Genomic DNA, 45,684 nt, shown 5'->3' on the forward strand with positions numbered 1-45,684 from the left:
ACTTTACATAGATTTTAAATTTTCTTTATTAATTTCTCCGTTATTTAAAGTTTCAATTGCAGGATGATGAGATACAGGATGCTGCGCAATCTTCGCTCTTAATTGAGTTAAAAAGTTAAGATTTTTATCCCAAAGTTCAGCTGAAATGCTTTGTTTCATCCCTGCGAGTGCCTTTTTCCTAGGATTATTAAAGTTCTCAAATTTTTTAGGCATAATACACTCTCGTTAAACTTATTAAAGTTTTTTGGTTTTCCATATTTTATTTTAAAAACAAAGAGTTATACCAAAAATAAAACTCCTTTTATCAAAAATCCATATTAGAATTAAAATCATACGAAATCAAATAGAATATTTAAAAAAAGTTAAAAATAATGCCTATTATTTTTATAATATTAACTTGAATCAAATTATGTTTTTGATTATGATCAAATTGATTAAAAATTTAAAATCTATGTAAAGTAATAATTAGTTTTAACTAAATGGAATAGTAATGTCAAAAAAAGAAGATATTATAAATACTGCTTTGGATCTTTTTAACCAAATTGGTTATAACGCTACAGGCGTAGATAAAATTATTGCTGAATCGAATGTAGCCAAGATGACTTTCTATAAATACTTTCCCTCTAAAGAAAGTTTAATTATGGAGTGTCTGCATCATCGAAATATTAATATACAAAATTCAATTTATGAAAAATTAAATTTACATCCAGATGCTGAGCCGCTTGAAAGAATACATCTTATTTTTAACTGGTATATTGACTGGATTAATAGCGAAAACTTTAACGGTTGCTTGTTTAAGAAGGCATTTATTGAAGTATCTAAACAATACACTTCAATTCGTGAACCATTTCAAGAATATACAAATTGGCTTATCAATTTACTCAATAGTTTATTAGTAGAGTTAGATATTAAAGACCCTACTCCACTTACTCATATCATCATCTCGATTATTGATGGGATTATTATTGATGGAACCATTGATAAAGAATTGATTGATCCTGTAAAAAAATGGAGATATATCGAGTATTTAATTAAAACCGAGAATTCATAGTATTTTTAATATATAAAAAATTACTTTAAATTGATTTATTATATATTTTCCTATTACGGATTTAAAATATAATATTAATAAATATAAATTTTATTAAATATTTCAATTTAAAAATTAAAATAAATAAAGTTTAACATGTTGATAATTTTCTACCCTTTTAGGCCAACTCATATTAGAATTCCGCAACCTTATTGTCTCCCACGTCTCTATGAAAAAGTTTTTAGGCAATTCTATCTTCAAAGCAGTTGGTTGGACCTATGATGTAGATCCTACAATTCTTGAAAAAAAACAAGTAATTATTGGGTTCGAGCACACTTCTAACCTTGATGCGATCTTATCAATCGCTCTGTTTCAAATCTTAGATTTAAAAATTCATACGCTAATTAAAAAAGAGCTTTTTAAAGGCCCAATGAAGCCCATACTTGAAAATCTAGGCGGCATTCCTGTAGACCGTAAAGCAAGTAAAGATATTGTTTCTCAAATGGTCGAAAAATTTCAAAGTAATGATACCTTCAATCTAGTCATTGCCCCTGAAGCAACTCGTGCAAAAGATGGATCTGAGCGCAAACCTATTCGTACAGGTTTCTGGCATATTGCAAAAGCTGCGAATGTTCCAATTGTACTGATGTATGCAAATGCAAGAACAAAGAAAGGTGGCATTTTAGGTAAAATTTACCCTTCAGATTTGCAAAAAGATCTTGAAACAATTAAAGAACTTTATGCGCAATATGATATTGATGTGAAGATTAACTAATTTGTTCTGTAAGCGCTTTTAAGACTAATTTTTTACTTAAATTTAGGCCTTCTAAGCGTTGCTAATTGGTTAACAAAACATAGGACAACAGTTTTCAAGAAAACCATGCCTATGATAATATTCTGTCACTTTTGCATTTTTTAATTTTTGGAGTTCACTTCCATGGCGGGTCATTCTAAATGGGCCAATATTAAGCATCGTAAAGCTAAACAAGATGCAAGTCGCGGTAAAGTTTTTACTAAATATATTCGTGAAATTGTGACTGCTGCCAGACTTGGTGGTGGAGATGCTGCTAGCAACCCTCGCCTTCGTGCTGTTGTCGAAAAAGCACTTTCAGTCAACATGACACGTGACACCATTAACCGTGCAATCCAACGCGGTGTGGGTGGTGAAGACAATGACGATTTAAAAGAAGTAACTTACGAAGGTTATGGCGTTGGTGGAGTTGCTGTCCTTATTGAAACAATGACAGATAACCTCAACCGTACAGTTCCAGATGTACGTCACTGTTTCAGTAAAACAAATGGTAACTTAGGAACTGCGGGTTCTGTATCTTATCTATTTACTAAACGTGGTGAAATTACTTTTGAAGATGTTTCTTTAGAAGACAAAATCATGGAAGTAGCTTTAGAAGCAGGTGCAGAAGATATTGAAGTTTCAGAAGATGAAATTTTAGTAATTACTTCACCAGAGACTTTTGGTGAAGTTCAAGATGCTCTTGCTGCCGCAGGTTTAAAATCTGATAATGCAGAAGTTGTGATGAGTCCATCAACAAAAGCTGAAATTACAGATATTGACCAAGCAAAACAAATTCTTAAAATGATTGATATGTTTGAAGATCTTGATGATGTACAAAACGTTTATACAAACGTTGAATTCTCGGAAGAAGTTTTAGCTCAATTAGATGCTTAAACCAAACATTGAAATTAAAAACGCACCAATTGGTGCGTTTTTTTATAATTTATTTAATAAGTTATAACAGTTAAATACATTGTACTCTTTGATGACAAAGCTCGAATGTAGAGCGACTACATTGTCAATTTTACCAATACGTCTTAATAAAATTTCGCTATAGTCATCCATATTGCGCGCCACTAATTCAAGAATGAAGTCAGCACTTTGACCCGTAACTAAAAATGCATTTGTAACTTCAGGAATGGCTTCAATTTCAGAAAGAAATTTATCGAAGGTTTCACTATCATGTTTACTCAAAGAGACTTGTAGCAAAATATGCAAAGTAAACCCTAGTTTGCTAAAGTTAATTTCTCTTTTAAGCTGCCCCATGATATTAGCTTCAATCAAATGCTTAATACGGCGATGGACAGAGCTAACTGAAAGATTAATCCGTTCTGAGAGCTCATTCAAATTCAGGTCTTCATGAGACAAAATTTCCAGAATTTGTTTATCAAAACGGTCAAGCTCCATCCTTTTCTCCAAATAGCATTTTATATAACTTAACAGTATATCCTAAAGCCAAGCTCACTTTAAAAATCAAACCCGATTAAAAATAGGAATAAGCTTTACTTTAATATCTTGAATCAAGTCTGTGCCTGTTAACTGTGCAGTAGCATGGCATTTATAGCGCATTTGAAATCGCTATAGCGTTATATTTTTTCAATGTTTCACTTAGCACATCAGCAAAAGTATATCTTATTTCAAAAATCTCAAGCTTTATTTAATAAAATCAATAGTTTTAAAATTTTTTAAAAAGTTGGCACTGTTTTTGTTATGCACATACGGGAAAACTTTATCCGATGTGGGGAATGCTTGTGAAAAATATCAAAACTTTAGTTCTAGCAATGACTACTATTAGCCTAACAGGTGTAGTTATGCCAGCCCATGCAGCTACTGACGCAGAAGTAGATGCTTTACGCAAAGAGGTTGGTGAGTTAAAACAACTTGTGCAGCAATTATCAAATCAGCAAAAAACAGCACCAGCAGTAAATACTCCAACAGTTTCACAAACGACAACCGTAGCTAGCTCACCAGCTCCTCAGAGCAAACCAGGTTGGATGCAAATGCCTGATGGACAAACTCAAGTTAAGCTTTATGGAAATGTACGAGTAGATGCCACTTATGACTTTAAAGGTTCAAATGGAAGTATTTCAAATGCAGCCAACTATCCTTTAAACAAAGATGATCCAAGACAGGACTCGCTAAATGTATCTGCAGCCACCACACGTATTGGTTTAGATATCACCCGACCTACGCAATATGGCGATTTAACCGGAAAAATTGAAGCCGACTTTATGGGCGGTAATGGTGACAATGGTAGTGGAACTTTCCGTGTACGCCATGCCTATATGTCTTTAGGTAAATGGTTAGCAGGTCAAACCACTTCACCCTTTGTAAATACGGACACATCCCCAGAAACATTAGACTTTACTGGTGCAGTTGGTACAGGAACAACGCGTACAGTACAAGTTCGTTATACACAGCCTATTGATGCACAACAAAAAATATTATTTGCTTTAGAAGGTGGTGATGTTGAAAAAGTAGGAAATGTGGCGGGGGGAAGCCGCTTCCCTGCTCTAACCACTCGATATGATTTTAAAACTGCTGATAATAAAGGCTTATTACAACTTCATGGACTTGCTCATGAAAACCGAGTAGCACCTAAGGATAGTTCATCTGAAGAAAAATTTGGTTGGGGTGTCGGCATAGGTGGAAAATATGATATTACCCCTCAAGATAGTGTAGTTGCCAACTATTATCATGTTAAAGGTGATGGACGATATTTGTCTTATAGCAACTCTGCCTATGCATATGACACGGCGGCTCAAGATATCCAATTAGGTGAATTTGATAGCGCAGTGATCGGCTATCAACGTAAATGGAATCCAATATTACGCTCTACTTTCGCAATTGGCGGAGTTCAATATAAAGATGACAACACATACGCAAATAGTAATTTGACTAATACCAGTTATAACAAGGAAATTTATAATGCACTGGTAAACCTAATCTGGAACCCTGTCAAGAATATTGACTTAGGTGCAGAATATACCTATGGCCAGCGCAAAACATTTGCAGATGATAAAGGCGATTACTCACGCATAAATTTATTAGCAAAATATAATTTCTAAAAACTTAGAAATAAAAAAGAGCCTTTATAGGCTCTTTTTTATTATTGTATTTAATGCATTGCCTGAATTTTCTGCAAGAAAAGTTTAGCGCGCTCATGACGAGCTTCTAAATTATCAAAAAATTCATTGGTTGGACAATCTTCAAGAATTTTACCTTCATCCATGAAAATTAAACGGTTAGATACGCGTTTAGCAAAGCCCATTTCATGGGTAACACACATCATGGTCATACCTTCATGAGCAAGTTGCACCATAACTTCAAGCACTTCACCTACCATTTCAGGGTCGAGTGCGGAAGTAGGTTCATCAAACAACATACAGACTGGGTCCATCGATAATCCGCGAGCAATTGCAACACGTTGCTGCTGGCCACCAGAGAGTTGTCCTGGAAATTTATCTTTATGAGCAAGTAACCCAACTCGTTCTAAATACTTAAGCCCCTTTTCACGCGCTTCGGCAACTGAACGTTTTAACACCTTCACTTGAGCAATGGTTAAATTTTCCAAAACAGTCATGTGCGGAAAAAGCTCAAAGTGCTGGAACACCATTCCTACACGAGAACGGAACTTTGCAAGATCAGTTTTCGGATCTTTTAAGGAAACCCCATCAACAATAATGTCACCTTGCTGAAATGGTTCTAAAGCATTTACAGTTTTAATGAGCGTTGATTTTCCTGAACCAGATGGCCCACAAACAACAACGACATCACCTTTTTCAATACTCGTCGTGCAATCTGTTAAAACCTGAAAATCACCATACCATTTAGAGATATGTTGGATGTCTATCATTGGCATTTAAAATCTCCAATTAGCGAATGATGGCAATTTTTTTCTGTAAACGTTTGACTAATTGCGATAGCACAAACGAGCTACAGAAATACACCACAGCGACGATTAAGTAGAATGTTGCTTTCGTTTCAGGGCCATATGTATTAGCCAATGTATCTGCACGACCCAAGAAGTCCGGAGCACTAATAACATAAACTAATGACACGTCCTGAAACAGAATAATAGTTTGAGTGAGTAATACTGGGAGCATATTACGGAAGGCCTGCGGTAACACTACATAACGCATAGATTGCCCATAGGTAAACCCTAAAGCGTAGCCTGCATTGACCTGACCTTTTGAAATAGACTGAATACCGGAACGTACAATTTCCGAGAAAAATGCAGCTTCAAAAATAGCAAAGGTTACAACACTCGAAAATAACGGCCCCCAATAAGTATCTGATTGAAACTCAAATATTTTTGGTAACAAAAAATAGAAAATAAAGATGACCTGAATTAATGGAATACCACGAAATAGATCTACATAGAACTTGGCAAAGTTACTTGCAATAGTGCTGTTAGATAAACGCATCATTGCTAATGGAGTTCCAATCAAAATCCCACCCATCATCGCAAGTACCGTTACCGTAAGCGTGAAGATAAAACCTTCTTTTAATGCAGCAATAACATCAGGATTATGTAATAGAGAAAAATCCATAATTATTTTCCTCCCGAACCTAAACCTGGTACAGCCATACGTTTTTCAATCCATGCCATCACAAATTTAATTGTGTAGGTAATGATTAAATAAACCGGCGTAGACAGAATAAGAATGATAATGTCCTGAGAAGTTTCTTCTCGCATGGTTTTGGTATAAGCGAAGAAGTTCAAAACACTTAATGCATATAGAACTGCCGAGTTCTTGAAGACGTTCATTGCTTCTGAAGTAATGGTTGGCCATACCGTACGGTATGCAACTGGTAAAATCACATAACGATAACTTTGCGCTGTTGTAAAACCCATTGCCGAAGCTGCAAATTTTTGTCCACGAGAAACCGTGTTAATTCCCGCTCTTACATGCTCAGAAACACGTGCTGCGGTATATAGACCCAAAGCAAAAACACCAATAACAGCAGGATGATGATTTAAAATATTTTTCCACCAGCCACCTGCTACGACGTCCCCACTTCCGGCACTTAAACTATCTGGTAAGAATTCTGGGAACACAAAAGCCCAGAAGAATAACTGTACAATTAAAGGAATATTACGGAATATTTCGACATAACAGTTGCCGATAAAAGCAAGCGGTTTATTGGGTAAAGTACGAATTACCCCGAGGAGAGAACCTAATAAAAATGCGATAAGAAAGGCTACAACGGCAGTCCATACCATAGTAAAGACACCAGAACCTAACATTTGTAACCATGTGGGCGCCTCAGAATAAGCATTGTAGCTAGAGCTACCAATGACTTTACAAACTGATTCTGCCCATGCGGCTTTATCGACACCATATTCATTAGACTCCGCACAGAATATAGTCCAGTTTAGCGAGCCGACTGACATGTTTGCCCCTTAAATGAATATCTTAGAAAATAGACCACTTGTGCAAATGAAGTTTTACACTTGCACAAGTAAATTTAGGACAAAAGGATCTGGTTAGATTCCTGCATCTGTTGGGTGAGCTTTAAGTTTTTTGTAAGATGAACTTGGTTGCATGTTCAAATTAGTATTTTTTGGTGGGATTGGCGATAAGAACCATTTCTTATATAAAGCGTCCATTTGACCAGTTTTCCATAAATTATTTACGGTACGGTCGGCAATTGCTTTAAATTTTGGATCATCTTTTGCAATCATGATGCCATAAGGTTCTGATGAAAGTACTGGCCCTACAATTGCGAACGCTTTTGGTGTAGATGACTTAGCAATTAGTCCAGCTAAGATATTGTCATCCATAACAAATGCCGCGGCACGACCAGATGCCATCATGGCAAACGAGTCAGAATGGTCTTTACCATAAATGTTTTGTACATTAAGTGACTGACCTTTTTCATTCATTTTAATGTACTTGTCTGATGTTGTACCTTGAGTCGTAACGACCGCTTTACCATTTAAATCAGCTAGACTCTTAATACCAGAGTTGGCTTTAACAGCCATACGAACTTCTGTTGCATAGTAGTTTGTTGAAAAACCAACTTGCTGCTGACGTTGTTTAGAGTTTGTGGTGGTACCACATTCCATATCAATATTGCCGGCTAAAAGCTCAGGAATACGTGTTGATGAAGTTACAGCCTTGTATTCAACTTTTAAACCAGGCATTTTCAATTCTTTTTTAATATCATTTGCGAACTGGTTACAAATGTCGACTGCATAACCTACCGGTTTACCTCCAACAACGTATGAAATCGGGTCGGATGATTCTCGGTGACCAATAACGATTTTTCCAGTACTTTTAATTTTAGCTAATGTATCTGCTGCCTGAATTTGAGAAGTAGCACCAACCGTACAAAGCATAATTGTTGAAACAATGAGAGAGGTTGCAGAACGTTTCATAAGAACTCCTTGATGATCATTCTCTCTATTTGTCTAAAGAATCATTCTTATAGAGAAATAGAGCGATTTATTATTAAATTGCAATTATCGAGCCAACTTTTCCAAGCAGGACTCCATCCATTTGCTTCACTTATTATTCATCTGTTTCGCAGAATTAATACCTTTAAAACTGCTCACATGTTTCTACTTTAATCTATGTTTTAATCTTCTGTCTATTATTAAGCTCATCTATTTACACTTAAATGTGGCAAATATTGATTACAATGTAAACATATGCACAATAAAGTCGCTTAAATTTTTCTAAAAACTGTTTTTAGAAAAAGATTAATTTTTAATAAAAAGAAAAAGCAAACTTATTAAATAGTTAGAACAACGTGGATTAATTTTCTCAAAAAGAAGATAAATCATCAAAATAATATTTATAAATGTTTTAATAAAATCCATTTATAAAATTGATAGTAATATTTTTTACAATTAAAATGCTTTTAGAAATATGAAAAAAAGCCCGATTTATTTCGAGCCTTTTTATAAAACCTATAAATTAAATGCCTCTCCAATCAACGCGGGCATTTCTTTCAGTTTGATAGATTCTTAAAACATATTGTCCAAGTGGCAAATCAAGTAAACTTTTTTGATAATTGCTCCACTCTGGAGACACCTCTTCATCCTCTTCGGGTTCCCATGGCGTACCTTTTATTTCTAATAAAGGTGCAAGCATAGAACATACTGAAATATCAGCGAGGCTTAATCGGTCTCCCACCATATAACGTCCTTGATTTTCAATAAGATACTGATTCAATTCATTGATGAGTTCATCCATACGCTCTTTTGACTGGCTCACCACTTCCCCTTCAAGCTTATAGTTCTTTTTTACTAAAGTTTTGAGGAAAGGTTTTGATATTTTTTCAAACTGACGCAAGTAACCTTGTTCGCCCATCATAATCTCTAGAGCATGGTCGCCATGGGCTAAAGTATGCGCTAGTGCCCAACGACGTACATGCACACCCAGTTCATCTGCCAAACTATCAATCTTAAGTGTTTGCTGCCTAAGTTGCTCATCACGGCGTAAAAGCGCATGTTCTGGATAAGTATCATCCAGATAAAGCGCAATTTTAGTTGATTCAGCAATCCAGCGATGGTCATCTTTCAAAATTGGCAATAAGTTTTGCCCTGTTTTGAGTTGTGCAAAAGCACGATGAAAGCCAGGAATCAAATTATGTGCAACGTAATCAAGTTCTTTATGGTCTAACAACCAGCGAGCTTTTTCACAATAATGAGATAAAGGAAACTGATACAAAACCCGCATAAAATCTCCACGTTTATTTTTATTTGACTATTCGTACAAAAATCGTCTTCGGTAAGTAGATACTTTAGAAGCTATTTTTAATGAAAACAATGGATATTGTGCTCATTTTTCACTGACAGTTAGGTCTATATTTTTTATATCTTTTTTTACCGTACTTATAGGTCTTTTTCATATTAAAAAGGCTTTAGTAATTCATTTTGCAAATAAAAATCATAATTCTTTGATTTTTAATATGTTTCTATATCTCTATTTATCTATTAAAAATCAAAAAAAGTGCTTTGCATTTTTATTCATAAGCTGAGCATAAGTCCTCGTTTAGTGGAAAAATATTTCTTTTGTAAGGTAATGACAGCAATACAAGGTGTCATTATGTCTAATTCTCTATCTAAAACGACGGCATACGTCCAAGTCATTCAAAATGATCAACAAGCGATTAATGCTGCTTATCAAGTGGCTGATTTTGCTTTAGAGGGTCGTAATACACGTGATCAACAACGCCAACTTCCTTATGAGCAAATTGAAAGTTTTAGCCAAAAAGGTTTAGGTGGAATTCGCATTGCAAAAAAATATGGCGGTGCATTTGTTTCCAATAAAACACTGGCACAAGTTTTCCGTATTTTAAGTAAAGGCGATGCCAATGTTGGTCAAATTCCACAAAATCAGATTAGCCTGTTGAACCTGATTGAAATCATGGGTACAGAACAACAAAAACAATTTATCTTTTCAGAAATATTAGCTGGCAAACGTCTTGCCAACGGTGGTCCAGAGCGTAATACACATGACTCAAAAACACTAAAAACTACCCTTACCATTGAAAATGGAAAATATATTTTAAACGGTGAAAAGTTTTATTCGACAGGAACAAGCTTTGCGCATTGGCTCGCAATTAAAGCGGTTCATCCTGAAGGTCATGTTGTTTTAGTGATTGTTAACCGAGATGCTCAAGGCATTGAAGTCATTAATGACTGGAATGGGTTTGGTCAGCGTACTACAGCGAGTGGTACGGTTAAATTAAATCAAGTTGAAGTTAATCCTGATCTTATTTTTGATGAGCGATTATTAACACAAGTTCCTACCTATCGCGGTGCGTATTCGCAGTTATTACAAGTGGCAATTGATGTCGGTATTGCAGAAGCCGCGTTTGAAGATACTTTATCGACCATACACAAAGCGCGCCCAATTATTGATGCAAATGTTGAAAAAGCCAGCTTTGAACATTACACACTGCAAGAAGTGGGTAAGTTAAATATTTTACTCGATGCTGCAATTTTACTGCTTGATGAAGCTGCTGAATATTTAGATGAACTTGACCAACTTGAAAATGTGACTGATGAACAAGTAGCTAAAGCTTCAATTTTGGTTGCTGAAGCAAAAGTCTACGCCAATGATGCGGCTCTACAAATCTCTGAAAAACTACTAGAGCTAGGTGGTAGCCGTTCAAGCTTAAGCCAACACAATTTAGATCAACATTGGCGAAATGCCCGTGTACATACCTTACACGACCCTGTTCGCTGGAAATTACATGCCATTGGCAATTATTACCTTAATGGTCATTTCCCTGCCCGCCATGCCTGGATTTAAGGAGCAATTGTCATGACTTCATATCAATCAGTTCAAACCAAACAAACATCGGCATCTGGTCAAGCACATATTATTCAAAATGATGCTGAAGCTTTAGAAGTCGCCAAACAATTTGCCGAACAATTTAAAAAAACCGCAGTTGAGCGAGACGCTAAACGAATTTTACCGTATACCGAAATTGATGCATTGAGCCAGTCTGGACTTTGGGCAATTACAGTACCCAAGCAATATGGAGGTGCGGAAGTTTCAAGCCATACCGTTGCCAAAGTAATTGCGCTTTTAAGTGGTGCCGATGGTTCAATCGGGCAAATTCCACAAAACCACTTCTATGCATTAGAGGTATTACGTAATACGGGCACAGAAGCTCAGAAACAACGTTTATATGGCGAAGTGCTAAATGGCACTCGCTTTGGTAATGCACTTGCTGAGTTTAAAACCAAAACTTCAACCCATAAACAAACCAATATTCGTCCCCATGAAAATGGCTACCTGATTCAAGGAGAAAAGTTTTACTGCACAGGAAGTTTATTTGCTCACCGTATTCCAACCTTAGTTTTAGATGATGCAGGCCGAGAATATCTAGCGTTTGTAAAAAGTGGTTCACAAGGATTAAAACTTGTAGATGACTGGTCTGGCTTTGGACAGAAAACCACAGGCAGCGGAACGGTTAAATTTGATCAGGTTTTTGTCGATGCAGATGATGTCATTCCTTTTGATACTGCATTTTTACAACCAACCTTAGTGGGCCCTTTTGCTCAAATTATGCATGCATCAATTGAGGTAGGCATTGCACGTGGAGCCTTTGAAGAAAGCTTGCAAAGAGTGCATCAAGCCCGCCCATGGATTGATTCAAATGTAGAAACTGCAAACCAAGATCCTTTAACAATTTATGAATTAGGACGCATTGCGGTAGATGTACGAGCTAGTGAAGTGTTATTAAAACAAGCAGCTCAATCAATTGATGCCGCAAAAATTGAAACCACACCTGAAAGCATTGCTAAAGCATCCATCGATGTTGCCAAAGTACGTGCTCATAGTACCGATATCGCACTCAAAGCATCGTCTAAGCTGATTGAACTTGCAGGAAGCCGTGGTAGTCAGTCGCAAGATGGTCTAGATCGCTTTTGGCGAAATGCACGCGTACATACCTTACATGATGCTGCACGATGGAAATATTACTTTATTGGGAACTATGTTCTTAACGGTGTTCTACCACCTCGTCGGGGGACATTGTAATGGCAGACTTTAAAGCAAAAGAAATTCTACTAAATGCCTTTGACATGAACTGTGTGGGTCATATCAATCATGGCTTATGGACACATCCACGTGATGAATCATATCGTTTTAACGAATTGAGCTACTGGACAGAACAAGCCAAAACCTTAGAAAGTGGTTTATTTGACGGTTTGTTTATTGCGGACATTACAGGTGTGTATGACGTCTATCAAAATGGTATAGATCTGACTTTAAAAGAGTCCATTCAACTTCCGAGCCATGACCCGTCTACACTTATTTCAGCTATGGCAGCAGTTACACAAAACTTAAGTTTTGGTGTCACTGTGAACTTAAGCTATGAGCATCCTTATCAATTTGCCCGCCGCTTTGCGAGTCTCGACCATTTAACTCAAGGTCGTATTGGCTGGAATATCGTGACAGGTTATTTAGATAGTGCCGAACGGTTAATTGGTCAAAAAGGTTTAAAAGACCACGATGCTCGCTATGAACAAGCCGAAGAATTTTTAGAGCTTTGCTATAAATATTGGGAAGGTTCATGGGAAAACGACGCAGTTAAAAAAGATAAAGTACAGCGTGTTTTTACAGATCCATCTAAAGTTCACACCATTCACCACCACGGAAAATATTACCAGAGTGAAGGTGTGTTTCAGGTGTCTCCTTCTGTGCAACGCACCCCAACACTGTTTCAAGCAGGTGCTTCACCTAAAGGTATGCAGTTTGCGACTCGTCATGCTGAGTGTGTATTTATTGGCGGCGACAAACCCGAAAAAATACGTGAACAAGTGAAAAAGATTCGTGCTCTTGCAGAACAGCAAGGACGCTCAGCGAATGATATTAAAGTGTTTGTCGGTATAACGGTTGTTGTGGCCGAAACACATGATCTGGCCGTACAAAAACTTAATGAATATCGTCAGTATGCGAGCCCTGAAGCAGGCTTAGCGCATTATGCGAGTTCAACAGGCATTGACTTAAGTAAGTTTGCTGACGATGAAGCGATCCCTTACCAAAAAAGTAACAGCATTGTTTCGATTACCGAAAAGTTTAAAGAACAGCAAATCACAAAAAATGACTTAAAAGCTCAACATGTTTTAGGCGGCCGTTATCCCCTCATCGTGGGTAGTGGTGAAGAAGTTGCTGAATACTTAATTCATCTTTTAGATGAGACCGATATTGATGGCTTTAATTTGACACGTACAGTTGCGCCTGAGTCTCACCACGACTTTATTCGCTTGGTCATTCCTGAGCTACAACAGCTTGGTCGCTATAAAACTGCATATAAAACGGGTTCATTACGGAACAAAATTTTTAATCGGGGTGATCAATTACCAGAACACCACCCTGTTCAAGCGTTCCGATGTAGTCCCTATAACAACAGCAAAAACTTAACAACAATTGAAGAAATAACTGCTTAAATTTGGAGATAGACATGGCTCAAACAGCCTCTAAAAAATGGCTAGGCGTAGGCCTAGTCGTTGTAGTCCTTTTTGTTGCTTTATTCTTATGGAATAAACATCGTCAAAGTGGCTCAAATGAACTTGTGATTGGCATTAGTCCACCATTTGCAAAACCTTTACAAGCTGCTGCCGATGAAGCAAAAAAACAAGGTTTAAATGTAAAACTGGTCGAATTTTCTGACTGGAATACCCCAAACATTACCTTAAATCATGGGGATATTGATGCGAACTTTTTCCAGCATCAACCTTTCTTAGACAATGCAATTAAAGAAACTGGCTTTAAATTAAAGGCATTTGCAGTGGGTGCAGCGTCACATGTGGGACTGTATTCAAAGAAGTATAAAAGCTTAGAGGAATTGCCACAAAACGCACGTGTAGTCATTCCAAATGATCCAGTGAATCAAGGTCGTGCGCTACTACTTTTACAGCAAGCTAAATTAATTACGCTTAAAGATTCAAACAATCATTTATCTGCACTCAAAGATGTTGTTTCAAACCCTAAAAACTTGCAATTCATTGAGGTTGAAGGGCCACAGACTGCCCGTGCGATTGATGATGTTGACTTGGCTTTTGGCTATCCACATTACTTACGCTTAGCAAAAACAGCTGATCCTAATAGTGCACTTTTACTTGATGACAATACCAATAAGCGTTATGCCATTTTGTTTGTAGTGCGTGATGACTATCAAGATAAGGGAGACAAATTAAAGAAATTTGTTGAGATCTATCAAAACTCGCCAAAAGTTAAAGCTGTGTTAGACGCTGAAATTGGGCCAAAACTTTGGTTCCCTGGCTGGAAGTAATAACGGAAAGATTATGGCGATTCAGTTCAAACAGCATAAGCCTTGGTTACTCGGAATTACGATTTTAATCGTAGTTCTGGGCCTCGTCGGTTACCGTTATATTAAAAATAAACAAGTCGACGATGTTTTAACGATTGGCATTAGCCCGCCTTATGCTGAGCTATTACAAAGCGTTGCCAATGAAGTAGAAAAGCAAGGCGTTCATGTCAAACTTGTTGAATTTTCTGATTGGCGGGCACCAAACGTTGCCGTACAAAACGGTGATATTGATGCAAACTTTTTCCAGCAAAGCGTATTTCTACGTAATGCTGTTAAAGAAACGGGCTATGACTTACATGCATTTGATGTGGGTTCAGGAAGTCATGTGGGTTTATATTCAAAAAAATATAAATCACTTGAAGAGTTACCTCCAAAAGCACGTGTAGCTATTCCAAATGATCCGGTCAATTTAGCCCGCGCTTTAATTTTATTGCACCGTGCAGGTTTAATTCAGCTTAAAGACATTAATAATGAACTTTCAACAACCCAAGACATTATAGCTAATCCTAAACAGCTAAGCTTTGTTGAAGTTGAAGGCCCTCAAACCGCACATGCATATAATGATGTCGATTTAATTTTCGGCTTCCCCCCCTACTTAAAAATGGCAAAGGTAACCGACCCACATAGCGCATTATTTTTAGATCCAATCGATAAAAAATATGCAATTTTGTTTGTGACCCGTCGCGATTACCAAGACAAAAACCAAAAACTTGCAACCTTTATTAAAGCATTCCAGAGCTCAAAACAAGCACAAGACATTCTGGATAAAGACTTTGGTAAAGGTATGTGGTTTCAAGGCTGGAAATAAGGAGAATGACGATGGTGAGTTTTGGATCACAAGTTGATTTTTCTCTACCCCATATCAAAATTCGTGGTTTAAATAAGTTTTACCAATCTCAAGGTCAAAAACTGCATGCGTTAAAAGAGATTAACCTTGATATCCCCCAAGGTAAGATTTTAGGCATTATTGGTAAAAGTGGTGCGGGAAAATCTTCCCTACTCCGCACTTTAAATGGCTTAGAACAAGTAAATACAGGTAGTATTCATATTCATCAACAAAACATTGCTGAATTGAGTCATGCCGAGCTCATCCAAACCCGCCAGCGTATTGGAATGATTTTTCAACATTTCAATTTGATGTCTGCAAAAACAGTTTGGGAAAATGTGGCATTGCCCTTGAAAGTTTCCAATTATAACAAAGCAGATATTGATGAGCGTGTAAATGAAGTTCTGGCTTTAGTGGGACTATCAGATAAGTCTGGCTACTACCCATCACAACTTTCGGGCGGACAAAAGCAGCGTGTCGGTATTGCACGTGCACTTGTTCACCACCCTGAAATTTTACTATGTGACGAGGCGACCTCAGCACTCGACCCTGAAAGTACTGCCACTATTTTGGCTTTACTTAAAAAGATTAATCAGGAACTAGGCCTCACCATTGTATTAATTACTCACGAAATGCAAGTGATTCGAGAAATTTGTGATCAAGTCGTTGTGATTGATCAAGGTGAGATTGTAGAGGCTGGACAAGTTTGGTCTGTATTTTCACGACCACAGCAGCAAATTACTCAAGAACTGTTAAACCTTGAACAGATTACTCTGCCTTTTAAAATCAGTCCTCTACCGGATGAAAATTCGACTCATATAATCCTAAAACTGAAATATGAGGCGGAAGCACATCAGGTTCCGGATATTCAAGAACTCCTTGCTAGATTTAAAGCACCAGTCAATTTATATCAAAGTCAGGTGGATACCATTCAAGGACATATTATTGGCTCGCTTTTAGTGGGTATTCCCAACGTAGAAATTGATCTTTCATCTATACAACAAGATGCATTAACAGCAAATGCACAATTTGAGGTACTTGGCTATGCAAGACCAGCTCATTGATTTATTAATTACTGGAACTGTAGATACCTTGCTTATGGTAGGCGCATCTGCATTCATTGCTTTTTTAATTGGCTTACCTATCGCTGTTATTTTAGTCAGCACTTCTGAACATGGCATTCACCCGTCGCAAAAGATTAATCAGTCTTTGGGTTGGGTCATCAATATTACTCGCTCAGTACCTTTTCTTATTTTAATGGTTGCACTTATTCCTCTTACTCGCTGGATTGTCGGCACAAGTTATGGCGTATGGGCAGCGGTGGTTCCACTAACTATTGCCGCCATTCCATTTTTTGCGCGTATTGCAGAAGTCAGCTTACGTGAAGTCGATCAAGGCTTAATTGAAGCAGCACAAGCCATGGGTTGTAACCGTAAACAAATTATTTGGCATGTACTTTTACCAGAGGCTTTGCCGGGTATTGTGGCAGGCTTTACAGTGACTATTGTGACCATGATTAACTCATCTGCGATTGCTGGTGCTATTGGTGCGGGTGGCTTAGGAGACATTGCTTATCGATACGGTTATCAACGTTTTGATATGCAAATTATGTTGGCTGTAATTTTAGTGCTCATTGTTTTAGTCATGTTAGTACAAGCGACTGGTGATGCATTAGCCCAGCAACTTGATAAACGTAAAGTTTAAAAGCAATACACCCCTGCTCTAGCCATGACTTTGTCATGGCTTTCATGTAAAATCAGCGACAATTTTTAATTTACACATTTGTGAGTGGTTTTCATGGGTTTTAATTGCGGTATTGTTGGTCTGCCAAACGTAGGGAAATCTACCCTTTTCAATGCATTAACGAAAGCAGCGATTGCAGCGGAAAACTTCCCTTTCTGTACCATTGAACCAAACACAGGTATTGTTCCTGTACCAGATCCACGTTTAGACAAACTTGCTGGGATTGTTAAACCACAGCGTATTTTGCCAACTACAATGGAATTTGTGGACATTGCAGGTCTTGTTGCTGGTGCCTCAAAAGGTGAAGGCTTAGGTAACCAGTTCCTTGCTAACATTCGTGAAACTGATGCGATTGCTCATGTTGTACGTTGCTTTGAAGATGAAAACGTCATTCACGTAAATGGTAAAATTGATCCGTTAGACGACATCGCAACGATTAATACTGAACTTGCGCTTGCCGATCTTGAAACTGTTGCTAAAGCAATTTTACGTTTAACTAAAGTTGCTAAAGGCGGTGATAAAGAAGCTGTAGCAACTAAAGCAGTTTTAGAGAAAATCCAACCTTTACTTGACGAAGGTAAACCAGCTCGCGCGGCTGATTTGTCTGATGACGAACGTAAATTAGTGCGTGGTTTTGGTTTAATGACTTTAAAACCAACCATGTATATTGCAAACGTTGCAGAAGATGGTTTTGAAAACAACCCACACTTAGACGCAGTTAAAAAACTTGCGGCTGAAGAAAACGCTATCGTTGTTCCTCTTTGCAACCAGATTGAAGCTGAAATTTCATTATTAGAAGATGAAGATCGTGCTGAGTTCTTAGAAGCAATGGGTATGGAAGAACCAGGCTTAAATGTGGTTATTCGTGCAGGTTATGCACTTTTAGGTTTACAGACTTATTTCACTGCTGGTGTACAAGAAGTACGTGCATGGACAGTAAAAGTTGGTGCAACTGCTCCTCAAGCGGCTGGTGTGATTCATACTGACTTCGAAAAAGGCTTTATCCGTGCTGAAGTTGTTGCATATGACGACTTCGTACAATACAACGGTGAAAACGGCGCTAAAGAAGCTGGTAAATGGCGTTTAGAAGGCAAAACTTACGTTGTTCAAGACGGCGATGTAATGCACTTCCGTTTTAACGTATAAGTTAAAGTTTAAGAAAGAAAAAGCCCCATCATATTGGGGCTTTTTTTTATTGTTAATGACTTAAATCCATCGCCTCTCGTTTACTGCGCGCCTCTTGTAAAATACGCGCATGCAAAGGCTTTCTAAAACCTAGCATAAATATAAATTCTGCCAATACAAATAATGGCCCTATGGCAAGTCCAATCACATCATCAACAAAAGCTGGTTTTTTCTTTTCGAAATAATGCCCAACAAACTGAAAGACCCAACCCACCACAAAGAAACCAATACTTGCCGCTAACCATTGTCCTAAGGATAATTGAGCAATTTGGCTCGCCAGTGGATACACAGCGGCTAAAAGAATCAGCATAATTACGCCAAAAACTTTATCTAAAATGAAATAATAGATCGTACTAACTGCAATCAACACTACAGCTAAAGTCAGTTTAAAACTGCCAATATCGACTCCAGCTCTCGCAGTTAAACATAAAATTGAAAACACGATGAGTGGAATACCGATAAAGTGCGTCAAAATATTTTGATGGTTTAAATGATAAGCCGCATATTGGCTCAGTTTCTGTTCCAGATTTGACATAAGTTATTCCCTATTCACCTAACTATAGCCATACTGTACAAATAAGGAAAATTTAAAGTTGTCAGCTATTTGACAAAGTAATGAATTTTTTCATGGATGGGCTGATATTGGATCTTATTTATATTAACCGATTAAAAGAAAACACATGGTTTAGTGTGCTTCCGGAAGCATTCCAAAAGTTTATTCTAGAACATGGCAAGCAAGTTACTTTTGAGAAAAACAGCTATGTTTTCCACGCTAAAGATGAGTTTAATGGGATCTATACCGTCCTTGAAGGCTCAATTAGTTTAGGTTATGTCGATATAAATGGTAATGAAGCACTTTCTGCAATTGCTGAGCCGATTATGTGGTTCGGTGAAATATCTTTAATTGACTATGAACCACGTTCGCACGATGCGATTGCTTTGAAAAAAAGTACAGTTCTACATATTCCTGCAAAACCATTAAATGACTTACTCAAAGACAATCCCTATTATTGGTACTATTTTGCACGCTTAACCAGCCAAAAACTCAGGTACGTTTTTTTAGAACAGATTGCCATACAAACACGCAGTCTTTCTCAAAGACTTGCTCAACGTCTTTTATTTATTTTAGAGGGTTACGGCAATCATCTTATTGTCCAAGAAAGACAAATTCATATTTCTCAAGACCAATTAGCTAATATGCTAACCGTCTCAAGACAAACCATTAATCATGAATTAAACCTTTTAGAAAAACAAAATATTATTAAAATTTCGTTTAGAAAAATTGAGATTTTAGATATGGAAAAATTAAATTTAATTGCAAAATCGCATACTTAAAGGTGCTATATAATAAAAACTTAAAATTAAATTAAAAAATCAGATAACAATGCAAAATAAAACATTGTTCAAACTCTATTTCACAAAATAAGTATTCCAAAACAGAAATTTTCATCTTACACTCAAACTGAGCAATAATACTCAACAAGGCGCTGATTAACATGAAAAAATTATCAACAATTCTTACAGCTGGCGTATTGGCAATGTTAAGTGTTTCGGCATTTGCATGTCCAAAAGGAACTCAACTCCAAGGAGGAACTGGACCACATCATAAAGGCGGTAAATGTGTTGCTGTAAGCGGCAAGACTACTGCTCAAAAAGCAAAAAAAGAAGCTGAAAAAACAAAAACAGATGTTAAAAAAGATATGAATGAGCAGAAACATGCTGCAATGACTAGCGCAACTCACGCTAAACAAGAAGCAAATCAAGCTACTCATCAAATGAAACAAGATGCTGTAAAAACTGCGAACACTGCTAAAACCGCAACAAAACCATAATTAATATTGATTAATTTATGGATATAAAAAGGCGAGATTTAAAATCTCGCTTTTTTATATGTAGTCTCTTTATTTCGGAGATGTATTTCCTAAATTAGGATTATCAATCGCGTCCTTACATTGCTGCTTATCACGCTCATAATCAGCCTGTTTTTGAGCAACAGAATTTGCATTTTCCACAGTTTCTCTCGCCCACACATCTAAACTGGTTAAGGCTTTGCGGCAAAGCGCATATTTTCCTTCAGTGACCGAATCCGTCATTTTCACATTAATACGCCAATCCGTACTGAGCTGACGCAGTGGTTTACGAACTTTATCATTTATCTGACTAAGCTGTTTTCCATAGACTAAAGGATCAACGGTATTAATGAGTGTCCATGCTTTGTTTGCATAGGCCGTTGCATCATTGGTTAATTTCGGCGCTGGTTTAATTTCAACTTTTTTATCCGTGCTCTGATTTCCATTATCACAGCCTTGCAATATAAATACGCTCGCACTCAGGATGGCGATATAAACTAAACGAGTTTTTGACTTGAACATATCAAACTGCCGAATTAAACATTTCGGCACTATGCTATTAAATTCGGCTACAATACTCAATCTTTCAAGTTTTTATAATTGGTTTACTGCCAAGGTGTCTTGTGTCAAATCAACAACAGATGGCTGCTCAAACAGCAACTTTTTGGCAAGGTGCCAAAGATAGTCAAGCCATCGTACTTACTTATTTACCGGTTTCTTTTGCCTTTGGCGTTTCTGCATCTCAATTTGGTTTTAGCCCGTGGGAAGCATTTTTTCTTTCCTGTTCAATGTATGCAGGTGCTAGCCAATTTTTAGTGGTGGCACTTTTGGCAAGTGGCTCCTCTATTTGGCTAACTGCCCTAACGGTTATTGCACTTGATATTCGCCATGTACTTTATGGTCCAGCACTATATAACCTAATTCCAAATAAACTGAACTTAAAAAAGACGGCTGTTTGGGCTTGGGGCCTTACAGATGAGGTTTTTGCGAGTGGAATGATTCAGCTTTCACAGCGCAAGCAGCAATGGTCTGAATCTTGGATGTTAGGTTTAAGTCTGTTCAGCTGGATGTCTTGGGCTAGTGGTTCATTGTTAGGTGGGCTATTTGCAGATCAAGTCGCTCACCTTCCAAAGTTTTTACAAGCAGCTTTAGACTTCTTATTACCTGCTTTATTTTTAAGTTTTTTACTCGCGGCTTTTGAACGTAAACATACTTTAGTCGTCGGTGTATCCTTAGTCGTTTCAGCCTTGGCCTGTTATTGGATTAACTTATCTGCTGCTATTTTTATTGGTATTTTTTCAGGCATTTTAGCGGGTCTATTTAAACATTATGTGCTGAAACAGTTTGATGAGGTTGAAGCCTAATATGAACTTAGAAATTATTTTGGTCGGTATTATTGTTGGTATTGCTAATTTTGCTTCCCGCTTCGGACCATTTTTTGTTATACAGAAACTACAAGGTACTCATCAAAAACGTGGGGCTGTCTGGATAAAAATTGCTTTAGGAAGTATTGGTATATCTGCAATTAGTGCAATGCTTGTGGTTGCCACCCTGCCCCCACTTCTTAAAAATCCAGATAAAAGTTTAGCAATGCTCATCGGCTTTCTGGTTTTAGCAGGTCTTTATTTTAAATTTAAGAAAATTGTTCCTGCGACGTTAACTGCTGCACTCGTTTATGGCCTTATCTATACTTATTTACCTTTATAAATAGATAAACTTATCAACCTTATATAATATATAAATGCTAGAAGTGATTAAAAATAATGACTTCTCGCATGAAAAACTCATTTTTGAAATTTATTAAAAGATAACACCATCTAGCGATTAGAGATAAAAATGTCACAAGTTAAAATTTATGCAAATGAACAAACCATCATGCAATATCGAGAAATGCTTTCTCATGCGATTCATCAAGCGCTCATTGAAGAGTTGAAATACCCAATCGAGAAAAGATTTCAAAGGTTTATTAGCCTTAAACCAGAAAACTTTATCTATCCTTCAGATCGAAGCCAGCACTACGTTATTATTGAACTTTCAATGTTTACTGGCCGAAGCACCGAAGCCAAGAAAAGATTAATCCAAACCTTATTTCGTAATATTCAACAGTATTGTCGAATTACTCCTCAAGACATTGAAATCACAATTTTCGAAACCCCTAAAGAAAATTGGGGTATCCGTGGTCAAAACGCAGATGAATTACATTTAAATTATCAAGTTAACGTTTAAAAACGACTTACTTCATTGTCTGACAAAATTCATCTTTTTATGCGTTATAAGGCTTAACTCCACCATAAGTTCTGCTATGCTTAAAAAAATAATTTTGTCAGGATGATTCGCATGAGCGTGACACTCGGTACCCCACTTCAATCTTCTGCATTTAAAGTTTTATTGTTAGGTTCAGGAGAGCTTGGCAAAGAAGTTGTAATTTCCCTACAACGCCTTGGTGTAGAAGTACATGCAGCCGACCGTTATGATCACGCACCAGCTATGCAAGTTGCACATTTTTCTTATGTGTTAAACATGGCTGATCCAACTCAATTAAAACAGCTCATTGAAAAAGTTAAACCAAATTTAATTGTTCCAGAAATTGAGGCGATTGCGACAGAAGTTTTGCTTGAGATTGAAGCTAACCAAACAGCAACTGTCATTCCTTCTGCTAAAGCTGTAAACCTGACCATGAACCGTGAAGGTATTCGCCGTCTTGCGGCTGAAGAACTTGGTTTACCTACATCTGCTTATCGTTTTGCTGATACGCTCGAAAGCTTCCGCGCTGCTTGTGATGACATTGGTTATCCAAACTTTGTAAAACCGGTCATGTCTTCTTCTGGTAAAGGACAGTCTCGTGTAAAAAGTTTCGATGAAGTCGACGCGGCATGGGAATATGCAATGCAAGGTGGCCGTGTTAACCAAGGCACTGTTATTATCGAGTCTCAAATTGATTTTGACTTTGAAATTACACTCCTTACCGTTCGCGCTAAAAACCCTGAAACTGGTGAAATTGAAACTCACTACTGTGACCCAATTGGTCACCGCCAAGATGCAGGCGACTATGTAGAAAGCTGGCAACCTCAACCAATGACACCTGCTGCACTTGAAGAAGCAAAACGTATTGCAAATAAAGTGACAACAGCTCTTGGTGGCTGTGGTATTTTTGGTGTAGAACTGTTTATCAAGGGTGATAAAGTTTGGTTCAGTGAAGTTTCTCCTCGTCCACACGACACAGGACTTGTAACTTTAGCGTCCCAGTATCAAAGTGAATTTGAATTACATGCACGCGCCATTTTAGGTTTACCTGTAAATACAGCACGTCACAGTGTGGCCGCAAGTGCCGTAATTTATGCTGGAGTCGATGCTAATAATTTAAGTTATAGCAATCTGAATGTAGCCTTAGCTCACCCAGATACAGACTTACGTTTATTTGGCAAACCTGAAGGTTTCAAACGTCGCCGTATGGGTGTGGCAACGGCTCGTGCTGAAAATACTGATCTTGCCCGTACTTTAGCGAAAGAAACCGCTGATCAAGTAAGCGTTCAAACAAATTCTTAATTTTTACTTATTGGTAGACCCATTTTCATGATCAATACATCGCCATTGTTGAACTATGTCTCAAGTCATCATGATATTAAAGCCATTAATCAGTGGCGAACGGATGTAGAAAAACAGTTGCAAGATTCATATGAAAATGGGCAATCTATTCGTGAAATTATTAAAGCCCGTTCAGATTTAGTTGATGAAGCACTGATCTTTTTATGGAAACATGCTGAACTTGATCAGACTGAATTGGGTCTTTTTGCTGTAGGTGGTTATGGGCGCCGTGAAATGCTGCCCTATTCCGACGTCGATATCATGATCCTATCGGAACATGAAATTAACGAAGAAAATGAAAAACGCATCTCTACTTTTATTTCTTCTTTATGGGATGTGGGAAACTTTAAACCCGGCATTAGCGTTCGTACCATTCAAAGCTGTGTTGAACAAGCCGCTACCGATTTAACCGTTGCAACCACTTTAATTGAAGCACGTTTAATAACAGGTAATACTCAACTTGCAAGATGGCCTCGCCGCATTGTTTCACAAACATGGACAGATAAAACCTTTTATGACGCAAAAATGGCAGAACAAGCCAAGCGTTACCACCAACACAACAATACTGAAAGTAATTTAGAACCTGACATTAAAAATGCACCAGGTGGTATTCGTGATATTAACCAGATTGGTTGGATTGCTAAACGCCACTTCCGTGTAAACCGTATTTATGACTTAGTACATTTAGGCTTTATTTCAGAATTTGAATTGGGTGTTTTAGAAGAAGCAGAAAGTTTTCTTTGGGAAATCCGTCACCACTTACACCGTTTAGCCAAACGTGATGAAAACCGTTTGCTTTTCGATCACCAAAGGGAAATTGCCGCTAAATTTGGATATGTGCGCCAAGAAGGCCAACCTGTAAATTATGGCGTTGAGCAATTCATGAAACGCTACTATCGTACGGCACAACAGGTTTCAACACTGAATGAAATGTTGCTGGCATATTTTAGCGAATCGGTAATTACCCCTCGACTCCCCAACTATGAACGCAAAATTGAAGTTGTTAACGATCATTTTAAAATTGTCGATAATAAACTTGCCGTACAGCATCATAAAATATTTGCAGAACATCCAAGTGCGATTTTAGAGTTGTTCTATATTTTAGCGAATCGACCAGATATCGAAGGTATTCGTGCTCGAACTTTGCGCTTACTTATTCTTGCAGCAAAAAGAATTAACCAAAGTTACCGTAATAACCCAGAAAACCAAGCACTGTTTATGTCGATTATTCGCTCACCCTATCGTCTATACGATACCTTAGTTGCGATGAAACGTTATGGTGTTTTAGGAAACTATATTCCTGCTTTTGGGCAAATTATGGGTCTTATGCAATATGACCTATTCCATATCTATACGGTCGATGCTCACACCTTATTACTACTACGTAATTTAAATCGTTTTAGAGAACCTGAATTTGCCAAAGAATTCCCTGTGGTGAGCTCAGTTTTCCAACGTCTTGCCCGTCAAGATATTGTCTTTATTGCTGCATTATTCCATGACATTGCAAAAGGCCGTGGTGGTGACCATAGTGAACTTGGTGCAGAAGATGCAATCGAGTTTGGACGTGCACATGGCTTTACAGAGCGTGAATGCAAATTAATTGCATGGCTGATTCAAAACCATTTACTCATGTCACTTACGGCTCAGAAAAAAGATATTTCTGATCCGGATGTCGTGAAAGATTTCGCCGAAAAACTTGGCGACATGGAGCATCTCGATTATCTCTATACTTTAACAGTTGCCGATATTAATGCGACAAATCCAAAACTTTGGAATACATGGCGCGCATCACTTATGCGTCAGCTTTATACGCATGCTCGTGATGTAATCCGTACTGGTTTAGGTCGTCCTGTTGACTATCAAATGCTGATTGAAGACACCAAATTTGCAGCAAGTGAATTACTGGTAAATAACTTTGCATTGGCTGATGTCGAAAAAGTATGGCAAGAACTTGGTGATGAATACTTCATTAAAGAGTCAGCAGACGAAATTGCATGGCACACACAAGCAATTTTAAAACACGGCGATAATCCGGAGCCATTAGTTCTGTTGCGTGCTCACCGTAAAGCAGCTCAGGATGCTGTGCAAATCTTTATTTATACACGCGATCAACCTAATCTCTTTGCCACAACCGTTGCTGTTTTAGACCGAATGAACCTAGACGTTCAAGACGCAAAAATTATCACGGCAAGTACAGCATTTAGCTTAGACACTTATGTTGTACTCGATCGTTTCGGTACATTACTTACCGACCCAGAACGCGAAGAAACTGTTAAAAATGCATTAGTGAAGGCACTTAGCCAACCAGACCAATACCCTGGGCTAATGCAACGCCGTATTCCACGTCAATTACGTCACTTCGATATTGAAAATACAGTCGACGTTACATTGAATGAAGCTTTACAGCAAAACATGGTCGAAATTTCAACACTTGACCATCCTGGCCTACTTGCACGTGTAGGTGGTTTATTTATGATGCAAGGTTTAGACATCCATTCAGCCCGAATCGCAACTTTAGGTGAACGTGCCGAAGATATTTTCTTTGTCACCAAAAAAGATGGCAAACCGCTGAATAACGAAGAGGTCAAACTCTTCTCGGAAAAACTGAAAGCTGCATTAGATGAAGCATCTAATCAAATTTGTCAGCACTGAAACTCAACTACTTGGTAACTGTTTAATGAACTCTAGCTTGTCGTTATTACATCCGTATCCATTTGAAAAGTTAAACCAACTTTTTAAGGATACTACCCCTGCTAACCTTCCCTTGATTCCACTATCAATTGGTGAACCTAAGCATCCAGCACCAGAGTTTGTTAAAGAGGCTATTATTGATAACTTTAATCATCTATCCACTTATCCAAACAGCAAAGGCTTACCTGAGCTTCGCCAAAGTATTGCAGAGTGGTTAACTAAGCGCTTTAAACTTAATAGTATTAGTGCTGAAAACCATATTTTACCTGTATCTGGTACACGTGAAGGTATTTTCTCTTTTGTTCAAGCTTTGATTAACCGTGAAGATGCACCCTATGTGGTGATGCCAAATCCGTTTTATCAAATTTATGAAGGTGCAGCATTACTTGCCGGCGCAAAGCCATACTTCATTAATTGCACAGAAGAAAACGGATACTTAGGTGACTTTGACGCGGTACCAGCAGAAGTATGGGAAAAAACAGCCCTTCTTTTTGTATGTACACCGGGGAACCCAACAGGTACTGTGCTTTCTAAAGGGCAATTTAAAAAGCTGATTGCCTTATCTGATCAATATAATTTCGTTATTGCTTCTGATGAATGCTATTCAGAACTTTGGTTTGACCAAGCCCCTACGGGTTTATTAGAAGTTTGTGCAGAACTTGGCCGTGATGACTACAAAAACTGTATCGTCTTCCATTCACTTTCAAAACGTTCAAACTTACCGGGTATGCGTTCAGGTTTTGTAGCGGGTGATGCTGCTTTATTAAAGCCATATTTGCAATACCGTACCTATCACGGCGCAGCAATGCCTGTTCAGCATCAACTTGCATCAATTGCGGCATGGAATGATGAAGATCATGTTGAAGAAAACCGTAAACAATATCGTGCAAAATTTGACTTATTCCAATCTGAACTAGGCCATTTACTGCCATTACAAAAACCTGATGCTGGTTTTTACTATTGGCTAAAAGTTGATAATGATGAAATTTTTGCCAAGATGCTCATGGAAAAAGCACACATTAAAGTTCTACCGGGTCGTTATCTATCTCGTGATACCGAACAAGGTAACCCTGGAGCCAACCATGTACGTATGGCTTTAGTAGCAGATTTAGCACAATGTGAAGAAGTAGTTAAGCGTTTAAAAGCAGTTCTTTAAGTCTCTTCTTAGCAGTTGTACAGCCTTTTACTCAGGTTGTACAACTGGGCTATAACACTATTTATAGGTAATCAAAAGCACAGCAAAAATAATAAAAGCAATACTAGAACAATAGTATAAACCTGTCGCAGAGCGCTTAATTTTGACTAAGATTCGTTCATAGGCCAGCAGTTTAACCAATAAGATATTCCAGATTAACACCACACCGACCATCCATACACTCATAAGCAGTTTTTGAAATAAGCTAAACTTATATTGTATAAGCAGCATCAAACTACTATAAAACATAACATTTTTAGGATTTAGAAGACTCGATTGCAAACCTAATACCAAGCTTTTAATTTTGTTGCACTTATCTTTTGCTTGGTCACTTAAATTATTTACATCGGTTGAGAAATTTAGAACTGTAGATCGGGCTGCATTAAAACAAAGAAAACTCAAGTAAGCTAAATACAAAGCGCCAAGCCATTTAAATATTAAAAGCAAGATACTACTTAAGTTTCCAAGCAACATAAAACCAAACAGGCATCCCGCCAAAATTAAAGCGTTTCCCACAGTGATTCCCAGAACAATACCATAGGTATAACGGCGCCCTTTTTGCAAAAGACTAGTGAGAATAAGAAAGAAATCTGGACCCGGTGATAACAGTGCTAAAAAATGAGTAAATGCAATAACTAAAAAAACTTCCATAACAGCTTCATCTGTAAAACAGTCTGGAAAATCTTAGAAATAGAGCTAAACAATTTCTTGTAAATTATTGCGCGGCTGCGAGCTGGAACTGCCGAGGAGTTACCCCTGTATGTGCTTTAAAAGCTTTATGGAAATGGCTTTGATCACTAAAACCTAAGTTGACGGCCAGCTCTGCGAGTGAAATTCCCTGTTTAAGGAGTTCTCGAGCTTGGTTAATTTTTAAATTTATTTGAAAAGCATGGGGTGTTAGACCGACATTTGCTTTAAATAACCGTATGATCGCATAACGGCTCAGACCAATCTGCTGGGCAAGTACCTCTAAAGAAATAAAATCCTCAGAAGAGGTAATTACATTAACTAAATCTAGAAAATCTCTATATAAGTACTGCGGTTTTTGTATTTCTTCTAAAATAAAATGAGGCAATAATAAATCTATAAGACAATCAAAAAGCACCTGTTCCTTTTCAAGAATTAGCTTTTGCTTATCAAAAAGTGTCTTATTCATTTCAGTAAAAGCTTTGTATAAAGTTTCATCTTTTATAATGATCGGCTTATGCTGTGGCAGATGCAAATCAAAACCTTGCTGTTGAAACTCTGAATATAACTGGCTTAACCAAGTCAGATCTAAATGCAGCATTTGGTAACTCCAAGCCATATTTGGCTTAGGATTACAAGAATGCTCTATATGGGCGGGCACAATAACTAAAGTACCCGCGGAGATCTCTTGCTCAGTGCTAAAAGAACTTTTAAAAATACTATTCCCTTCGTCTACAGCACCAATTGAAAATGTTGGATGGCTATGAGACTTATAACATGTTCGGCTAAAACACGACCTTCGAGTTTCAACATATGGCATTCGCCGATCTTGCCAAAACTCGAAAGGTTGAGGAATAGCGTTCATTGAATCGATTAGCCCGCTAATGCTTTTTCAATATCGGCTTCCAATGCCTCTGGTTTAGTTGTAGGTGCATAACGATTTAAAACTGAACCATCTTTGCCAACCAAAAATTTGGTAAAGTTCCATTTAATACTACTACTTCCCAAAATTCCTTTTGCTTCACGTGTTAAATATCTAAAAATCACATGAGCTTCAGGCCCTTTCACATCGACTTTGGCAAACATAGGGAATTTCACCCCATAATTTCGCTGGCAGAAAGCCCCGATTTCTTTATTATTTCCTGGATCTTGCCCACCAAACTGGTTGCAGGGAAAACCTAAAACTTCCAAACCTTGATCTTTATATTTTTCATAAAGTTTTTCGAGGCCCGCAAACTGTGGAGTAAAACCACATTTACTGGCAGTATTTACAATTAATAAAACTTTACCTTTGTAATCAGCAAATTGCTTAATATCACCTTCTAACAATTCAGCTTCAAACTGATAAATGTTACTCATGGATAAGTTTCCTCGTCATTTTTTTCTTGTGTTTTAAGTTGTAATGATGCCGAGTTCACACAGTAGCGTAAACCTGTCGGCTGTGGTCCATCTTCAAAAACATGCCCAAGATGGGCTTCGCAATCATGACAAACAATTTCAGTTCTGACCATACCATGTGTTAAATCTTCATGTTCATCAATAACAGTTCCATTTACTGGGCGAAAGAAGCTTGGCCAACCGCAACCGCTATCGTATTTTGCATCTGACGAGAACAATTCCGCGCCACAACAACGACAAACATAAGTACCGTGCTGCTTAGTATTCCAGTATTGCCCCGTAAAAGCTGGTTCAGTGCCCTTTTGTCGTGTTATCCGATATTCTTCTGGTGATAACTCTCTTTGCCATTCCCGGTCTGTTTTATTAACTTTTCCCATGACATGCACCTTTTATTCTGATGTAAACATAAATTGATAATCGTATTTTATATTTACGCCATTCATCAAAAAAACACTAGTCTCTGAACGTAAAATTTGTTGGAATTTAATCATCTAAGCAACAGGAAGCAAAAAGTAAGCAAATTACAAAAACAAAAGTAAGCATATTTATGCTTTATTTTCTTTCAAGGAAGCAAAGATGGTGCTATTCTTGTTTGGCACGGTTGTATAGGACAAAACATGTCTCAGAAAAAAAGTGTGCTTTTCCAGCAACTATTACCAGTTATCAAAGAGTATCAGCAATCGGGTTTTACCCATGAAAAAATTGTTGAATTACTAAAAGATCAACATGATCTAAATTTGGTAACGGTTAAAACATTTAAAAGTTATTTATACCGATATGCAAAAGTGAACCCAGCTATGTCTAAAAATACTGCTACTCTCCAATCCATGCCAACTTCTCGGGAAATTAAGAAATCATCGAAGCTTGAGCATGTTTGCTATGACATTCGCGGACCTGTATTACGAGCCGCCAATGAAATGGAAGAGCAAGGACATAAAATCATTAAGCTAAATATCGGCAACCCTGCTCCATTTGGTTTTGAAGCACCACAAGAAATTATTAATGACGTTGCTTTAAACCTACCAAATGCAATTGGCTATGTTGACTCAAAAGGTATCTTCCCTGCACGTAAAGCGATCTGCCAGTACTACCAACAAAAAGGTATCTTAAATATGCACGTTAATGACGTGTATATCGGTAACGGCGTGTCTGAACTTATTGTAATGGCTATGCAAGGTCTACTTGATGATGGCGATGAAATGCTAATTCCAATGCCGGACTATCCGCTTTGGACAGCAGCCGTTAATCTTTCGGGTGGTACTGCTATTCACTATAAATGTGATGAAGAAAATAGTTGGTATCCAGATATTGCCGATATTGAAAGTAAAATTACTTCAAATACCCGTGGTATTGTGATTATTAACCCGAACAACCCAACTGGCTCGGTATATCCACGCCACGTGCTTGAACAAATTGTGACTCTTGCCAAGAAATACGATTTGATTTTATTTGCTGACGAAATTTACGACAAAATTGTTTATGACGGAATTGAGCACGTTTCGGTTGCCTCTTTAGCTGGCGATCAGTTATGTATTTCGTTCAATGGTTTATCAAAAGCTTATCGTATTGCTGGTTTCCGCTCAGGTTGGATGGCAATCACAGGCGATAGAAGTCGTGCGGCAGACTATATTGAAGGCTTAGATATGTTAGCTTCTATGCGTTTATGCGCAAACGTACAAGCTCAATATGCAATTCAAACTGCGCTTGGCGGCTATCAATCCATTAATGACTTAATCCGCCCGGGTGGTCGTCTATATGAACAGCGCAATATCGCATGGGAAATGTTAAATGAAATTCCTGGGGTAAGCTGTGTAAAACCAGAAGGTGCAATGTATTGTTTCCCACGACTTGATCCGAATATTTACCCAATCGAAGATGATGAAAAGTTAATGTTAGATTTACTTCGTGCCGAAAAAGTACTTTTGGTACAAGGAACGGGATTTAACTGGCCAACACCAGATCATTTCCGGGTTGTTTTCTTACCTGCAGAAAATGAATTACGCGAAGCAATTGGTCGCTTAGGTCGTTTCTTAGCAAATCGCCGTTAAAAAATGCATAATTAAAAAAGGCATCTTAATTAGATGCCTTTTTTATTTTTATACCATTTATGCAGGTAGTTAAAAACTTAACCACTTCATTTAAAGCATACTTGAAAAACAACTTAGTATGTTGATTCAAATATCTTTTTTATAAAACAGATTCATCCTAGTCTCTTCTTAAAAAGAAAATAATATTTTTTACCATTCGATTAAATTCTTATATTTTTCCTGTATTTCTCTTCTCGCTATTATGCAAAAAATGCATGAGTTGATATTTTTTTGCATTTCACACTGCTTCAAAATCGAGCAACAATCCCTTTCCATAACAACATCACCATATTCGATTCGGTTAACACTGATGCAGATTTAGGAAGATGAAATCAGTTAACGGACCGAACTGAACTTACAAGGAAAGCTTTTCAATCATCTCTAGCCCATCTAAAAGATGATTGAACCCAAAGGATAGAGGTTCATATGAAGCAAAAGAAATTGCTCAAGTATATTGTAGTTGCTATTTTATTAGGAGTATTGACAGGTTGGATCTGTCACCACTTCTTTAATGAAGGTGAGCAACTGAAGCAAATCGCTTCTTATTTCAATATCGTCACAGATATCTTTTTACGTCTCATCAAAATGATTATTGCACCACTGGTATTTGCCACAATTGTGTCTGGCATTGTATCTATGGGTAAATCAACTTCTATTGGTAGTATCACGCTTAAGTCAATGACTTGGTTTATTACTGCGTCATTTGTATCGCTTGCAATCGGTATGGGTTTAGTCAATTTTTTTCAACCCGGCGCGGCATTAAATTTAGTATTACCAACAGCTCAAGAACTCAGTAGCGCCTCTCTCCCAGCGACTACTGGCTTTACACTACAGTCATTTTTAAGCCATGTTTTTCCACGCAGTATTGCAGAAGCCATGGCGAACAATGATATTTTACAAGTGCTTGTTTTTGCTATTTTCTTTGGTTCAGCACTCGCATATGTCAATCAGGATAAAGAAAAAGACTCCGTTATTATTCGTCTAACAGATGAACTCAGTAAAATTATGTTCCGTATTACTGATTACGTCATGAAATTTGCACCTATAGCAGTTTTTGCAGCGATTGCTTCTGCAATTACAGTACAAGGTTTAGGATTAATTGTTGACTACGGAATTTTAATTGCAGAATTCTACTTTGGGCTTTTATTACTCTGGGTTGTTTTATTCTCGGTGGGTGCAATCGTACTGAAAAAAGATATCTTCCGTTTAGGCAAGTTAATTCGTGAGCCTGTAACCCTTGCTTTTGCTACAGCTTCTAGTGAATCAGCTTATCCTAAAGTTATGGACGCCCTAAATAAGTTCGGTGTGCCTAAAAAAGTGACGAGCTTCGTTTTACCTTTAGGTTATTCATTTAATCTTGATGGTTCAATGATGTATACCACCTTTGCGGTACTCTTTATTGCTCAGGCTTACCACATTGATTTGAGCTTTACCCAGCAAATCTTAATTTTGTTAACTCTTATGGTAACAAGTAAAGGTATTGCAGGTGTTTCGAGAGCTTCTATTGTTGTAATTTCAGCAACACTCACGATGTTCCATTTGCCTGAAGCTGGCATTTTATTATTGCTCGGAATTGATCAATTCCTTGATATGGGCCGCACCGCTACAAATGTGGTTGGTAATAGTATTGCTACCGCAGTTGTGGCAAAACTTGAAGGTGACAAAGTTGCTGATATTGAAGAGTCGCCAGAACCTGTATTAATTAAAACAACACAAGAACAAACGATCGCTTAAGTTTCTCTTTTCTCCCACTCTCCCAACTAAAGAGCAATTTTATATGACCAATAAAATTGCTCTTTTTTTATTCTAAAATTAAACAATAAAAATTTACCGACATTTTTATATTAAATAATGAACTCAACAATAGGTTTTAGTTCCTATTAAATTTCTTAATTTTAAACCTTAAAAAAAGAATAAAAACCCAACAATCAAAATTTATATCTTTAAAAATATAGATCAAATGCTTATTTTTTAATTCAATTTATTGTTTATTATTTATATTAAATAACTGAAATTATTATTGAGTTTAACTATATGATTTTTAATATCATTTATAATTTTAACTATAACATTAAAAATCAACAATATAAAATTATCATCTGGTAAATAAAACTTTAAAACCACCTATTATTTTTTATTTTTATAATAATAAAAAAGTCATTTGTAATCTTTATATAAAAAAGTAAAAAAAGAGAGATAAATTAGAAAAACTTAATAGATTTTTTATTTTTTTCATGATATTTATTAGCGCTGAATAAGAGTAATGACTAAATGATTGTTGTTGAAACAAAATGATATTCAGGGATGCTTCTTATTCAAATAAGTTGCGAATATGTTTTACATGGTATGTATTTTGCTTAGGACAAGCAGGCGTATTCAGCAAACTTCTACTTCGTCACTTCATAAGGATATTTTCGATGTTGACTAAAACTGTTAAATCTTTCGGTTTAGCTATGGGCTTATTGGCCTGCTCTCTCCCACTTTACGCAAAAAACAATGTTGTTGTCGTTGCTACTGGCGGTACAATCGCTGGTGCTGGTGCAAGCTCAGCAAATAGTGCAACTTACACAGCAGCAAAAGTTCCAGTTGATGCTTTAATCAATGCAGTGCCACAAATCAAAGATTTGGCAAATGTAAGCGGCATTCAAGCATTACAGGTTGCTTCTGAAAGTATTACTGACAAGGAATTATTACAAATTGCTCGTCAAGTAAACGACCTTGTTAAGAAGCCATCTGTGAATGGTGTCGTAATTACTCATGGTACAGATACTTTAGAAGAAACAGCATTTTTCTTAAATCTTGTTGTTCATACTGACAAACCAATTGTTGTTGTTGGTTCAATGCGTCCTTCAACTGCACTTTCAGCAGATGGACCACTTAACCTTTATAGCGCAGTTGCTTTAGCAGCTTCTGATGAAGCAAAAAATAAAGGCGTTATGGTTCTCATGAACGACTCTATTTTTGCTGCACGTGATGTAACTAAAGGCATTAACATTCATACAAATGCTTTTATTAGCCAATGGGGTGCTTTAGGTACATTAGTTGAAGGTAAACCATACTGGTTCAGACAGTCTGTTAAACGTTTTGCAAATGCTTCAGAATTTAATATTGAAAATATTAAAGGTGATGCACTTCCACTCGTACAAATCGTTTACGGTTCAGACTCTATGCTTCCTGATGCTTATGAAGCATATGCAAAAGCTGGCGCTAAAGCGATTATCCATGCGGGTACAGGTAACGGTTCTGTTGCGAACTATATCGTTCCAACTTTACAAAAACTTCATGATAAAGACGGTATTCAAATTATCCGTTCATCACGTGTACCACAAGGTTTCGTATTACGTAATGCTGAACAACCTGATGATAAATATGGTTGGGTAGCTGCTCATGACTTAAACCCACAAAAAGCACGTCTTCTTGCAGCTTTAGCTCTTACTAAGACTAATGATGCTAAAGAAATTCAACGTATGTTCTGGCAGTACTAAGTTTTTCAACCAGCCCAAACTGATTTGGGCTGGTTCTTTTCTCCTTAATTCTCTCCTTGAAAATACACTCCATCTTTGGTCAATCCTCCACTTTCGTGTTCTCAACATTCTGTTTAAATACTAAAATCCATAACAGTTGCCAAAATATTAAGCATTTCGTTTGAACTTTGCGTGTTAAACTATGCTTCGGTCGCATTAAGGATTGGTTTATGCAGTTTGTTCATCTCGGTATTTACACAGAATTTTCGATTACAGAGTCGATTGTTCGCATACCCGACTTGGTCAAGGCTGCTGTAAAGGATGAAATGCCTGCGCTGGCACTTACCGACTTATCCAACCTGCATGCTGCTGTAAAGTTTTATAACTCTTGTCTAAAAAAGGGTATTAAACCTATTTTAGGTAGCACCATCCGTCTTAACGATGCCCAGCATCGTGCAACGTTACTTGCAATGAGTGAGGTTGGATGGAAAGGTATGACTGAAATTGTTTCACGTGGCTTCATTGAAGGTCAGCAACTCAGTATCCCTTGCGTACAAAAAGAATGGGTTCTAGAACAACACCAAGATATTATTGTTTTACTGGGTCAGCACAGCGATGTTGGACAAATGCTTTGCTCATCTAACCCACAAAAAGCTGAACCGTTACTTGAAGAGTGGATCGAGAAATTTGGCGATCGTGTTTATCTTGCTTTAACACGTACTGATCGTCCGGGCGAAGAAGACTTTATTCAAGAAGCTGCCAAACTTGCAGCTAAATACAAAATTGGTGTAGTTGCACATAACGATGTGCACTTTGTTGAAAAAGAAGACTTCGAAGCACACGAAGCACGTGTATGTATTGCAGATGGTTATGTTTTAGCAGATGACCGACGTCCACGTTTATATAGCCCGGAACAGCATTTCAAAACCTCAGATGAAATGATCGAGCTATTTTCAGATATCCCAAGTGCTATTGAAAACACCTACCATATTGCTAAACGCTGTAATGTCAGCTTAAAACTCGGCACTTACTTCTTACCTGAGTACCCAATTCCTGATGGTTTTACCATCGACAGCTATTTTGAGCACTTATCAAAAGAAGGTTTGGAAGAGCGTTTAAACTATCTTTACCCAGTTGAAAAACGTGGTGAAGACTGGCCAGAAATCCGTAAGCCTTATGATGAGCGAATTGATTATGAAGTCGGAATCATTCTTAAAATGGGATTCCCCGGCTACTTTCTTATCGTCATGGACTTCATTCAATGGGCAAAAAATAATGGTGTCCCTGTAGGGCCAGGCCGTGGTTCTGGTGCTGGTTCATTGGTTGCATATAGCTTAAAAATTACCGACCTTGACCCTCTTCGTTACGATCTACTCTTTGAACGTTTCTTAAACCCAGAACGTGTATCGATGCCCGACTTTGACGTCGACTTCTGTATCGCAGGTCGTGACCGTGTTATTGACTATGTATCACGTACTTATGGCCGTGAAGCGGTTTCGCAGATTGCCACGTTCGGTACAATGGCTGCAAAAGGAGCAATTCGTGACGTTGCCCGTGTTTTAGGTAAGTCTTATGGTCTAGCTGACCGTATTTCAAAAATGGTTCCAACTAAACCACTCGGTGTAGATTTGGCAACTGCGATTGAGATGGAACCTCAGCTTAAAGATATCGTCACCAATCCTTCAAACCCCGATAATGATGATGCCAGTGAAATTTGGGAAATGGCATTAAAGTTAGAAGGTATTACCCGAAATACTGGTAAACATGCCGGTGGTGTTGTTATTGCACCCGGTAAAATTACCGATTTCTCTGCGGTACTTTGTGACGCCGACGGTACTAACCGTGTAGCTCAATACGATAAAGATGACGTAGAAGCTGCAGGTCTCGTAAAATTCGACTTTTTGGGCTTACGTAACTTAACGGTTATTGAAGATGCTATTCAAAATATTAATAAAAATCGTGGCAATGACCCATTAAACATTTCTCACGTCCCTCTTGACGATCCTAAAGCTTATTCTGTCTTTGCCGATGCAAATACAACCGCGGTATTCCAGTTTGAATCCGTCGGTATGAAACGAATGCTGAAAGAAGCACGTCCAAGTAAATTCGAAGAAATTATTGCGTTCGTGTCTTTGTATCGTCCGGGCCCGATGGACCTGATTCCTGACTTTATTCACCGTATGCATGGTGGAGGTTTTGAATATCTTCATCCTTTGCTTGAAGGCGTATTAGAGCCAACCTACGGGATTATGGTTTACCAAGAACAAGTAATGCAAACTGCACAGATTTGTGCGGGTTATACGCTCGGTGGCGCTGACTTGCTCCGCCGTGCGATGGGTAAAAAGAAACCTGAAGAAATGGTGAAACAGCGCCAAATCTTCCTTGAGGGTGCTGGACAAAAAGGTATTGATGAAAGCACAGCTAACCATATCTTCGACTATATGGAAAAGTTCGCAGGCTATGGTTTTAACAAATCGCACGCAGCTGCTTATGCTCTTGTTGCATACCATACAGCATGGTTAAAAGCCCACTATCCTGCCGAATTTATGGCAGCAGTAATGTCATCGGAAATGCAGAACACTGACAGTGTCGTATTTTTGATTGATGACTGTCGAAATAATGGACTCGAGGTCTTACCTCCATCGGTTAACATGTCGACTTATCATTTCCATGCCAGTGATGATAAAACTATTGTTTATGGTTTAGGTGCAATTAAAGGTGTTGGTGAACAGGCAATGCAGTCTGTTATTGACTCACGTCGTCAACAAGGTCCTTATACCGACCTATTCGACTTCTGCCACCGTATTGATTTGAAAAAAATCAATAAACGAACTTTAGAGGCACTTATCCGTGCTGGTGCGCTAGATTGTTTAGGTATTGAACGTTCTAGTTTAATGGCTCAATTGCCTGAAGCCGTACAAGCTGCTGAACAAGCACGTAGTAACCGTGAAAGCGGCATTATGGACTTATTTGGTGAAGTTGAAGAAGTTCAACGTAAACCTGCCAAGCCAGTTAAGCCATGGAGCGATGAAGTTCGTCTTAAGGGTGAAAAAGACACACTGGGTTTGTATTTAACAGGTCACCCTATTGATGTTTACCGTCAAGAACTCAAAGCCTTTATTCCTGCAAAACTTAATGAAATTACAGCAACTCGTCGTGGCGTAACGACTGTTTATGCAGGTCTTGTTCTTGATGTAGCCAACTTCCCAAACCGTGTTGTTATCGTACTCGACGATGGAACAGCACGTATTGAAGTAAGCTGTAACCATGAGCGTTTCCAACGCTTTAAAGATATCATTCAAGTTGAACGTGTAGTGGTCTTTGAAGGCGAAATTTATGAGCGTGAAGGCTTTGATCGTCCAATGGGGCGATTAACCAAAGCATTCAACTTAAATGAAATCAGACAAAAACGTGCCAATAGTATTCAAATCAAATTAACCCATGATTTAATGCAACCAAGTTTGGCTAAAGATCTACAAAATATATTATTGCCTTATTGTAATGTCGATATGCATCAGCATATTGCAATACAACTACAGATTGACCAACCATATGCGCAAGCTGAGCTTCAGCTTGGCCCGCAATGGAAAGTCGCTCCTTTAGATGAACTTCTTGCCAAACTGAGAGATTACTTTGGTAAAGATAATATTCATATTGAATATCAGGTAAAATCTAAGGCAGCTAAAGCAGCAGAACCTGTTCGTCCACAACCTGTTGCCTCACCTCCTGTGGACATGACTATTGATGATGCGTTGGATTCATACCAAAGCGAAGTTTCTCAATATTCGTAATTTCTGGAAATCTTATGAGTTTGTTTGACGACACCGCCGTGTCAAAACAATTAGCACAAGTGCGTATTGTGATGGTCAATACCACTTTGCCTGCTAATATTGGCAGTGCTTTACGCGCAATGAAAACAATGGGCTTGAGTAAGTTGGTTCTGGTTTCACCAAAGACCTATCCACATCCAGATATTCAGGCGCTTGCTGCTGGTGCACAAGATTTATTAGAACAAGTTGAAATTGTTGAAACACTCGAAGACGCGATTAAAGATTGCCATTTAGTTTTTGGAACGAGTGCGCGTAGCCGTACTATTCCATGGCCTTTGCTTGATGTGCGCCCTGCTTCCAAAGAAGCAATTAAGGCAGCTTCACAAGGTCAGCAAATTGCTATTGTTTTTGGACGTGAAGACCGCGGCTTAACCAACGAAGAATTAGCTTTGGCAAACTATCACCTTACTATTCCTGTAAACTCGGACTATGGTGTACTTAACGTTGCTCAAGCGATTCAAGTCGTATGTTACGAACTTCGCATGTCGGTATTAGAGCAAAAAGAGTCTGTTTCTAATGATGGACAAATGCCACTTGCTCAAGGTCAAAGCATGCAATGGGATGAGCCTTTAGTCACTCAGCAACAAATGGAAGAGTTTTATCCTCATTTGGAAAAAATGCTGACCGAAATTGAATTTTTAGATCCAGAAAATCCACGTTTATTACCTTTACGCTTGCGTCGTTTATTTGGTCGTATACAATTAGATCGTATGGAATATCATTTACTTCGCGGTATTTTTAGTCGTGTTCAAGCCCTCACAAGCGGCAAATGGAAAAAAGCATCATCGGACAAGGAGGATCAATCCAATGCTTAAACAGCTTAAAGAAGATATACAGGCTGTATTCGCGCGAGATCCTGCTGCACGAAATACACTCGAAGTACTTACCACTTACCCAGGTATTCATGCTTTGCTCTTGCATAGACTTGCACATGAGCTTTGGAAAAAAGATTGCAAAGGTACTGCCCGTTTTGTTTCTTCATTTAGCCGTTTTGCAACCGGTATTGAAATTCATCCCGGTGCTAAAATCGGCAAACGCTTCTTTATCGATCATGGTATGGGCGTTGTGATTGGTGAAACTGCTGAAATTGGTGATGATGTAACGCTATACCACGGTGTTACTCTAGGTGGTACTACATGGAATAAAGGCAAACGCCATCCAACCTTAGAAGATGGTGTAGTTGTCGGTGCTGGTGCGAAAATATTAGGACCGTTTACAGTTGGTAAAGGTGCTAAAGTCGGTTCAAATGCAGTGGTGACAAAAGCGGTACCCGCTGGTGTAACAGCCGTTGGAAACCCTGCTCGCTATATTTATAAAGATGCCGACAAAACTAAAGATAAAGATGAAGAGCGCCGCCGTGATTATGCACAAAGTATCGGTTTTGCTCCGTATGCGACTACTGCTGATCAATCTGACCCAATTTTAGAAGGAATGCGAGTTTTACTTGACCGTATTCAGCACAATGAAACGCGTATGAATAATTTGTGCCAACGCTTATCCGAACTTGACCCCACTTTCAAAAAAGAAAGCCAAGATGAACAGCCTTTTAGTGATGAAGAGCTAAAAATTCTTGAAGAAGTTCGTCGTGAATGCGGTGCACAAAACAAGACATCAAAAACGTAATATTCTTGATTCATAATGTAACACGCTTACCCTTGCATGTGGGTTTAGCTTTTCCTAGACTTAACTGTACCAAATCTGACTTTACTAAAATGAACGGAAGATCCTATGAATTTTAAGCCATTGGCGTATTTAATCCTTGCAACTTCTAGTTTAACAGCGTGTACAATGGCACCTGTAAAAGAACAAAAAATCGAACCTTTTGTTTTCAAGGAACCAGAGCTTACTCCTCCATTTTATGCATTAAATCCATTTAATTATGATGCTCCACCTGCGTTTGAAGTTGCTTTAAAAGATGCCGCAGCACAGCCTGTAACTAAAATGGTGGTCACTCGTCAGGACGATCCAACTAAATCGCTTACATTAGATACAAATAAACTGATTGTACCTACCATCAATAATTCACAACGTTCGATGAAGTATGCAGTTTTAGCTGGCGATAATGAAATTGATGTGACTGAAATTGATGACTTCTTACAGCTTGTTGAAGGTAAAGCTCGTCACTACCCGCCTCGCTTTACTGATCGTCAAGAACGTAAAGGTTTTGAAAGCAAACTCAAAGAAGTAACTCAGCGTTTAGATACTTTAGCAGCTAATCCAAATGCTTCATTTGATATTTTAATTCGAGCATTTAAAGCAAGTGTACTTGCTCGTAACCTTGATTTAGGTACTGCCCATACCACTAGATCTTTAGAATATGCACAAAGACTTTTAAAAATTAGCCCAGATGATCCAGAAACTAATTTCTGGTTTGGTTTTGGTTTGTCTGAAGGTGGTGGTCAACGTGAAGCTATTCCATACTTAGACAAAGCCATTAAAGGTGATGTTCAAGAAGCATATTTAGCTGCTGCAAACAACTATATTGCAATGGAACAAAAGAAAAACGCGATTCAGACCTTAAAAAACTACAAGGTTAAATATCCTGACGAAGCTGAAGTTGCAGATCGTTTGATTCAAGAAATTGAAAAACAAGGTCGTTGGAATGTATGGCAAGTTTTAACAACCCCTGCTATGGCCCCAGCCACTCCAACTGCACCAGCAAAAAAATAAGAGTATAAACTTACTAAAAAGGGCTGATTTGACAGCCCTTTTTTATATTTGATCAATTGAAAAATACTTTAAAATTTGTATGATCTGCATATTACTGATCCACATATTTGACCATAATGTTTGTTAGAAAAAGAAACTCAGCGCTCTTCACGGTCATACTCCTCGGTTCAATTCTGAGTGGATGTCAGGTGGTAAATGTTAAGCAACAGGCCCTCAACGTCACTATTGCAAACGAACGTAATAGTATTCTTACCCAAGATAAATTGAGTGAAGCAAGTCTTAACGTTTTGTCTATGTCAGGACAAGAAGCTAAAACTTGTACAGATTCCCCTGATACCTGTGTTAATCAGCTTAAAAATCTTCCACAAATTTTAGATGAACAGCTTTTATCTGCCGCGAGTGAAATGTATCTGGCAAAAGCGATGGCTTTATCAGATTCTTCCGAGTGTAAAATTAGTCGGTTCACTAAGCACAAAGCCTCTGATGAACAAAAAGCAATTCAGAACAAATATGACGATTGCTTAGACCAACAATTGAGCTTACTCGATAAGAGCATTCGTTATAGTTATGCCTACTTATTTTCAACAAAACGTCAGCCAACCGATCGTATTTTTGATAATAGGCAAGTTCAAATACGGGACTTTTATAATCAAGCCATTGCTAAAATGGTGAGTATTTATGATCTAAGATACCCTAAAAAAAATGTGGTAGAACCACAAATCCATATTGGTAAGAGTGTCTACTCAATTGACTTTGAGTTTCATAGACAGTTAACTGGTCAAAAGTTAGAAAAATTAATTTCAAGTTATAACTTAAATTTCTCTGGTTTAAGAACAATCAACCGTCGTGATGGTTTCGGTTCTGAATTTGTGGCTGTTTTCCCAAGTTCAGAAAAAGAAGAAACTAATGAATACATTTTAGATCCCCTCCATTACAGCTATAAAAATGGTGTGAATCCGAATATTCACCATGCACGTTATTTAGCAGCAACTATTGTTGCCGAACCTAAAAAAGCCAAAACTGTTGAAGAAATTATTAATGATCCAGAATTTGTAATTCGGGTTTATGATCCTTATCGAACAGATAATATTAATGTCGCTGGTAAGCAATACCCTTTAGCTGCCAACTTCTCGGCTCCTTATGGTTTATGGTTAGCTGAAAATAACTTAGGTGTAGCCGCTTATTTGAGCCTGATTGATCGTGATCAGCATTTAACCATGCCGCATTTATATATGCTCGAACCTTATAATCCAAACAAAAAAATTATTGTGTTGGTACATGGTTTAGCAAGTAGCCCCGAGGCATGGATTGCTCTTACTAACGATGTGATGGGCGATACAGTTTTAAGAGATAACTATCAGGTTTGGCAAGTTTTCTACTCGACCAATATGCCAATCTTAGAAAGTCGATTCCAAATTTATGCACTATTAAAACAAGCTTTCGGTTCGTTAAACCCAAGTGACCCTGCTGCACATGATGCCGTGCTTGTGGGACATAGTATGGGAGGTATTATTAGCCGTTTACTGGTCAGTTATGGTGATATTACTCAACCAGCTTTGAAGCTAATGACTGTACGTCAACAGAACCGCTTCAAAAAACATCCTATGGTGACTGAACGATTGCAAATGCATTCAATTGCTAACTTTGATCGCGCAATTTTCTTAGCATCACCTCACAGAGGTACAGATTATGCAGATCGATGGTTTACTTTAGCTGCTCGTAAAATTATTCGTTTGCCGGGAGCTTTTTTATCTGCTGTAGCGACATCACTAACCACTGAAAACCTAGATGTTAAAGATTTCTTGAATAACATTGATAATGGTCTGATTCAAAATGGACCAAGTGACTTAAGCCATCAATCTAAGTTTATGGAACTCACTGAAAATATTAATCCACACCAAGGCTTAGTCTTCCATTCAATTATGGGTAACATTACTAAAAGCGATGATCCAAATGTCATTACCGATGGTATTGTTCCTTATAAGAGCGCTCACTTAGAGGGTGCAAAGTCTGAGAAAGTACTTCCGGGTGGACACTCTATTCAGTTAACACCTCAAGCTGTACTAGAGCTACGTCGTATTTTACGAGAGCATTTAGTTGAACATGGTTTGTATAAACCATAAAAAATAAAAAAGAGCCAAAGGTGATCCTTTGGCTCTTTTGTTTTAGGCTAGATTTTATTGCCCAGAACGAATGATGTAATCAAATGCAGAGAGTGATGCTTTAGCGCCTTCACCTGTGGCAATAATGATTTGTTTGTAAGGTACAGTTGTACAGTCACCTGCAGCGAATACACCTTTTACATTGGTTTCATTGCGGTCATTGACAATAATCTCGCCACGATTAGTTAACTCAACTTCACTTTCTTTCAAGAAGTCAGTGTTTGGTAATAAACCAATCTGTACAAAGATCCCTGCAAGCTCGACCACATGCTCTTCATCAGTCGCACGATCTTTATATTTAAGACCTGTTACTTGTGAACCGTCACCCAATACTTCTGTGCTTAACGCATTCATAATTACTGTGGTGTTTGGCAAGCTGTTTAACTTGTTTTGCAACACTTGGTCTGCACGAAGTTTAGTATCAAACTCAACCAGAGTTACATGCTCAACAATACCTGCAAGGTCAATTGCCGCTTCAACACCTGAGTTACCACCACCAATCACGGCAACACGTTTACCTTTGAACAGTGGACCATCACAGTGCGGGCAGTACGCTACACCACGGGTACGGTATTCAGCTTCACCCGGTACATTCATTTCTCTCCAACGTGCTCCTGTTGAAAGGATCACAGTTTTCGATTCAAGTTTTGCACCGTTTTCAAGTTCAACTTCAACCAGACCATTTGCTGTTTGGTTGGCACCCGTGATTTTGCTGACACGTTGCAGGTTCATGATATCAACATCATATTCACGAACATGTGCTTCCATCTCGGCAGCAAACTTAGGACCTTGAGTCTTTTGCACAGAAGTGAAGTTTTCAATGTCCATGGTATCCATGACCTGACCACCGAAGCGTTCAGCTACAATACCGGTGTTAATACCTTTACGTGCTGCATAGATTGCTGCTGTTGCACCTGCAGGTCCACCACCAATCACCAATACATCAAAGGCATCTTTGGCATTGAGTACCGCCGCATCTTTTTCAGCTGAGTTGGTATCAAGTTTTGCCACAATCTCTTCAAGCGTCATACGACCTTGACCGATGTGTTCATTGTCCTGGAACACCATTGGCACAGCCATGATTTTGCGTTGTTCCACTTCGTCTTGGAAGAATGCACCATCAATCATGGTTGCCGTAGTGTTCGGGTTATAAATGGCAATCAGGTTAAGCGCCTGTACCACGTCAGGACAGTTATGACAGCTAAGTGATACGAATACATCAAAGTTGGCTTTGAGGTTTAAACCTTTAATTTGATTTAAAACCTCATCCGACACTTTAGGTGCATAGCCAGACACTTGTAACAGTGCCAAGATCAAAGATGTAAACTCATGGCCCATTGGTAAGCCTGCAAAGAACACACGAGGCTGTTCACCTGCTTTAGCCACACCAAAGCTTGGACGACGTGTATTGTTACCGTCAAAACGGGCTGTTACCTTGTCAGAAAGCTCAGCGATTTCAGTTACTAATTCTTTAATTTGGGCAGCTTTATCTGATTCATCCAAAGCAGCAACTAATTCGATTGGACTTTCTAAACGTTCTAGGTAAGCTTTTAATTGAGTTTTAATGTTTTGATCTAACATCTGTTTTTACTCCAATGCATCCAAATTCTTTCAATAGATGCATAGTACGTGAAAACAATGAATAGGTAAAACAGTATGTTTTTATGTATTTGATCGGTTTTTT

41 protein-coding genes and 1 pseudogene are annotated in these 45,684 nt (G+C 38.0%); 28 read left to right on the forward strand and 14 right to left on the reverse strand.

Annotation, left to right across the window (positions count from 1 at the left end):
- Window positions 1–12: 12 nt before the first annotated feature.
- Window positions 13–213, reverse strand: a pseudogene (locus J582_RS26105) (hypothetical protein); the annotation flags it as partial.
- 277 nt (window positions 214–490) lie between these two features.
- On the opposite strand from J582_RS26105, the gene J582_RS16490 reads away from it, so the two are divergent.
- The 3 genes from J582_RS16490 (at window position 491) to J582_RS16500 (ending at window position 2,717) form a co-directional block, all read left to right on the forward strand.
- Window positions 491–1,051: a TetR/AcrR family transcriptional regulator gene (locus J582_RS16490; RefSeq protein ID WP_004709201.1), complete on the forward strand. Its 561-nt coding sequence runs from the start codon at window positions 491–493 to the stop codon at window positions 1,049–1,051.
- Window positions 1,052–1,259: 208 nt separating this feature from the next.
- A complete protein-coding gene (locus J582_RS16495; protein WP_004887551.1) occupies window positions 1,260–1,805 on the forward strand; it encodes a 1-acyl-sn-glycerol-3-phosphate acyltransferase in 546 nt (181 codons plus the stop codon).
- Window positions 1,806–1,967: 162 nt separating this feature from the next.
- Window positions 1,968–2,717 carry a YebC/PmpR family DNA-binding transcriptional regulator gene (locus J582_RS16500; protein WP_002050219.1) on the forward strand — a complete coding sequence of 250 codons (750 nt, stop codon included), beginning with the start codon at window positions 1,968–1,970 and terminating at the stop codon, window positions 2,715–2,717.
- A gap of 42 nt (window positions 2,718–2,759) precedes the next feature.
- Here J582_RS16500 and J582_RS16505 read toward each other — a convergent pair whose 3' ends face one another.
- Window positions 2,760–3,230, reverse strand: coding sequence for an Lrp/AsnC family transcriptional regulator (locus tag J582_RS16505; RefSeq protein WP_002050132.1), 471 nt, complete (start codon window positions 3,228–3,230; stop codon window positions 2,760–2,762).
- Window positions 3,231–3,574: 344 nt separating this feature from the next.
- Between J582_RS16505 and J582_RS16510 the strand changes: the two genes are divergently transcribed.
- Window positions 3,575–4,891 carry a DcaP family trimeric outer membrane transporter gene (locus tag J582_RS16510; protein ID WP_185140061.1) on the forward strand — a complete coding sequence of 439 codons (1,317 nt, stop codon included), beginning with the start codon at window positions 3,575–3,577 and terminating at the stop codon, window positions 4,889–4,891.
- 50 nt (window positions 4,892–4,941) lie between these two features.
- On the opposite strand, the gene J582_RS16515 is transcribed toward J582_RS16510, so the two are convergent.
- From J582_RS16515 to J582_RS16535, 5 genes are all read right to left on the reverse strand, one after another.
- Window positions 4,942–5,685 carry an amino acid ABC transporter ATP-binding protein gene (locus J582_RS16515; RefSeq protein WP_002049786.1) on the reverse strand — a complete coding sequence of 248 codons (744 nt, stop codon included), beginning with the start codon at window positions 5,683–5,685 and terminating at the stop codon, window positions 4,942–4,944.
- Between the two features lie 13 nt (window positions 5,686–5,698).
- Complete coding sequence (locus J582_RS16520) at window positions 5,699–6,376, reverse strand: amino acid ABC transporter permease (protein ID WP_002049960.1); 678 nt, start codon at window positions 6,374–6,376, stop codon at window positions 5,699–5,701.
- Between the two features lie 2 nt (window positions 6,377–6,378).
- Window positions 6,379–7,221: an amino acid ABC transporter permease gene (locus J582_RS16525; protein ID WP_004709206.1), complete on the reverse strand. Its 843-nt coding sequence runs from the start codon at window positions 7,219–7,221 to the stop codon at window positions 6,379–6,381.
- A gap of 93 nt (window positions 7,222–7,314) precedes the next feature.
- The gene (locus J582_RS16530) at window positions 7,315–8,208 is read right to left on the reverse strand and encodes an amino acid ABC transporter substrate-binding protein (RefSeq protein WP_004709208.1); all 894 of its coding nucleotides are present in this window, start codon (window positions 8,206–8,208) and stop codon (window positions 7,315–7,317) included.
- Between the two features lie 541 nt (window positions 8,209–8,749).
- On the reverse strand, window positions 8,750–9,514 hold the full coding sequence (locus tag J582_RS16535; protein WP_004887559.1) for a glutathione S-transferase family protein: 765 nt from the start codon (window positions 9,512–9,514) through the stop codon (window positions 8,750–8,752).
- Between the two features lie 345 nt (window positions 9,515–9,859).
- Between J582_RS16535 and J582_RS16540 the strand changes: the two genes are divergently transcribed.
- The 8 genes from J582_RS16540 to ychF all read left to right on the forward strand — a co-directional run bounded on the left by J582_RS16540 (window position 9,860) and on the right by ychF (window position 18,342).
- Window positions 9,860–11,095, forward strand: coding sequence for an SfnB family sulfur acquisition oxidoreductase (locus J582_RS16540; protein ID WP_080961335.1), 1,236 nt, complete (start codon window positions 9,860–9,862; stop codon window positions 11,093–11,095).
- Window positions 11,096–11,107: 12 nt separating this feature from the next.
- The gene (locus tag J582_RS16545) at window positions 11,108–12,331 is read left to right on the forward strand and encodes an SfnB family sulfur acquisition oxidoreductase (RefSeq protein ID WP_032048245.1); all 1,224 of its coding nucleotides are present in this window, start codon (window positions 11,108–11,110) and stop codon (window positions 12,329–12,331) included.
- Window positions 12,331–13,743 (forward strand): LLM class flavin-dependent oxidoreductase, encoded by a 1,413-nt coding sequence (locus tag J582_RS16550; RefSeq protein WP_032048247.1) that lies wholly within the window; start codon window positions 12,331–12,333, stop codon window positions 13,741–13,743. The genes J582_RS16545 and J582_RS16550 overlap by 1 nt, the downstream gene beginning before the upstream one ends.
- Before the next feature lie 14 nt (window positions 13,744–13,757).
- Window positions 13,758–14,588 (forward strand): MetQ/NlpA family ABC transporter substrate-binding protein, encoded by an 831-nt coding sequence (locus J582_RS16555; protein ID WP_002050216.1) that lies wholly within the window; start codon window positions 13,758–13,760, stop codon window positions 14,586–14,588.
- 13 nt (window positions 14,589–14,601) lie between these two features.
- Window positions 14,602–15,435, forward strand: a complete 834-nt coding sequence (locus tag J582_RS16560) for a MetQ/NlpA family ABC transporter substrate-binding protein (RefSeq protein ID WP_032048248.1) — start codon at window positions 14,602–14,604, stop codon at window positions 15,433–15,435.
- 5 nt (window positions 15,436–15,440) lie between these two features.
- Complete coding sequence (locus J582_RS16565; protein WP_080746686.1) at window positions 15,441–16,517, forward strand: methionine ABC transporter ATP-binding protein; 1,077 nt, start codon at window positions 15,441–15,443, stop codon at window positions 16,515–16,517.
- Window positions 16,498–17,157: a methionine ABC transporter permease gene (locus J582_RS16570; RefSeq protein WP_004709223.1), complete on the forward strand. Its 660-nt coding sequence runs from the start codon at window positions 16,498–16,500 to the stop codon at window positions 17,155–17,157. The genes J582_RS16565 and J582_RS16570 overlap by 20 nt, the downstream gene beginning before the upstream one ends.
- A 93-nt stretch (window positions 17,158–17,250) precedes the next feature.
- Complete coding sequence (ychF, locus tag J582_RS16575) at window positions 17,251–18,342, forward strand: redox-regulated ATPase YchF (RefSeq protein WP_032048250.1); 1,092 nt, start codon at window positions 17,251–17,253, stop codon at window positions 18,340–18,342.
- 52 nt (window positions 18,343–18,394) lie between these two features.
- Here the strand turns inward: ychF and J582_RS16580 are convergent, their stop codons facing one another.
- Window positions 18,395–18,916, reverse strand: a complete 522-nt coding sequence (locus J582_RS16580) for a DUF962 domain-containing protein (protein ID WP_032048251.1) — start codon at window positions 18,914–18,916, stop codon at window positions 18,395–18,397.
- A 92-nt stretch (window positions 18,917–19,008) separates the two neighbouring features.
- Between J582_RS16580 and J582_RS16585 the strand changes: the two genes are divergently transcribed.
- Together J582_RS16585 and J582_RS16590 are read left to right on the forward strand one after the other, a co-directional pair.
- Window positions 19,009–19,716, forward strand: a complete 708-nt coding sequence (locus tag J582_RS16585; RefSeq protein WP_032048252.1) for a Crp/Fnr family transcriptional regulator — start codon at window positions 19,009–19,011, stop codon at window positions 19,714–19,716.
- A gap of 161 nt (window positions 19,717–19,877) precedes the next feature.
- Entirely contained in the window at window positions 19,878–20,213 is a 336-nt protein-coding gene (locus tag J582_RS16590) for a hypothetical protein (protein ID WP_002050113.1), read from the forward strand.
- A 69-nt stretch (window positions 20,214–20,282) separates the two neighbouring features.
- Here the strand turns inward: J582_RS16590 and J582_RS16595 are convergent, their stop codons facing one another.
- Window positions 20,283–20,753, reverse strand: a complete 471-nt coding sequence (locus J582_RS16595) for a hypothetical protein (RefSeq protein WP_002050258.1) — start codon at window positions 20,751–20,753, stop codon at window positions 20,283–20,285.
- Window positions 20,754–20,872: 119 nt separating this feature from the next.
- Between J582_RS16595 and J582_RS16600 the strand changes: the two genes are divergently transcribed.
- The 6 genes from J582_RS16600 to dapC all read left to right on the forward strand — a co-directional run bounded on the left by J582_RS16600 (window position 20,873) and on the right by dapC (window position 27,663).
- Window positions 20,873–21,595, forward strand: coding sequence for an AzlC family ABC transporter permease (locus J582_RS16600; protein ID WP_080746698.1), 723 nt, complete (start codon window positions 20,873–20,875; stop codon window positions 21,593–21,595).
- A gap of 1 nt (window position 21,596) precedes the next feature.
- Window positions 21,597–21,938, forward strand: coding sequence for an L-valine transporter subunit YgaH (gene ygaH / locus J582_RS16605; protein WP_004709233.1), 342 nt, complete (start codon window positions 21,597–21,599; stop codon window positions 21,936–21,938).
- Between the two features lie 129 nt (window positions 21,939–22,067).
- Window positions 22,068–22,457 carry a tautomerase family protein gene (locus J582_RS16610; RefSeq protein WP_032048254.1) on the forward strand — a complete coding sequence of 130 codons (390 nt, stop codon included), beginning with the start codon at window positions 22,068–22,070 and terminating at the stop codon, window positions 22,455–22,457.
- Between the two features lie 102 nt (window positions 22,458–22,559).
- On the forward strand, window positions 22,560–23,777 hold the full coding sequence (gene purT / locus J582_RS16615) for a formate-dependent phosphoribosylglycinamide formyltransferase (protein WP_080746687.1): 1,218 nt from the start codon (window positions 22,560–22,562) through the stop codon (window positions 23,775–23,777).
- 27 nt (window positions 23,778–23,804) lie between these two features.
- Window positions 23,805–26,468: a [protein-PII] uridylyltransferase gene (gene glnD / locus J582_RS16620; protein WP_004709237.1), complete on the forward strand. Its 2,664-nt coding sequence runs from the start codon at window positions 23,805–23,807 to the stop codon at window positions 26,466–26,468.
- A 25-nt stretch (window positions 26,469–26,493) separates the two neighbouring features.
- Window positions 26,494–27,663: a succinyldiaminopimelate transaminase gene (gene dapC / locus J582_RS16625; protein WP_032048256.1), complete on the forward strand. Its 1,170-nt coding sequence runs from the start codon at window positions 26,494–26,496 to the stop codon at window positions 27,661–27,663.
- Between the two features lie 57 nt (window positions 27,664–27,720).
- Here the strand turns inward: dapC and J582_RS16630 are convergent, their stop codons facing one another.
- The 4 genes from J582_RS16630 to msrB all read right to left on the reverse strand — a co-directional run bounded on the left by J582_RS16630 (window position 27,721) and on the right by msrB (window position 30,164).
- Window positions 27,721–28,353, reverse strand: a complete 633-nt coding sequence (locus tag J582_RS16630) for a LysE family translocator (protein ID WP_032048257.1) — start codon at window positions 28,351–28,353, stop codon at window positions 27,721–27,723.
- A gap of 64 nt (window positions 28,354–28,417) precedes the next feature.
- The gene (locus J582_RS0104885; RefSeq protein WP_032048258.1) at window positions 28,418–29,263 is read right to left on the reverse strand and encodes an AraC family transcriptional regulator; all 846 of its coding nucleotides are present in this window, start codon (window positions 29,261–29,263) and stop codon (window positions 28,418–28,420) included.
- On the reverse strand, window positions 29,263–29,748 hold the full coding sequence (locus J582_RS16635) for a glutathione peroxidase (RefSeq protein ID WP_002050111.1): 486 nt from the start codon (window positions 29,746–29,748) through the stop codon (window positions 29,263–29,265). Before J582_RS16635 ends, J582_RS0104885 begins: the two co-directional genes overlap by 1 nt.
- Window positions 29,745–30,164 carry a peptide-methionine (R)-S-oxide reductase MsrB gene (msrB, locus tag J582_RS16640; protein WP_002050224.1) on the reverse strand — a complete coding sequence of 140 codons (420 nt, stop codon included), beginning with the start codon at window positions 30,162–30,164 and terminating at the stop codon, window positions 29,745–29,747. The genes J582_RS16635 and msrB overlap by 4 nt, the downstream gene beginning before the upstream one ends.
- A 240-nt stretch (window positions 30,165–30,404) precedes the next feature.
- Between msrB and J582_RS16645 the strand changes: the two genes are divergently transcribed.
- The 8 genes from J582_RS16645 (at window position 30,405) to J582_RS16680 (ending at window position 43,961) form a co-directional block, all read left to right on the forward strand.
- Complete coding sequence (locus J582_RS16645) at window positions 30,405–31,835, forward strand: pyridoxal phosphate-dependent aminotransferase (RefSeq protein ID WP_032048259.1); 1,431 nt, start codon at window positions 30,405–30,407, stop codon at window positions 31,833–31,835.
- Between the two features lie 465 nt (window positions 31,836–32,300).
- Entirely contained in the window at window positions 32,301–33,608 is a 1,308-nt protein-coding gene (locus tag J582_RS16650; protein ID WP_032048260.1) for a dicarboxylate/amino acid:cation symporter, read from the forward strand.
- 683 nt (window positions 33,609–34,291) lie between these two features.
- Window positions 34,292–35,359, forward strand: a complete 1,068-nt coding sequence (locus tag J582_RS16655; RefSeq protein WP_032048262.1) for a type II asparaginase — start codon at window positions 34,292–34,294, stop codon at window positions 35,357–35,359.
- 209 nt (window positions 35,360–35,568) lie between these two features.
- Window positions 35,569–39,129 (forward strand): DNA polymerase III subunit alpha, encoded by a 3,561-nt coding sequence (gene dnaE / locus J582_RS16660; protein ID WP_032048264.1) that lies wholly within the window; start codon window positions 35,569–35,571, stop codon window positions 39,127–39,129.
- 14 nt (window positions 39,130–39,143) lie between these two features.
- Window positions 39,144–39,983, forward strand: coding sequence for an RNA methyltransferase (locus J582_RS16665; protein WP_032048266.1), 840 nt, complete (start codon window positions 39,144–39,146; stop codon window positions 39,981–39,983).
- A complete protein-coding gene (gene cysE / locus J582_RS16670) occupies window positions 39,976–40,791 on the forward strand; it encodes a serine O-acetyltransferase (RefSeq protein ID WP_000917698.1) in 816 nt (271 codons plus the stop codon). The genes J582_RS16665 and cysE overlap by 8 nt, the downstream gene beginning before the upstream one ends.
- A 105-nt stretch (window positions 40,792–40,896) precedes the next feature.
- A complete protein-coding gene (locus J582_RS16675) occupies window positions 40,897–41,838 on the forward strand; it encodes an ABUW_2363 family tetratricopeptide repeat lipoprotein (protein ID WP_032048267.1) in 942 nt (313 codons plus the stop codon).
- A 116-nt stretch (window positions 41,839–41,954) separates the two neighbouring features.
- Complete coding sequence (locus J582_RS16680) at window positions 41,955–43,961, forward strand: esterase/lipase family protein (protein ID WP_032048268.1); 2,007 nt, start codon at window positions 41,955–41,957, stop codon at window positions 43,959–43,961.
- Between the two features lie 54 nt (window positions 43,962–44,015).
- Here J582_RS16680 and ahpF read toward each other — a convergent pair whose 3' ends face one another.
- A complete protein-coding gene (gene ahpF, locus J582_RS16685; RefSeq protein ID WP_032048269.1) occupies window positions 44,016–45,581 on the reverse strand; it encodes an alkyl hydroperoxide reductase subunit F in 1,566 nt (521 codons plus the stop codon).
- Window positions 45,582–45,684 lie beyond the last annotated feature (103 nt).

Origin of the sequence: Acinetobacter sp. 1566109, assembly GCF_000582255.1 — a bacterium.
Taxonomy (GTDB): domain Bacteria; phylum Pseudomonadota; class Gammaproteobacteria; order Pseudomonadales; family Moraxellaceae; genus Acinetobacter; species Acinetobacter nosocomialis.

Excerpts from the sequence above, each read along its gene's own strand:
- J582_RS16580 (WP_032048251.1), bottom strand. The coding sequence starts at position 18,916 with ATGTCAAATCTGGAACAGAAACTGAGCCAATATGCGGCTTATCATTTA.
- J582_RS16655 (WP_032048262.1), top strand. The coding sequence starts at position 34,292 with ATGTTGACTAAAACTGTTAAATCTTTCGGTTTAGCTATGGGCTTATTG.
- J582_RS16595 (WP_002050258.1), bottom strand. The coding sequence starts at position 20,753 with ATGTTCAAGTCAAAAACTCGTTTAGTTTATATCGCCATCCTGAGTGCG.
- dapC (WP_032048256.1), top strand. The coding sequence starts at position 26,494 with ATGAACTCTAGCTTGTCGTTATTACATCCGTATCCATTTGAAAAGTTA.
- J582_RS16570 (WP_004709223.1), top strand. The coding sequence starts at position 16,498 with ATGCAAGACCAGCTCATTGATTTATTAATTACTGGAACTGTAGATACC.
- J582_RS16555 (WP_002050216.1), top strand. The coding sequence starts at position 13,758 with ATGGCTCAAACAGCCTCTAAAAAATGGCTAGGCGTAGGCCTAGTCGTT.
- J582_RS16630 (WP_032048257.1), bottom strand. The coding sequence starts at position 28,353 with ATGGAAGTTTTTTTAGTTATTGCATTTACTCATTTTTTAGCACTGTTA.
- J582_RS16490 (WP_004709201.1), top strand. The coding sequence starts at position 491 with ATGTCAAAAAAAGAAGATATTATAAATACTGCTTTGGATCTTTTTAAC.
- J582_RS16500 (WP_002050219.1), top strand. The coding sequence starts at position 1,968 with ATGGCGGGTCATTCTAAATGGGCCAATATTAAGCATCGTAAAGCTAAA.
- J582_RS16520 (WP_002049960.1), bottom strand. The coding sequence starts at position 6,376 with ATGGATTTTTCTCTATTACATAATCCTGATGTTATTGCTGCATTAAAA.
- dnaE (WP_032048264.1), top strand. The coding sequence starts at position 35,569 with ATGCAGTTTGTTCATCTCGGTATTTACACAGAATTTTCGATTACAGAG.
- J582_RS16505 (WP_002050132.1), bottom strand. The coding sequence starts at position 3,230 with ATGGAGCTTGACCGTTTTGATAAACAAATTCTGGAAATTTTGTCTCAT.
- J582_RS16535 (WP_004887559.1), bottom strand. The coding sequence starts at position 9,514 with ATGCGGGTTTTGTATCAGTTTCCTTTATCTCATTATTGTGAAAAAGCT.
- purT (WP_080746687.1), top strand. The coding sequence starts at position 22,560 with ATGATTCGCATGAGCGTGACACTCGGTACCCCACTTCAATCTTCTGCA.
- msrB (WP_002050224.1), bottom strand. The coding sequence starts at position 30,164 with ATGGGAAAAGTTAATAAAACAGACCGGGAATGGCAAAGAGAGTTATCA.
- ychF (WP_032048250.1), top strand. The coding sequence starts at position 17,251 with ATGGGTTTTAATTGCGGTATTGTTGGTCTGCCAAACGTAGGGAAATCT.
- J582_RS16650 (WP_032048260.1), top strand. The coding sequence starts at position 32,301 with ATGAAGCAAAAGAAATTGCTCAAGTATATTGTAGTTGCTATTTTATTA.
- J582_RS16495 (WP_004887551.1), top strand. The coding sequence starts at position 1,260 with ATGAAAAAGTTTTTAGGCAATTCTATCTTCAAAGCAGTTGGTTGGACC.
- J582_RS16675 (WP_032048267.1), top strand. The coding sequence starts at position 40,897 with ATGAATTTTAAGCCATTGGCGTATTTAATCCTTGCAACTTCTAGTTTA.
- J582_RS16585 (WP_032048252.1), top strand. The coding sequence starts at position 19,009 with ATGGATGGGCTGATATTGGATCTTATTTATATTAACCGATTAAAAGAA.
- cysE (WP_000917698.1), top strand. The coding sequence starts at position 39,976 with ATGCTTAAACAGCTTAAAGAAGATATACAGGCTGTATTCGCGCGAGAT.
- J582_RS16565 (WP_080746686.1), top strand. The coding sequence starts at position 15,441 with ATGACGATGGTGAGTTTTGGATCACAAGTTGATTTTTCTCTACCCCAT.
- J582_RS16540 (WP_080961335.1), top strand. The coding sequence starts at position 9,860 with ATGACAGCAATACAAGGTGTCATTATGTCTAATTCTCTATCTAAAACG.
- J582_RS16525 (WP_004709206.1), bottom strand. The coding sequence starts at position 7,221 with ATGTCAGTCGGCTCGCTAAACTGGACTATATTCTGTGCGGAGTCTAAT.
- J582_RS16515 (WP_002049786.1), bottom strand. The coding sequence starts at position 5,685 with ATGCCAATGATAGACATCCAACATATCTCTAAATGGTATGGTGATTTT.
- glnD (WP_004709237.1), top strand. The coding sequence starts at position 23,805 with ATGATCAATACATCGCCATTGTTGAACTATGTCTCAAGTCATCATGAT.
- J582_RS16610 (WP_032048254.1), top strand. The coding sequence starts at position 22,068 with ATGTCACAAGTTAAAATTTATGCAAATGAACAAACCATCATGCAATAT.
- ygaH (WP_004709233.1), top strand. The coding sequence starts at position 21,597 with ATGAACTTAGAAATTATTTTGGTCGGTATTATTGTTGGTATTGCTAAT.
- J582_RS16530 (WP_004709208.1), bottom strand. The coding sequence starts at position 8,208 with ATGAAACGTTCTGCAACCTCTCTCATTGTTTCAACAATTATGCTTTGT.
- ahpF (WP_032048269.1), bottom strand. The coding sequence starts at position 45,581 with ATGTTAGATCAAAACATTAAAACTCAATTAAAAGCTTACCTAGAACGT.
- J582_RS16635 (WP_002050111.1), bottom strand. The coding sequence starts at position 29,748 with ATGAGTAACATTTATCAGTTTGAAGCTGAATTGTTAGAAGGTGATATT.
- J582_RS16560 (WP_032048248.1), top strand. The coding sequence starts at position 14,602 with ATGGCGATTCAGTTCAAACAGCATAAGCCTTGGTTACTCGGAATTACG.
- J582_RS16550 (WP_032048247.1), top strand. The coding sequence starts at position 12,331 with ATGGCAGACTTTAAAGCAAAAGAAATTCTACTAAATGCCTTTGACATG.
- J582_RS16645 (WP_032048259.1), top strand. The coding sequence starts at position 30,405 with ATGTCTCAGAAAAAAAGTGTGCTTTTCCAGCAACTATTACCAGTTATC.
- J582_RS16545 (WP_032048245.1), top strand. The coding sequence starts at position 11,108 with ATGACTTCATATCAATCAGTTCAAACCAAACAAACATCGGCATCTGGT.
- J582_RS16600 (WP_080746698.1), top strand. The coding sequence starts at position 20,873 with ATGGCTGCTCAAACAGCAACTTTTTGGCAAGGTGCCAAAGATAGTCAA.
- J582_RS16680 (WP_032048268.1), top strand. The coding sequence starts at position 41,955 with ATGTTTGTTAGAAAAAGAAACTCAGCGCTCTTCACGGTCATACTCCTC.
- J582_RS16590 (WP_002050113.1), top strand. The coding sequence starts at position 19,878 with ATGAAAAAATTATCAACAATTCTTACAGCTGGCGTATTGGCAATGTTA.
- J582_RS16665 (WP_032048266.1), top strand. The coding sequence starts at position 39,144 with ATGAGTTTGTTTGACGACACCGCCGTGTCAAAACAATTAGCACAAGTG.